General features: G+C 59.2%; 58 protein-coding genes (2 of these 58 only partly in view). 27 read left to right on the top strand and 31 right to left on the bottom strand.

Annotated features, from left to right (window positions below; translation table 11 throughout):
• From groL to Q0677_RS11285, 4 genes are all read right to left on the bottom strand, one after another.
• Window positions 1-1372, bottom strand: the 5' portion of a protein-coding gene (gene groL / locus Q0677_RS11300; RefSeq protein ID WP_298909781.1) for a chaperonin GroEL. 278 nt of this gene lie to the left of the window's left edge; 1372 of the gene's 1650 nt are visible here — the first part of the coding sequence; it begins with the start codon at window positions 1370-1372; its stop codon lies off the left edge, out of view.
• 51 nt (window positions 1373-1423) lie between these two features.
• On the bottom strand, window positions 1424-1711 hold the full coding sequence (locus Q0677_RS11295; protein WP_133485658.1) for a co-chaperone GroES: 288 nt from the start codon (window positions 1709-1711) through the stop codon (window positions 1424-1426).
• A 138-nt stretch (window positions 1712-1849) separates the two neighbouring features.
• The gene (locus Q0677_RS11290; protein ID WP_298909776.1) at window positions 1850-2974 is read right to left on the bottom strand and encodes a cytochrome c peroxidase; all 1125 of its coding nucleotides are present in this window, start codon (window positions 2972-2974) and stop codon (window positions 1850-1852) included.
• A gap of 79 nt (window positions 2975-3053) precedes the next feature.
• On the bottom strand, window positions 3054-3704 hold the full coding sequence (locus Q0677_RS11285) for a DUF2161 domain-containing phosphodiesterase (protein ID WP_298909774.1): 651 nt from the start codon (window positions 3702-3704) through the stop codon (window positions 3054-3056).
• Window positions 3705-3890: 186 nt separating this feature from the next.
• Between Q0677_RS11285 and Q0677_RS11280 the strand changes: the two genes are divergently transcribed.
• Window positions 3891-4811, top strand: a complete 921-nt coding sequence (locus tag Q0677_RS11280) for a manganese-dependent inorganic pyrophosphatase (RefSeq protein WP_298909772.1) — start codon at window positions 3891-3893, stop codon at window positions 4809-4811.
• 134 nt (window positions 4812-4945) lie between these two features.
• Window positions 4946-5527: a hypothetical protein gene (locus Q0677_RS11275; protein ID WP_298909769.1), complete on the top strand. Its 582-nt coding sequence runs from the start codon at window positions 4946-4948 to the stop codon at window positions 5525-5527.
• A 102-nt stretch (window positions 5528-5629) separates the two neighbouring features.
• On the opposite strand, the gene Q0677_RS11270 is transcribed toward Q0677_RS11275, so the two are convergent.
• Window positions 5630-6073, bottom strand: coding sequence for a DMT family transporter (locus tag Q0677_RS11270; RefSeq protein WP_298909768.1), 444 nt, complete (start codon window positions 6071-6073; stop codon window positions 5630-5632).
• Window positions 6074-6588: 515 nt separating this feature from the next.
• Here Q0677_RS11270 and Q0677_RS11265 point away from each other — a divergent pair.
• The 6 genes from Q0677_RS11265 (at window position 6589) to Q0677_RS11240 (ending at window position 10909) form a co-directional block, all read left to right on the top strand.
• Window positions 6589-7464: a TIGR01459 family HAD-type hydrolase gene (locus Q0677_RS11265; protein ID WP_298909766.1), complete on the top strand. Its 876-nt coding sequence runs from the start codon at window positions 6589-6591 to the stop codon at window positions 7462-7464.
• 187 nt (window positions 7465-7651) lie between these two features.
• Window positions 7652-8095, top strand: a complete 444-nt coding sequence (locus Q0677_RS11260; RefSeq protein WP_298909763.1) for a MaoC family dehydratase — start codon at window positions 7652-7654, stop codon at window positions 8093-8095.
• Between the two features lie 75 nt (window positions 8096-8170).
• Window positions 8171-9121 (top strand): bifunctional riboflavin kinase/FAD synthetase, encoded by a 951-nt coding sequence (locus Q0677_RS11255; RefSeq protein ID WP_298909761.1) that lies wholly within the window; start codon window positions 8171-8173, stop codon window positions 9119-9121.
• Window positions 9118-9408: a Dabb family protein gene (locus Q0677_RS11250; RefSeq protein ID WP_133485640.1), complete on the top strand. Its 291-nt coding sequence runs from the start codon at window positions 9118-9120 to the stop codon at window positions 9406-9408. Before Q0677_RS11255 ends, Q0677_RS11250 begins: the two co-directional genes overlap by 4 nt.
• Window positions 9408-9860, top strand: a complete 453-nt coding sequence (locus Q0677_RS11245) for a YcgN family cysteine cluster protein (protein ID WP_298909756.1) — start codon at window positions 9408-9410, stop codon at window positions 9858-9860. Before Q0677_RS11250 ends, Q0677_RS11245 begins: the two co-directional genes overlap by 1 nt.
• On the top strand, window positions 9860-10909 hold the full coding sequence (locus tag Q0677_RS11240) for a low specificity L-threonine aldolase (protein ID WP_298909753.1): 1050 nt from the start codon (window positions 9860-9862) through the stop codon (window positions 10907-10909). The genes Q0677_RS11245 and Q0677_RS11240 overlap by 1 nt, the downstream gene beginning before the upstream one ends.
• A gap of 9 nt (window positions 10910-10918) precedes the next feature.
• Here the strand turns inward: Q0677_RS11240 and Q0677_RS11235 are convergent, their stop codons facing one another.
• Window positions 10919-11740: an alpha/beta hydrolase gene (locus Q0677_RS11235; protein WP_298909750.1), complete on the bottom strand. Its 822-nt coding sequence runs from the start codon at window positions 11738-11740 to the stop codon at window positions 10919-10921.
• 2 nt (window positions 11741-11742) lie between these two features.
• Window positions 11743-12342 (bottom strand): 2-hydroxychromene-2-carboxylate isomerase, encoded by a 600-nt coding sequence (locus Q0677_RS11230; protein ID WP_298909747.1) that lies wholly within the window; start codon window positions 12340-12342, stop codon window positions 11743-11745.
• 107 nt (window positions 12343-12449) lie between these two features.
• Between Q0677_RS11230 and Q0677_RS11225 the strand changes: the two genes are divergently transcribed.
• On the top strand, window positions 12450-13463 hold the full coding sequence (locus tag Q0677_RS11225; protein WP_298909744.1) for a ribose-phosphate pyrophosphokinase: 1014 nt from the start codon (window positions 12450-12452) through the stop codon (window positions 13461-13463).
• Window positions 13464-13529: 66 nt separating this feature from the next.
• On the opposite strand, the gene Q0677_RS11220 is transcribed toward Q0677_RS11225, so the two are convergent.
• Both Q0677_RS11220 and Q0677_RS11215 read right to left on the bottom strand, forming a co-directional pair.
• On the bottom strand, window positions 13530-13877 hold the full coding sequence (locus Q0677_RS11220) for an H-type lectin domain-containing protein (protein ID WP_298909742.1): 348 nt from the start codon (window positions 13875-13877) through the stop codon (window positions 13530-13532).
• Between the two features lie 60 nt (window positions 13878-13937).
• Window positions 13938-15140, bottom strand: a complete 1203-nt coding sequence (locus Q0677_RS11215) for a TCR/Tet family MFS transporter (protein ID WP_298909739.1) — start codon at window positions 15138-15140, stop codon at window positions 13938-13940.
• A gap of 216 nt (window positions 15141-15356) precedes the next feature.
• Here Q0677_RS11215 and Q0677_RS11210 point away from each other — a divergent pair, with 216 nt between their 5' ends.
• A complete protein-coding gene (locus Q0677_RS11210) occupies window positions 15357-16283 on the top strand; it encodes a heparin lyase I family protein (RefSeq protein WP_298909737.1) in 927 nt (308 codons plus the stop codon).
• Between the two features lie 83 nt (window positions 16284-16366).
• Here Q0677_RS11210 and Q0677_RS11205 read toward each other — a convergent pair whose 3' ends face one another.
• From Q0677_RS11205 to Q0677_RS11175, 7 genes are all read right to left on the bottom strand, one after another.
• The gene (locus Q0677_RS11205; protein ID WP_133485625.1) at window positions 16367-16777 is read right to left on the bottom strand and encodes a F0F1 ATP synthase subunit epsilon; all 411 of its coding nucleotides are present in this window, start codon (window positions 16775-16777) and stop codon (window positions 16367-16369) included.
• A 26-nt stretch (window positions 16778-16803) separates the two neighbouring features.
• Window positions 16804-18228, bottom strand: a complete 1425-nt coding sequence (gene atpD / locus Q0677_RS11200) for a F0F1 ATP synthase subunit beta (RefSeq protein WP_133485623.1) — start codon at window positions 18226-18228, stop codon at window positions 16804-16806.
• Between the two features lie 18 nt (window positions 18229-18246).
• Window positions 18247-19125: a F0F1 ATP synthase subunit gamma gene (locus tag Q0677_RS11195; RefSeq protein ID WP_133485621.1), complete on the bottom strand. Its 879-nt coding sequence runs from the start codon at window positions 19123-19125 to the stop codon at window positions 18247-18249.
• Between the two features lie 14 nt (window positions 19126-19139).
• Window positions 19140-20678, bottom strand: coding sequence for a F0F1 ATP synthase subunit alpha (gene atpA / locus Q0677_RS11190; protein WP_133485619.1), 1539 nt, complete (start codon window positions 20676-20678; stop codon window positions 19140-19142).
• Window positions 20678-21238: a F0F1 ATP synthase subunit delta gene (locus Q0677_RS11185; RefSeq protein ID WP_133485616.1), complete on the bottom strand. Its 561-nt coding sequence runs from the start codon at window positions 21236-21238 to the stop codon at window positions 20678-20680. The genes atpA and Q0677_RS11185 overlap by 1 nt, the downstream gene beginning before the upstream one ends.
• A gap of 363 nt (window positions 21239-21601) precedes the next feature.
• Window positions 21602-22369: a methyltransferase domain-containing protein gene (locus Q0677_RS11180; protein ID WP_298909727.1), complete on the bottom strand. Its 768-nt coding sequence runs from the start codon at window positions 22367-22369 to the stop codon at window positions 21602-21604.
• A gap of 82 nt (window positions 22370-22451) precedes the next feature.
• Entirely contained in the window at window positions 22452-23045 is a 594-nt protein-coding gene (locus Q0677_RS11175; RefSeq protein WP_298909725.1) for a DUF938 domain-containing protein, read from the bottom strand.
• 131 nt (window positions 23046-23176) lie between these two features.
• Here Q0677_RS11175 and gloB point away from each other — a divergent pair, with 131 nt between their 5' ends.
• A complete protein-coding gene (gene gloB / locus Q0677_RS11170; RefSeq protein ID WP_298909723.1) occupies window positions 23177-23941 on the top strand; it encodes a hydroxyacylglutathione hydrolase in 765 nt (254 codons plus the stop codon).
• Between the two features lie 159 nt (window positions 23942-24100).
• Window positions 24101-26428, top strand: coding sequence for an ATP-dependent Clp protease ATP-binding subunit ClpA (clpA, locus tag Q0677_RS11165; protein WP_298909722.1), 2328 nt, complete (start codon window positions 24101-24103; stop codon window positions 26426-26428).
• An 82-nt stretch (window positions 26429-26510) separates the two neighbouring features.
• On the opposite strand, the gene Q0677_RS11160 is transcribed toward clpA, so the two are convergent.
• The 3 genes from Q0677_RS11160 to Q0677_RS11150 all read right to left on the bottom strand — a co-directional run bounded on the left by Q0677_RS11160 (window position 26511) and on the right by Q0677_RS11150 (window position 30070).
• The gene (locus tag Q0677_RS11160) at window positions 26511-28247 is read right to left on the bottom strand and encodes a peptidoglycan -binding protein (protein ID WP_298909720.1); all 1737 of its coding nucleotides are present in this window, start codon (window positions 28245-28247) and stop codon (window positions 26511-26513) included.
• Between the two features lie 3 nt (window positions 28248-28250).
• Window positions 28251-29447: a biopolymer transporter ExbB gene (locus Q0677_RS11155; RefSeq protein ID WP_298909718.1), complete on the bottom strand. Its 1197-nt coding sequence runs from the start codon at window positions 29445-29447 to the stop codon at window positions 28251-28253.
• 83 nt (window positions 29448-29530) lie between these two features.
• Window positions 29531-30070 carry a gamma-glutamylcyclotransferase gene (locus Q0677_RS11150; protein ID WP_298561224.1) on the bottom strand — a complete coding sequence of 180 codons (540 nt, stop codon included), beginning with the start codon at window positions 30068-30070 and terminating at the stop codon, window positions 29531-29533.
• 72 nt (window positions 30071-30142) lie between these two features.
• Here Q0677_RS11150 and Q0677_RS11145 point away from each other — a divergent pair, with 72 nt between their 5' ends.
• Complete coding sequence (locus Q0677_RS11145) at window positions 30143-31144, top strand: DUF2125 domain-containing protein (protein ID WP_298909715.1); 1002 nt, start codon at window positions 30143-30145, stop codon at window positions 31142-31144.
• Between the two features lie 46 nt (window positions 31145-31190).
• On the opposite strand, the gene Q0677_RS11140 is transcribed toward Q0677_RS11145, so the two are convergent.
• The 4 genes from Q0677_RS11140 to Q0677_RS11125 form a co-directional block, all read right to left on the bottom strand.
• Window positions 31191-32111, bottom strand: a complete 921-nt coding sequence (locus Q0677_RS11140) for a prephenate/arogenate dehydrogenase family protein (RefSeq protein WP_298910453.1) — start codon at window positions 32109-32111, stop codon at window positions 31191-31193.
• Entirely contained in the window at window positions 32105-33226 is a 1122-nt protein-coding gene (gene hisC / locus Q0677_RS11135; protein ID WP_298909713.1) for a histidinol-phosphate transaminase, read from the bottom strand. Before hisC ends, Q0677_RS11140 begins: the two co-directional genes overlap by 7 nt.
• Before the next feature lie 179 nt (window positions 33227-33405).
• On the bottom strand, window positions 33406-34026 hold the full coding sequence (rpsD, locus tag Q0677_RS11130) for a 30S ribosomal protein S4 (RefSeq protein ID WP_282181567.1): 621 nt from the start codon (window positions 34024-34026) through the stop codon (window positions 33406-33408).
• 153 nt (window positions 34027-34179) lie between these two features.
• Window positions 34180-35247, bottom strand: a complete 1068-nt coding sequence (locus tag Q0677_RS11125) for a Hint domain-containing protein (RefSeq protein WP_298909708.1) — start codon at window positions 35245-35247, stop codon at window positions 34180-34182.
• A 182-nt stretch (window positions 35248-35429) separates the two neighbouring features.
• Here Q0677_RS11125 and Q0677_RS11120 point away from each other — a divergent pair, with 182 nt between their 5' ends.
• Window positions 35430-36596: an alpha-hydroxy acid oxidase gene (locus Q0677_RS11120; protein WP_298909706.1), complete on the top strand. Its 1167-nt coding sequence runs from the start codon at window positions 35430-35432 to the stop codon at window positions 36594-36596.
• Window positions 36597-36639: 43 nt separating this feature from the next.
• On the opposite strand, the gene fliP is transcribed toward Q0677_RS11120, so the two are convergent.
• Genes fliP through fliF form a run of 4 tightly spaced genes read right to left on the bottom strand, consistent with a single transcriptional unit; the run spans window position 36640 to window position 39935 of the window.
• Window positions 36640-37338: a flagellar type III secretion system pore protein FliP gene (gene fliP / locus Q0677_RS11115; RefSeq protein ID WP_298910452.1), complete on the bottom strand. Its 699-nt coding sequence runs from the start codon at window positions 37336-37338 to the stop codon at window positions 36640-36642.
• A gap of 50 nt (window positions 37339-37388) precedes the next feature.
• Window positions 37389-37679 carry a FliM/FliN family flagellar motor C-terminal domain-containing protein gene (locus Q0677_RS11110; protein ID WP_298909704.1) on the bottom strand — a complete coding sequence of 97 codons (291 nt, stop codon included), beginning with the start codon at window positions 37677-37679 and terminating at the stop codon, window positions 37389-37391.
• Complete coding sequence (locus Q0677_RS11105; RefSeq protein ID WP_298909702.1) at window positions 37672-38298, bottom strand: flagellar biosynthesis protein; 627 nt, start codon at window positions 38296-38298, stop codon at window positions 37672-37674. Before Q0677_RS11105 ends, Q0677_RS11110 begins: the two co-directional genes overlap by 8 nt.
• The gene (gene fliF / locus Q0677_RS11100) at window positions 38295-39935 is read right to left on the bottom strand and encodes a flagellar basal-body MS-ring/collar protein FliF (protein WP_298909699.1); all 1641 of its coding nucleotides are present in this window, start codon (window positions 39933-39935) and stop codon (window positions 38295-38297) included. The genes Q0677_RS11105 and fliF overlap by 4 nt, the downstream gene beginning before the upstream one ends.
• 127 nt (window positions 39936-40062) lie before the next feature.
• Here fliF and Q0677_RS11095 point away from each other — a divergent pair, with 127 nt between their 5' ends.
• From Q0677_RS11095 to Q0677_RS11035, 13 genes are all read left to right on the top strand, one after another.
• Entirely contained in the window at window positions 40063-40563 is a 501-nt protein-coding gene (locus tag Q0677_RS11095) for a flagellar basal body-associated protein FliL (RefSeq protein ID WP_298909697.1), read from the top strand.
• A gap of 11 nt (window positions 40564-40574) precedes the next feature.
• Window positions 40575-41000, top strand: a complete 426-nt coding sequence (locus Q0677_RS11090) for a hypothetical protein (RefSeq protein ID WP_298909694.1) — start codon at window positions 40575-40577, stop codon at window positions 40998-41000.
• Window positions 40997-41602: a hypothetical protein gene (locus Q0677_RS11085; RefSeq protein ID WP_298909691.1), complete on the top strand. Its 606-nt coding sequence runs from the start codon at window positions 40997-40999 to the stop codon at window positions 41600-41602. The genes Q0677_RS11090 and Q0677_RS11085 overlap by 4 nt, the downstream gene beginning before the upstream one ends.
• Window positions 41603-41673: 71 nt before the next feature.
• Window positions 41674-42543, top strand: a complete 870-nt coding sequence (gene motA, locus Q0677_RS11080) for a flagellar motor stator protein MotA (RefSeq protein WP_282181576.1) — start codon at window positions 41674-41676, stop codon at window positions 42541-42543.
• Window positions 42544-42578: 35 nt separating this feature from the next.
• The gene (locus Q0677_RS11075; RefSeq protein WP_298909686.1) at window positions 42579-44735 is read left to right on the top strand and encodes a hypothetical protein; all 2157 of its coding nucleotides are present in this window, start codon (window positions 42579-42581) and stop codon (window positions 44733-44735) included.
• A gap of 192 nt (window positions 44736-44927) precedes the next feature.
• Window positions 44928-47006, top strand: a complete 2079-nt coding sequence (gene flhA / locus Q0677_RS11070) for a flagellar biosynthesis protein FlhA (protein WP_298909685.1) — start codon at window positions 44928-44930, stop codon at window positions 47004-47006.
• A complete protein-coding gene (locus Q0677_RS11065; protein WP_298909683.1) occupies window positions 47003-47776 on the top strand; it encodes a flagellar biosynthetic protein FliR in 774 nt (257 codons plus the stop codon). The genes flhA and Q0677_RS11065 overlap by 4 nt, the downstream gene beginning before the upstream one ends.
• On the top strand, window positions 47776-48864 hold the full coding sequence (locus Q0677_RS11060; protein WP_298909680.1) for a flagellar biosynthesis protein FlhB: 1089 nt from the start codon (window positions 47776-47778) through the stop codon (window positions 48862-48864). Before Q0677_RS11065 ends, Q0677_RS11060 begins: the two co-directional genes overlap by 1 nt.
• A 1-nt stretch (window position 48865) precedes the next feature.
• On the top strand, window positions 48866-49255 hold the full coding sequence (locus Q0677_RS11055) for a hypothetical protein (RefSeq protein ID WP_298909677.1): 390 nt from the start codon (window positions 48866-48868) through the stop codon (window positions 49253-49255).
• A gap of 121 nt (window positions 49256-49376) precedes the next feature.
• On the top strand, window positions 49377-50015 hold the full coding sequence (locus tag Q0677_RS11050) for a 50S ribosomal protein L25/general stress protein Ctc (protein WP_298909675.1): 639 nt from the start codon (window positions 49377-49379) through the stop codon (window positions 50013-50015).
• Window positions 50016-50255: 240 nt separating this feature from the next.
• The gene (gene pth / locus Q0677_RS11045; RefSeq protein WP_298909672.1) at window positions 50256-50969 is read left to right on the top strand and encodes an aminoacyl-tRNA hydrolase; all 714 of its coding nucleotides are present in this window, start codon (window positions 50256-50258) and stop codon (window positions 50967-50969) included.
• Window positions 50966-51988 carry a DUF2332 domain-containing protein gene (locus tag Q0677_RS11040; protein WP_298909669.1) on the top strand — a complete coding sequence of 341 codons (1023 nt, stop codon included), beginning with the start codon at window positions 50966-50968 and terminating at the stop codon, window positions 51986-51988. The genes pth and Q0677_RS11040 overlap by 4 nt, the downstream gene beginning before the upstream one ends.
• A 22-nt stretch (window positions 51989-52010) precedes the next feature.
• On the top strand, window positions 52011-53174 hold the full coding sequence (locus Q0677_RS11035) for a serine hydrolase (RefSeq protein WP_298909666.1): 1164 nt from the start codon (window positions 52011-52013) through the stop codon (window positions 53172-53174).
• Between the two features lie 61 nt (window positions 53175-53235).
• Here Q0677_RS11035 and trpB read toward each other — a convergent pair whose 3' ends face one another.
• From trpB to ihfB, 4 genes are all read right to left on the bottom strand, one after another.
• On the bottom strand, window positions 53236-54483 hold the full coding sequence (trpB, locus tag Q0677_RS11030; RefSeq protein ID WP_298909663.1) for a tryptophan synthase subunit beta: 1248 nt from the start codon (window positions 54481-54483) through the stop codon (window positions 53236-53238).
• A 102-nt stretch (window positions 54484-54585) separates the two neighbouring features.
• Entirely contained in the window at window positions 54586-55233 is a 648-nt protein-coding gene (locus tag Q0677_RS11025) for a phosphoribosylanthranilate isomerase (protein WP_298909660.1), read from the bottom strand.
• A gap of 5 nt (window positions 55234-55238) precedes the next feature.
• Window positions 55239-55589 (bottom strand): lipopolysaccharide assembly LapA domain-containing protein, encoded by a 351-nt coding sequence (locus tag Q0677_RS11020; protein WP_133489326.1) that lies wholly within the window; start codon window positions 55587-55589, stop codon window positions 55239-55241.
• Between the two features lie 9 nt (window positions 55590-55598).
• On the bottom strand, window positions 55599-55868 hold the 3' portion of the coding sequence (gene ihfB, locus Q0677_RS11015) for an integration host factor subunit beta (protein WP_142851987.1). It continues 12 nt past the right edge of the window; only the last 270 of its 282 coding nucleotides appear in the window; the start codon falls outside the window, past its right edge; the stop codon is at window positions 55599-55601.

The following is a 55868-nucleotide window of genomic DNA, read 5'->3' as shown; positions in this document are numbered from 1 at the left end:
CGTTTTCAGCAATCTGACGCAGCGGGGCTTCGATCGCCTTGCGCACAATCACGATACCAGCGTTCTGGTCCGAGTTTGCGCCTTCCAGACCTGCAAGAGCCTTGCCAGCCTGAACCAGAGCAACACCACCACCAACGATGACGCCTTCCTGAACAGCAGCGCGGGTCGCGTTCAGAGCATCGTCTACACGGTCCTTACGCTCTTTCACTTCGACTTCGGTCATGCCGCCAACGCGGATAACGGCAACACCGCCTGCCAGTTTGGCAACGCGCTCTTGCAGCTTCTCGCGGTCGTAGTCCGAGGTGGTTTCTTCGGCTTGGGCGCGGATCTGAGCAACACGTGCTTCGATCTCGGCTTTCTCGCCAGCACCGTCGACGATGGTCGTTTCGTCTTTGGTGATTTCGATCTTCTTGGCGGTGCCCAGCATGTCCATGGTGACGGACTCAAGCTTCATGCCCAGATCTTCCGAGATTACCTGACCACCGGTCAGGATCGCGATGTCCTGCAGCATGGCTTTACGACGATCGCCAAAGCCCGGAGCTTTAACGGCAGCGATTTTCAGACCACCGCGCAGCTTGTTGACAACCAGAGTTGCCAGAGCTTCGCCTTCAACGTCTTCAGCAATGATCAGCAGAGGCTTCTGCGACTGGATGACTTGCTCCAGCAGCGGAACCATCGGCTGCAGCGACGAGAGTTTCTTCTCGTGCAGCAGAACCAGACAGTCGTCCAGATCAGCGATCATTTTGTCGGGGTTGGTCACGAAGTAGGGCGACAGGTAGCCGCGGTCGAACTGCATGCCTTCAACAACAGTGGTCTCGGTTTCCAGACCCTTGTTCTCTTCAACAGTGATAACGCCTTCGTTGCCAACTTTCTGCATCGCGTCTGCGATCTGTTGGCCGATTTCAGCTTCACCGTTGGCCGAGATGGTGCCAACCTGTGCAACTTCGTCGCTGTCTGCAACGTCACGGGCCGAAGCTTTGATGCCTTCAACAACCTTGGCAGTTGCCAGATCGATGCCGCGCTTCAGGTCCATCGGGTTCAGGCCAGCAGCAACCTGCTTCAGACCTTCGCGCACGATGGCTTGAGCCAGAACGGTTGCAGTGGTGGTGCCGTCGCCGGCTTCGTCATTGGTGCGGCTGGCGACTTCTTTCACCATCTGCGCGCCCATGTTTTCGAACTTGTCTTCCAGCTCGATCTCTTTGGCAACCGACACACCGTCTTTGGTGATGCGCGGGGCGCCGAACGACTTGTCCAGAACCACGTTGCGGCCTTTCGGGCCCAGGGTCACTTTGACAGCGTCAGCCAGTACGTTGACGCCACGCAGCATTGCATTGCGGGCATCGGTGTCGAACTTTACGTCCTTAGCAGCCATTTAGCTTACTCCAGTAAATTCGTGTAATTCAGATATTCAGTCAGCAGACGATCAGGACAGGATGCCCATGATGTCGGCTTCTTTCATGATCAGCAGCTCTTCACCGTCGATGGTGATTTCGGTGCCGGACCATTTGCCGAACAGGATCTTGTCGCCTTCTTTGACGTCCATTGCGATACGATCGCCGTCGTCGTCTTTGGCGCCAGCGCCAACAGCCACAACCAGACCTTCAGCAGGTTTTTCTTTGGCGCTATCCGGAATGATCAGACCACCAGCGGTTTTTTCGTCGCTCTCTACGCGGCGTACCAGCACGCGGTCATGCAGCGGGGTAAAAGCCATTTCTGAGACTCCCTAAGCTCAGTTAACGTTCCATTAGCACTCACCCGTTGCGAGTGCTAACGGCGCATAGTTAGGGGTGGGAAATGGGGGAGTCAACAAAGGCAGGTCAACTTTCGTCGCCGCAGCGCAGCAAGCGCGCTACTCTTCCAGCAAATGCTCGTACCGCTGATCGGTCAGCGCTTTCATAAACGCGACCAGGGCATCAATCCGCCGATCATCTAAGGCAGGACCTTCCGTCAGCTCCATGACGGACAGGTTCTGCGGGATTTCAGGCATCGCCCAAGGCTTGCCGGTTTCCGGATTGATCTGCCGATCCGGGTTCGTCGAGTTGTACTTGTTATAGAACAGCACCACCGTGCGCAGGTCTTTGAACACACCATTGTGCATATAGGGGCCGGTCACCGCGACGTTGCGCAACGTGGGCACTTTGAACCGCCCCGCCGCCGAGGCCGCGTCGACCGCGGGATTGGACAGCAATCCGGTATCAGACCACGTTGCGCCATTCACAGCGCGGACCGCCGCGTTCACCGGAACGCCGATATTGTGATACTCGTAATTCGTGAACGTCTCGTCCGGCGCGATGGGGGACGGGCGCAGCTGGTGGCACAGGTTGCAATTGGTGAATTGCTGCGAGGTGAACAGCACGCGACCAAGCTCTTCTTTTGCTGTCAGTTCGACTTCGCCCCGCAAGTAGCGGTCGTATTTGCTATCGAACGGCGCGAAAAACGGGGTGCTTTCGAAGGCCGCAATCGCTTGCGTCATGGCCTCATAGGCCGCATCATCGGACTCCCAAATCCCCTCGCCGAACAGTGCCTTAAACCCGGTGACATAACCCGCATCCTCTTGCAGTCGCGCAACCACAGACGCCTTGTCGGGCATGCCCATCTCGATCGGGTTCAACGGCGGACCACCCGCCTGCCCAGCGAGCCCCGCCGTGCGGCCATCCCAGAACATCCCGCCGCGCCATGCCGCCTGATCCAACTGCTCGAAATCCGGCGTGAACATCGCATAGCCTGCCGTCGGCGCGCTGCGATCCCCAAGGCTTTCACCGTCATCCCCCAGCGACACGGCGCGCCCGGCAGCCGTTTCACGCGGGTCCACGAAAGCAAACTCGGGATCATGACAGGTCGCGCAGGACTGCGTCCGGTTCTTCGAGAGGTTCACGTCGAAGAACAGCGCCTCGCCCAGCTCTTCCAACGTATCGAACGCATAAACGGGGGACGCCGTGGCGGTCAGAAGGGCGGAAATCAGAAGCGGGCGCATGGGAATATCCTTGGGTTACCCAGCCCTTCTAGCGCAGCGTGCGGGAAGCGCAACTTGATCCTGATCATAATTATCGGATTTATCCTGCCGCGCGCCCCGCCTGCGTTAAACCGTACACCCCACGCTCGACCCGTTCGAACCAGCCATAGTGATTGATCGCCATCATGTTGGTGGCTTTCGCCACCCCTGTCGCCTTGGCCACCTCGGCCCCACGACTGGGGCCATGTTCGGCTAGAAAAGCGCGCAGCTTCTCGGCATCCTGACGATAGGCGGTGACGAGCTTGCCGTTGGTGCCGCCGGTGTTCGGATCCCCCTCGCGCCGCGCGAACTCGGACAGCAATCGCCCGGCCTTCACCTTGGATTTGCGCGGCTGAAACGGACCTGGATCGGCATGCACCTGCACAAACCCATCCTTCAAGCGGACCGAGACAACGCCTAGCCCCAACCTTTTGCACAACCCGACATTGCCCTTAAATGCCCGCCACCCCGGCTTGCCGGACCAACGCGGCACAGCCACATAGACCAGATCGCTAATCGCCTGACGCGCAACGGCCTGCTGCAACAAGGTCAACGAAAACCCCGCCTTCAGTTCGACAATCACCGGCACATCGTCGCCATCACGTAGGGCCACCACATCTGCCGCCCCGACTTCGGCTTTGGCCTCATAGCCAAGCCCCTCAAGCCACGTTTTGACAGGTGCATACAAGTCGGTTTCGGCGGGTTTGCTCACAGGAGGACGCTTTCAATTGGACGTCCCGACAGTTTCGCCACGCGACACAAGAACGCAAGGGGCTTGCGCGCAACACATGACAGGTTTTCTGCAACTGCACAGATGTTGGCCCTATCAGGGATGACAAGGCGCATCGGCCTTCCTATAAGGCACGCAAACACGATCACACATAGACGGATGATGCATATGACCACCCTCGTATTCGGCCACAAATCCCCTGACACCGACTCGACCGGCTCGCCGCTGGTTTGGGCTTGGTACCTGAATGAAGTGAAAGGCGTTGACGCCAAGCCGGTTCTGCTGGGCCAGCCCAACACCGAAGCCGCTTTCATGCTGGAGCGCTGGGGCTTTGACATGCTGGACATCATCGAGGACGTGGCCGACGACCAGCCTTGCGTCATCGTCGACACCAACAACCCGGCCGAGCTGCCCGCCAACATCAATGGCGCAGACGTTCAGGCCATCATCGACCACCACAAGCTGGTTGGCGGCCTGGAAACCAAGGGCCCGATCGACATCACCATCCGTCCGCTGGCCTGCACCGCGACCATCATGTACGACCTGATGGGTGACGACGCCGCAAAGATGCCGGAAAACATCAAGGGTGCCGCCCTGACCTGCATCCTGTCGGACACGCTGGAGTTCCGCTCGCCCACCACGACCGACCGCGACCGCGAAGTGGTTGCTGCTCTGGCCGCTGATCTGGGCATCAACGTCACCGAATACGCGGCCGAGATGTTTGCCGCCAAGTCGGACGTATCGGCATTCTCGGACGCGGAACTGATCCGCATGGACTCGAAAGAATACGAAGTGTCGGGCACCAAGTTCCGCGTGTCGGTTCTGGAAACCACCGCGCCGGAAATCCCGCTGGGCCGTAAAGAAAGCCTGATCGAGACCTTCAAAACCGTTGCCGCCGAAGACGGCGTGGACGAGGTTCTGCTGTTCGTCGTGGACATCCTGAAGGAAGAAGCCACGCTGCTGATCCCGAACGACGTTGTGAAGGGCGTGGCTGAAAAGAGCTTTGGCGCCACTGTCGAGGGCGACGCCGTTGTCCTGCCCGGCATCATGAGCCGCAAAAAGCAGATCATTCCGAACCTGGCTGTCTAAGCCGTTCAAAAACTCTCAAACTGGCCCGTGCAATCGCGCGGGCCTTTTTGTTTGGGGCCACCTCACAGAAAGCTCATTTCCCGAACACATGCGAATGTGATAGGCACACAGCACATTCCAATGAAGGTGCTCAAATGCGTTTTTCCTTGCGATACCCGACACTCCGAACCATCGCCCTGATCGCAACGATCAGCGTGGCGTCCAGCGCCAGCGCCTACGCTCAGATGAATCACGGGCACGGGCACCTTCATGGCGCAGATGGCACCGGACATGACGAGATGCGAATGCCCGGGCTACGCGGCGAGAATGCAACGCCCGAGGAAAGCCAGGAACTGGCCATCCTGTTCCGCAACTTCAGAACGCTTGAACGCGCGGTCGAAAACCTGCCCGACGGCATTCGCACGGTGACGCGATCAACCAACCCCGAGGTTATGGAAGTGCTTGTCAGCCATGTGGTGGGCATGATCGACCGGGTCGAGCGTCAGGACGATCCGAAAATCATCATTCAAAGCCCTACGCTCGACATCTTCTTTGACCGCGCCGAGACGATTTCCAACACCATCGAGGTCACGGACGAGGGCATTGTCGTGACGCAAACCTCAGACGATCCAGAGGTCGTATCCGCCTTGCAAACCCACGCTGAAGAAGTGTCCGCCATGGTATTGCAGGGGATGCACGCCGTGCACATGATGATGATGCAACGCGCTGGGAATTGAAACGGGGTATTACGAGCCGCAAACAGCAGGTAAATACGTACTTGGCTGTACCCGCCACCTCGGACATGCGTACACGATTACCGGGGAAAGTGCCTGTAATGCCTATTTGAAAGTTACCAAATACACCCCGGCGATAACGAGCAACGCTCCCAAAACCTTTCCCGTTGTCATTGCGCTTGCGGGCACGCCGAACATGCCGAAATAGCCGAACACCATTCCTGCCAAAACCTGACCGGAAACCAGAAGCACAAAAAACGCGCCTATGCCGATTCTCGGGATGAGATAGCTTGATCCGATAATCATTCCTGCACTCATCACACCGGCAGTTAGAAGCCCAAGCGGCAAAGCGCCAATTTTCTGGAACTCTCCTCCCCGGCTCCCCGTGCCGATCGCAATAACAATGGACGACACAAGTGCGACGGCGAAAAAGGGTATGTTGGCCATTGGCCCCGAACCCAAAATTTTTGCGGATTGCGAAATCATTGGAAGATAAATTGAAATAATTGCGCCCATCAGCAGCGCCAAACCTATTAGATGAATTGCCATGATTCCCTCCCACACCATCAAATAACCGCCACTCTAGCATAAACCTTGAAGGGAAACGAAAGATGGTCTCTCTTGGAGGGCATCTCGGCGCTGTCTAGCGCGCCTTTTATCCTACAGTCGATTTCGCAACGTGGAATGGAGGTTTTGTAGCACTTCATTGCTGTCGACCGACAGGGCTACAAGGCACGGATCCCATTCACGATAGTACATGAACTCCCCGCCGGCGAACGCCCAAAGCTCGCAGAGAATTTCCTTCCGCACGGCTGGTGTTCCGAACAGCTCCACTATCGTGCCCACAACCTTGGGCAAGTCGACCTCCTCAAATTCCAGACATAAGTGGCCATTCGAAAGAGTGATCAGCCTATATTCCATGCCGCGCAATCCTAACTGCTACCCCAATCGAATTAGATCCTCAAAAGAGCAGCATAGATCCGGATGCGCATTCCGTACAACTCCCCCTAGCCACCCTGCCTCCCCTCTGCCATATCTCCCATGACACCCAAGGAGACCGCGCCATGACCCGTATCATCGAGAACCTTTCAGAGATTTCTGCGAACTACGACGCCTTGTTCGTCGACCTTTGGGGCTGTCTGCATAACGGGATCACCGCGTTTGACGAGGCGGTCGCCGCCCTACAAGCCTACCGCGCGAATGGGGGCTTTGTGGTGCTGGTCACGAATTCACCCAAACCGCGTGCTGGCGTCATGGAGCAGTTGCCGGAATTCGGCGTGCCTTCAGATTGCTATGACACCATCGCCACCTCGGGCGACAGCGCACGGGCGGCGATGTTCACGGGCGCGGTGGGCAACAAGGTCTTCTTCATGGGTGAATGGGAGCGCGACGCGGGCTTCTTCGAACCGATGGAGGTGATCGACACCCCGGTCGAGATCATCCGCGTCCCCGTGGCCGAGGCCGAGGGCATCGTTTGCTGCGGCCCGTTCGACCCGATGGCGGATCCTGACACATGGCGCGCAGATCTGCTGATGGCGAAACAGAAGGGACAGAAGCTGCTCTGCGCGAATCCCGACATCATTGTGGATCGCGGCGAAGCCCGCGAATGGTGCGCGGGTGCAATCGCGCAGATGTATACCGAGATGGGCGGCGAGAGCCTCTATTTCGGCAAGCCCCACCCGCCGATCTATGACCTTGCCCGCCGCCGCATGTTGGCCGAGGGCAAATCGGTGCCGGACAACCGCATTCTGGCCATTGGCGACGGCATCGCGACCGACATCAAAGGTGCCTTGGGCGAGGATATCGATTCTCTTTTCATCACAGGTGGCCTTGCACGGGAAGAGACGAAAACCCGCACGCAGCCCGATCCAGACGCGTTGGATCAATATATCCAGTCGCAGATGATCACCCCGACATATGCGATCGGCTATCTCCGCTGACATAAATGCTTGTTTTACCGCCATTAATTCGGCCTCACCCGACCGAAGTCAGCACAGTTGTGTCCACTTAACGTGGCGGTCACGTGGTATTTCTACGCAGATTACCCCTTGATTTTTTCTGCAACTGCAAAGTAATGTTATTGCCGATACGGACGGCAATTCGTCTATTTGTTACCCGGAGGACAAAATGTTGGACAACTTCCCGCGCGGAACGATCTGCATTGAAGAGCTGGAAATCGGTATGTCGCGCCACATCACCAAAGAGGTGACCGACCGTGACATCGAACTGTTTGCCGAGGTCTCGACCGACCGCAACCCGGTGCATCTGGATGACGACTTTGCGAAAGACACGATCTTTCAGGGGCGTATCGCCCACGGGATGCTTAGTGCCGGCCTGATCTCGGCCGTAATCGGCGAACAGCTTCCCGGACATGGCACCATCTATATGGGCCAGCAACTGACCTTCTTGGCCCCTGTGCGCCCCGGTGACGTCGTGCGCGCTGAGGTGACCGTGATGGACATCGACCACGCCAAACGCCGCGTGACGCTGAAGACCGAATGTCTGGTCGACGGCAAGCCCGTCCTGAAGGGCGAGGCCAAGGTTCTGGCGCCGTCCGCCAAGCTGGACTAAACGCCGCATTCACGAATTCGGCCTGCAAGCCGCCTTGGGCTTGCACAGGCCCCGCTGGACCGCTAAGGCCAGCATATGCGGATCATTCGTGACTATCAGTTTGTAGACCCATCTGACCGAGGCGCCACGGCTGTCATCGGCAATTTTGACGGCGTGCATCTGGGCCACCAGTATGTCATCGACATTGCCCGCCAGAAAGCAGCCGAGCTGGGCGCGCCTTTGGGCGTGATGACGTTCGAACCCCACCCGCGCGAGTATTTCGCGCCGAAAGCCCCGCCTTTTCGCCTGATGAACGCCGACACGCGCGCGCACCGGCTTGAGAAGCTGGGGGTTGAGGCGCTGTTTGAACTCAGCTTCAACGATACTCTGTCGGCCCTGACACCCGAAGAATTCGCCCGCGATGTGATTGTCGAAGGGCTGGGCCTGACCCATGTTTTCGTCGGCGCAGATTTCCATTTCGGCAAGGACCGTGCGGGCACCCCCGAGGTGCTGGAAGCGCTTGGCAAAGAGCTTGGCTTTGGCGTCACCGTCGCGCCGCTCATGTCGGATGACGTGGGCGAGGTCAGCTCGACCGCGATCCGCACCGCCCTGACCGAAGGTCGCCCGCGCGATGCCGCCCGTATGCTGGGCCACTGGCACCGCATCGATGGCGAAGTGATCCGGGGCGACCAGCGTGGTCGCGATCTGGGTTATCCCACCGCAAACATGTCCATTGCTGGCCTGCACCCGCCAAAATTCGGCGTCTATGTGGTCGAGGTCGAGATCCTGACCGGCCCGCATCAGGGCGTTTATGGCGGAGCGGCCTCGATGGGCACCCGCCCGATGTTCGGGGAAAACCTGCCCAACATCGAAAGCTTTATTTTCGACTTCAAGGGCGACATTTATGGCGAACAGCTGTCCGTTGCCCTGATCGACTATCTGCGCCCGGAAGAGGTGTTCGACGGGCTGGACGCCCTGATCGCCCAGATGGACGCCGACTGCGCCCGCGCGCGTGACATTCTTTCTCAACTTCCGAGCCGCCCATGATCCGTCATATCGTTTTCTTCACCGCCAAACGCCCCGAAGACGTCGACCGCGTCCGCGAAGGGTTGGAGCTCTTGAAAGGCATCCCCGACTGCATCCGGCTTGAGATCGCCGAGAACCGGTTTGAAGACCCGATCCCCGGCCCCTCGCCCGACGTCGTCGTCTATGGCGAATTCGAGGACGAAGCCCAGTTGGCCGCCTATAAGGCGCACCCGATCTATCAGGAATCGATTGCCCGCGTCCGCCCCCTGCGCGAGATGCGGATTGCCGCCGATTTTCTGGCTGACTGATGGGCAAGTCCCTGCGTAAAAAATTCTGGGAACGCCCGCTGGATCAGCTGACGCCAGCTGAATGGGAAGCGCTGTGTGATGGCTGCGGTAAATGCTGCCTGAACAAGCTGGAAGATGAAGAGACCGGAGAGGTCGTCTTTACCCGCGTCGCTTGCCGCCTTCTGGATGGCGAGACCTGCCAGTGCTCGCAATATGAGATCCGCCTGCAATTCGTGCCGGAATGTATCCACCTGACGCCCGAAAACATCGGCGAAACGGCCTATTTCATGCCCGCGTCATGCGCCTATCGACTGCGCCATGAAGGCAAGCCGCTTCATGACTGGCACCCGCTGGTGTCGGGCGATCCGGACAGCGTGCATAAGGCTGGGCGCAGCGTACAGGGTTGGACGGTGCCGGAATTTGAAATCCCTGAAGACGAATGGGAAGACCACCTGATCGAGGAGCCTCACTGATGTTTTTCGCCTCTGACAACACGGGGCCCGTGCACCCGAATGTGATGGACGCCTTGGCACGCGCCAACGAAGGTTACGCCATGCCCTATGGGGCTGACGACATCATGGCGCAGGTCACCGCCCGCATTCGCGAAATCTTTGAAGCGCCCGAGGCGGCGGTGTATCTCGTGGCCACTGGTACTGCGGCGAACTCGATCTCGCTGGCGACACTGACACGCCCTTTCGACACGATCTTCTGCTCGCCCGAGGCGCATATCCACGAGGATGAGTGCAACGCGCCCGAGTTCTATACCGGTGGCGCTAAGCTGACTTTGGTTCCTGCCGAACACGCGAAGATGTCGCCTGATGCGCTGAGCGCGTCCATCGCGGGCGAGGAAAGCCGCGGTGTACATGGCCCGCAGCGCGGCCCGGTGTCGATTACCAACGTGACCGAACGCGGCACGGTCTATTCCGTGGCCGAACTCAAAGCCCTGTGCGACGTCGCCAAGTCTTTCGATCTGCCCGTCCATCTGGATGGCGCGCGCTTTGCCAACGCGCTGGTCGGCTTGGGCTGCACCCCTGCCGAGATGACGTGGAAATCGGGCGTGGACGTGGTCAGCTTCGGCGGCACCAAGAATGGCTGCATGGGTGTCGAGGCGGTCATCTTCTTCGATCCCAAACACGCCTGGGAATTCGAGCTGCGCCGCAAGCGTGGCGGGCATCTGTTCTCGAAAAACCGCTATCTGGCGGCGCAGATGCTGGCCTATCTGGACGGTGATCTGTGGCTGGACCTGGCAGGCCGCGCAAATGCAGCTAACGCCCGTCTGGTGCGCGGGCTAAAGCAGATCGACGGCGTGACCTTCCTGCACGACCCGCAGGCCAATATGAGCTTCGCCGGTTGGACCCGCGCAGGCCATCAGCGCCTGCATGACGCGGGCGCGGCGTATTATGTCTGGGAAGGCCAGCTTGAGGGCGACGACCCCAACGAGATCCTGACCGCCCGCATGGTCGCGGACTGGTCCATGTCGGATGAAAACGTAGACCGTTTCATCGAGCTTGTACGCGGCTAAGCGCGTGGCCTAGGCCAGCGTTTCGTGCAGAATATGCCCGCGAATGCATGCTGCGACCTCGCGCGGGTGGCTGATCGGCCCCATATGCCCTGCCCCGACAATCACCTTGCGGCGCACATTCGGGAACCGCGCCTCCATCCGGTCATGCACGGCGCGTACCAGATCAGGCGAGCGTTCGCCTTCCAGCAATAGAACCGGCAGCGTCACCTTTTCTAGCGCACCCGGCGCGACCTGCCCGTGTACGTCTTCATGGGTCACGTTGCGTGCCGCTGGAATCAGGTGGATCTGCTTTGCCATATCGGCTTTCAAACGCTCGGGCAGCGCTTCCCACCCGGCATCGCTGCCCCATTGGCAATTGAACAGACGCGCGGCCTCCATCCGGTCGCCTGCGCGCATGGCATCCGCGAAAACACCATTCATATAGGTGTTGTTCTCGACATAGGCCGGGTCGTCCTTGGCGGTCGCAAACAGAACCGGTTCGAACAGGGTCAAGCTGCGCACCTTGTCAGGTGCCATCTGCGCCACGCGCAAAGCAATCGTGCCGCCGAAGCTGTGCCCGACCAGATCGACCGGCCCATGCGCGTGGCGGTCCAGCAGATCCAACGCGGCCTGCGTCGCAGTATCCTGATAGTCGCCCTGCTCGTCCCAATCGGCACTGCGCCCGTGCCCCGGAAGGTCATAGGCAAGCGTTGTCAGTTCGTGCTCAAACACGGTCCGCACACCGCGCCACGCGCCGGAATGCGCCAGCGAGCAGTGGATGAACAGCGCCTCGTGCGGGCCCGTGCCGTGCCGGTCCCAATAGGTCGGGCAGCCGCCCAGATCTTCCATCATAGTCAGCCCCGCTCGGCCAGATAGGCGTCCAGCAGGTCAAGACGGTCCTGACCCCAGAACTTCTCGCCGTCATCACAGACATAGAAGGGCGAGCCAAAGACGCCCGCATTCACCGCGTCGTCTGTGTTCCTTGCATAGGTCTCGGCCCCCATCAGAAGACCGCTGTCTGCCAGCGACGGATCAAACCCGGCCTCGGCCAGGCAGCTCTTGATCACCACGTCTTCGGCGATGTCTTTTTCGTCCATCCAGATCGAGCGCATCAGAGCGTTCACCAGCACGCCGACATCGCCCGCACCCGAATTCTGAGCCGCAATGATCGCGTAAGACGCAGGCGCGCCATTGGTGGGCCAATGCGCGGGGTTGAGGTTGATCGGCATGTCCAGCGCCTTGGACCAACGCTTCAGCTCTTGCATGCGATACTCCATGCGCGAGGGATGGCGATCCTTGGGCAACTGTCCCCCAGTGCGGGTAAAGAGCTGCCCGATATCCACTGGTTTGAAAGTGACGGATACGCCGTGCTTGTCCGCAATCTGCGCGAACCGCTTGCCGCCAAAGAAAGCCCACGGTGAAAGGACTGTGAAATAATAGTCAATATGGCTCATTTTTCGGCCCCCTGTTGCGCCAATGCTGTTTCCCGAAATCTATCCCGATGCTATTGGGTGTCAACGTCACGATTCTGTCATACAGAGCAATTCTGGGATCTGCTGCCATGCCTTCCATCACCGAACCGAAACTCATCTCGGGCAATGCCAACCGCCCGCTGGCCGAAGCCGTCGCCAAACGCATGTCCATGCATCGCGGCGCCAATGTCGGGCTGGTGGATGCACGCGTCGAACGCTTCAACGACCAAGAGGTATTCGTCGAGATTTACGAGAACGTCCGCGGCGAGGATATGTTCATCATTCAGTCGACCTCGAACCCGGCGAATGACAACCTGATGGAACTCTTGATCATGGCCGACACGCTGCGCCGCTCGTCGGCGCGGTCCGCCACCGCCGTGATCCCCTACTTCGGCTATGCCCGTCAGGATCGCCGCACCAAGGCCCGCACGCCGATCTCGGCCAAGCTGGTCGCCAACCTGATCGCCCAATCGGGCATCGAGCGGGTTCTGACCATGGACCTGCACGCGGCCCAGATCCAGGGCTTCTTCGACATTCCGGTGGACAACCTCTATGCCAGCCCGATCTTCGCGCTGGACGTAAAACATCACTTCAAGGATTGTCTGGACGAAGTGATGGTGATTTCGCCCGACGTGGGTGGCGTGGCCCGTGCACGCGAACTGGCAAAACGCATCGGTGCGCCGCTGGCCATCGTCGACAAACGTCGCGAGAAGCCCGGTGAAGTGGCCGAGATGACCGTGATCGGCAACGTCGAAGGCAAGCGCTGCATCATCGTGGACGACATCTGCGACACCGCTGGCACGCTGTGCAAAGCGGCCGAGGTGCTGATGGAGAACGGCGCGCAGGAAGTGCATTCCTACATTACCCACGGCGTCATGTCCGGACCGGCAGTTGAGCGCGTCCAGAACTCGGTCATGAAATCGCTGGTCATCACTGACTCGATCGAGCCGACCAAACCGGTGCTGGAAACCAAGAACATCCGCGTGGTCCCGACCGCGCCGATGTTTGCCCAAGCGATCCTGAACATCTGGGGTGGCACATCTGTGTCGTCGCTGTTCGACCACGACACGCTGGAGCCGCTATACGAAGGCATGTATTCCTGATCCCATCTGAAGATCAGAGACACGAAAGGGCCCCGCGGGGCCCTTTTTTTTTGGTCAGATCTGGGGTCACACATCCCACATCTCGTCATCTTGAACTTCCCCGATCGCCAGCCAATCGGCGCGCACACGGGCAACTCGCGTATCTCCCCATGTGCGAAACAGGATGTCGAACCCGTCTTCCGTCACATTCTCGGCTGTAATGTCCGCCCGCTGGTTGCTTTCACCCGCAATGTCCCACATCGACATCGACACGGTGACGGTGGGCGGTGTCAGGAAGGGTTCAGAGAAACGGATCGTCCTCAGAATTTTGCGCGGCCCGCTGCCAGTCCACATTTCGCCATCGTCCTCGAAATCCGAGAACAGCACTTTACTGCCTTGGTCCACGCCCATCATTTGGGGTCGAATTCGTTTCATAATTTAACGTCGTCCATAAAATTTAGACAATTGTTGCCTAAAAACTATGCCCAAAACAAGTTAAGGCTGAGTTTTCAAACGTAAAAAGAAGGGCAGAAGGATCAAAACCATCAGTCCGGACAGCAAGAACGGCGCGCCGGGCAAATAGACTGGAGCGTCCGCATCTGCGAAAAACTGAAAAACACCTGTCACCACAATCGGCGCGATCACGGCTGCGATCGATCCAAGGCTGGCGATGACGCCCTGCAGCAACCCCTGTCGATCCTCAGAAACCATGTTCGCCATCATGGCAGTCATCGTAGGGGGCGCCATGTCGGCCAGCGCCGCCACAAGGATGAACGTAAACATCACCCAAGCGCTTCCCGTCAGCCCGAACGCTATGAATGCAGCTATCGAACAGACGATCGAGAAGATCAAGGTGCGGTACTCACCCAACTTAGGCAGCATAAACCGCATGACGACACCTTGCGTAAAGGCGACCGCGATCCCGTAGGATGCCAGCGAGATCCCGATCAAAGCCGTGCCCCAGCCGAACACCTCGCGTGTCCAGAAGGCCCAGAGGGTCGGATAGACCATGTTCGCGAACTCGAAGGCGAAGATCAGGATCAAGGGCAGCATCAAGCCGGGCAGACGGAAGGCGTCGAGGATCGAGCCGAACGGGTTCAGGTCGCGTTTCGTGAAGGCGCGGCGCTTCTCGGGCGCTAGGCTTTCGGGCAACAGGAACAGGCCAAACACCACGTTCAAAGCGGCCAGCCCCGCCGCCAGCCAGAACGGAGCGGTGATGTGCACGCTGGCCACCAGACCACCAATCGCGGGGCCCATGACGAAACCGATGCCGAACGTGGCGCCGATCAGGCCGAAATTCGCAGCGCGTTCTTCAGGTTTCGAGATGTCCGCAAGATAGGCGGTCGCGGTGATATAGGTCGCCCCGGCAATCCCCGCCAGCACGCGCCCGATCAACAGCCACCAGAACGTGGTCGCCAAGGCCATGACCACATAGTCCACCGCCAAGGTGACAAGCGCCAATAGCAGCACAGGCCTGCGCCCCAAACTGTCCGAGATCCCGCCAATCACCGGCGCAAACAGGAACTGCATCGCCGCATAGGACGCCATCAGAATACCGCCCCAGAACGCGCCGTCCGCCGTATTGGCCGCGCCCACACGCTCCATCAGGTCGGGCATGATGGGGAATACGATGCCAATGCCCACCGCATCCAGAAGAATAGTGGCCAGAATGAACCAGATGGCAGAGCGATGTTTCATGTGAGGCGATCCAAGGATACAAACGAATTTAGCTGGAAAAGTACTGACCGGAAGTGACCATGGTTGCAATCTCAAATGGTCCAACTCTCTTCCATTGCGAAATCTTGCAGACTGAGAAGTTGCTCCTTTCGACGCAATACAATCGTAACTTGAAATTAATTTTGACACCTCACTTAGGCGCAGGCAGTCTTCATAAAAATAAATTATAGGACCTTCATGAAACATACTCTCCTCGCTGGCCTGATTGCTCTGTGCAGCCTTCCGGCTCCTGCTGTGTTTGCTGCAGAGAAACCCGGAAAACCCATTCTAAAAGCAACCCGGATTGAAAAAGAACTGCGCGCCAAAACCAAATACGGCTATGCGCTGGTTAGAGGCCACAGCCGCGCCGGACAGAAAGCCCAGCGGTTCGAGCTGCGTCACGGCGATTGTGGTGGCAACAAATATTGGAGTGATTGTACAAGCGACCGCCAGCGGATTGAGCGCAAGGAGGATCCGAAGGATCGGATACAGAAGGTCAACAGCCAGACGTGGTATGGCTGGTCATTCTATCTGAACCCGGATTTCCGCGACATTGGTCCTGGCAATATCACACTAGGGCAGGTCAAAATGCAAGACTGGCTCATGCCGCTGTGGCATTTCAACATGCGCGATGACAAGGCGATGATGTGGTTTGGTGCCGATGGCGGCTGCACCGTTGGTCGGGTATCTAAGCTGCGTGGAAGATGGCAGGATATCTTGATATTTGCAGACTACAGCCTGTCTCCAAAAGGTCCAAGTTTCATCATGTACCTCAATGGAAAACAGGTCTGCAGTCGCAATAAGCCAATGGTTACAAGGCATATGTTGGACCAGAGCCAACAGAAATTGTTCTTCAAATACGGACTATACAACAGTTATGTAAGCCGTTGGCTTGACCGTAACAAAACACAGACCGTCACGGCTATTCCGTTCAAGGACCAACACACGACACGAACCGGATCCTCAAAAACTTCAAACAGCGCTAGCTCTACTCCCTTCGCATACGACTGGGGTGTAAAGCTGCCCACGCAGGTCGTGTACTACGATGAAATGCGCTATGGCAAAAGCCGTGCACAGGTGGACATCCGCGTGTTGGAAGCTGCGGGCGCGAAACCAGTTGATTAAACGGTTTCGGAGATCCCTTCTCCAGACAAACAAAAAGCCCCGCCTGAACCGGCGGGGCTTTTCAATACTCATGTTCCGTGGGCTTAGCCTTTCACGGACAGACCCAGTTCACTTGCCATAGCAGCGATATCTACCGTGCGTTTGGCCAGTTCGTCCAAGTTCTCGGCGGTTGCATTTTCCGATGCGGCAGCCGCATCCGAAACGAAGCCATCAAGAACGTCCTGTGTCACTTCCGAAACAGGCAGGGCACGTTCAGCCAGAACCGAGGTGCCGTTGGCGGTCACTTCGGCGAAACCGCCAGTGACTGCGAACTCGGCATTGCCTTCGGGGGACTCGACGCGAACGATACCGGGACGCAGCGTCGTGATCGTCGGTGCGTGGTTCGGCATCGCCGTCAGGTCACCGTCGGCACCCGGCAGCTGGACCGCAGTCGCCTGAAGCGAAGCGAGGCTCCGTTCGGGCGACACCAGGTCGAATTGCATCGTATCAGCCATCAGAGGCCCTCCTTCAGCGGTTCAGCTTAAGCAGCGTCTGCCGCCATTTTTTCGGCTTTGGCGATCACTTCCTCGATGCCGCCAACCATGTAGAAGGCGCCTTCGGGCAGGTGGTCGTATTCGCCAGCAACAACCGCTTTGAACGAGCTGATCGTGTCTTCCAGCTGAACCTGAACACCGTCCGAGCCGGTGAACACTTTCGCAACGTCGAACGGCTGCGACAGGAAACGCTGGATTTTACGAGCGCGAGCAACGGTCAGTTTGTCTTCTTCCGACAGTTCGTCCATGCCAAGGATGGCGATGATGTCCTGCAGCGACTTGTAGCGCTGAAGGATGTTCTGAACGTCACGGGCAACCTGATAGTGCTCTTCACCCACGATCTGCGGGTCAAGGATACGCGACGACGAGTCGAGCGGGTCAACGGCCGGGTAGATACCCAGTTCCGAGATCGCACGCGACAGAACGGTGGTTGCGTCCAAGTGAGCAAAGGTGGTTGCAGGTGCGGGGTCGGTAAGGTCATCCGCGGGAACATATACGGCCTGGATCGAGGTAATCGAACCGGCTTTGGTCGAGGTAATGCGTTCCTGCATGGCACCCATGTCGGTGGCTAGGGTCGGCTGATAGCCCACCGCCGAAGGAATACGACCCAGCAGAGCCGAAACTTCCGAACCAGCCTGCGTAAAGCGGAAGATGTTGTCCACGAAGAACAGAACGTCGGTACCCGACTGGTCGCGGAACTGCTCGGCCAGGGTCAGGCCGGTCAGAGCAACACGAGCACGTGCTCCGGGAGGTTCGTTCATCTGGCCGTACACCAGAGCAACCTGCGATTCTTCCAGGTTGTCGGGCTTAATAACGTTGGATTCGATCATCTCCCAATAAAGGTCGTTACCTTCACGGGTACGTTCACCAACACCTGCGAACACCGAGTAACCCGAGTGCACTTTTGCGATGTTGTTGATCAGTTCCATGATCAGAACGGTTTTGCCAACGCCGGCGCCGCCGAACAGACCAATCTTACCACCCTTCGAGTAGGGGGCCAGCAGGTCGATAACCTTAATGCCGGTTACCAGAACTTCCGATTCAGTTGCCTGTTCGTCAAATTCCGGTGCGGGCTGGTGGATGGCGCGGGTCTCGGTCGCGACGACCGGACCTTTTTCGTCCACGGGCTCGCCCACAACGTTCAGGATGCGGCCCAGGGTGGCGTTGCCAACCGGGATCGAGATCGGTGCGCCAGTGTCTTCCACGGCTGCGCCGCGAACCAGACCTTCGGTCGCGTCCATAGCGATACAACGAACGGTGTTTTCACCAAGGTGCTGGGAGACTTCCAGAACCAGTTTGTTGCCATTGTTGTCGGTGTTGAGTGCGTTCAGGATCTCGGGGAGGTGGTCCTCGAACTGAACGTCTACAACGGCGCCGATCACCTGGGTGATCTTACCTTTTGCATTTGCCATTGTCGTTTCTCCGATTTCTTAGAGCGCCTCGGCGCCCGAAATAATTTCGATAAGTTCGTTGGTGATCACGGCCTGACGCGAGCGGTTGAACTCGATGGTCAGCTTGTCGATCATGTCGCCAGCGTTGCGGGTTGCGTTATCCATGGCGGACATACGCGCACCTTGCTCGGACGCGCCGTTTTCCAACAGAGCGGTAAAGATCTGGGTGGCCACGCCCGAAGGCAGCAGCGTTGCCAGAATGCCTTCTTCCGACGGCTCATAGTCATACACGGTCGACACTTCTTCCGCGCCCTCTGCAGGGGCGTCGAAGCTGGCCGGGATGACCTGTTGCGTCGTCGGGATCTGGCTGATCACGCTTTCGAACTTGTTGTAGAAGATCGTCGCAACGTCGTACTCACCGTTGTTGAAACGGTTGATCAGATCGTTCGCGATGCCTTGTGCGTTGTCGTAACCCACGTTGCGCACTTCCGACAGATCCACATGGTCAACCATGTTGTCTGCGAAATCACGCTTCAGCTGTTCACGACCCTTCTTGCCGACGGTCAAGATTTTAACCGTCTTGCCCGAAGCGATCAGCTCTTCAGCCTTGGCACGCGCCATCTTTACGATGGACGAGTTGAAGCCACCACACAGGCCGCGTTCAGCGGTCATGACCACAAGCATGTGGACTTGATCGGAACCCGTGCCCGAAAGCAGTTTCGGAGCGCTATCACCCCCCGAAGAAGCAGCCAGCCCACCCAGAACGGCGTTGAACCGTTCTGCGTAGGGACGACCTGCTTCGGCCGCTTCCTGTGCCCGCCGCAGTTTTGCGGCGGCCACCATCTGCATGGCCTTCGTGATCTTCCGCGTCGACTTGACGCTTTCGATCCGATTTTTGAGGTCCTTAAGGTTGGGCATCGTTCAGAGCCCCCTTATGCGTAGTCTGCGGCGAACGCATCCAGCGCTGCTTTGACCTTGTCTTCCAGCTCACCTTTAACCTTACGGTCGTTGTTGGTGATGTCGTCCAGAAGATCGGCGTGTTTCTGACGCAGGTGGTTCAGCAGACCTTCCTCGAAACGGCCAACTTCTTTCACGTCAACCTTGTCGAGATAGCCGTTGGTGCCTGCGTAGATGACGCAAACGATTTCGGCGTTGGTCAGCGGCGAGTACTGCGACTGTTTCATCAGCTCGGTCAGACGTGCACCACGGTTCAGCAGCTGCTGGGTTGCGGCGTCGAGGTCCGAGCCGAACTGAGCAAATGCTGCCATTTCGCGGTACTGAGCCAGCGACAGTTTAACCGGACCGGCAACCGACGACATGGCTTTGGTCTGTGCCGACGAACCAACACGCGATACCGACAGACCGGTGTTCACAGCGGGGCGGATACCCTGGTAGAACAGTTCGGTTTCCAGGAAGATCTGGCCGTCGGTGATCGAGATCACGTTGGTCGGAATAAAGGCCGACACGTCGCCACCCTGGGTTTCGATGATCGGCAGAGCGGTCAGCGAACCGGCACCGAAGTCTTCGTTCAGCTTTGCCGAACGCTCCAGCAGGCGCGAGTGAAGATAGAAAACGTCACCCGGATAAGCTTCACGGCCCGGCGGGCGGCGCAGCAGCAGCGACATCTGACGATAAGCAACAGCCTGTTTCGACAGGTCATCATAGATGATCAGGGCGTGGCGGCCGTTGTCACGGAAGTGCTCGGCCATGGCGGTTGCGGCATAGGGTGCCAGGAACTGCATCGGAGCGGGGTCCGAAGCGGTTGCAGCAACAACGATCGAGTATTCAATCGCGCCGGTTTCTTCCAGCTTCTTCACCAGCTGCGCAACGGTCGAACGCTTCTGACCAACGGCCACGTACACACAGTACAGCTTTTTCGATTCGTCGTCGCCAGCGGCGTCGTTGTACGATTTCTGGTTCAGGATCGCGTCCAGAGCAACGGCGGTTTTACCGGTCTGACGGTCGCCAATGATCAGCTCGCGCTGGCCACGGCCGATCGGGATCATAGCGTCAACCGATTTCAGGCCGGTTGCCATCGGCTCGTGAACCGATTTACGCGGGATGATGCCCGGTGCTTTAACGTCAGCAACGTTGCGCTTTTTGGTTTTGATCGGACCTTTGCCGTCGATCGGGTTACCCAGACCGTCAACAACACGACCCAGAAGCTCGTCACCAGCGGGAACGTCCACGATCGAGTTCGTGCGCTTAACAGTGTCGCCTTCTTTAATGTCGCGGTCGGAACCGAAGATAACAACACCAACGTTGTCAGCTTCAAGGTTCAGAGCCATCCCGCGGATACCACCGGGGAATTCGACCATTTCACCAGCCTGAACATTGTCCAGACCGTATACACGAGCAATACCGTCACCGACCGACAGAACGCGGCCAACTTCGGCCACTTCGGCTTCCTGGCCGAAGTTCTTGATCTGGTCCTTCAGGATCGCAGAAATTTCTGCTGCTTGGATACCCATTATCCGACCTCTTTCATGGAATTCTGAAGTGCATCGAGCTTGGCCTTGACCGACGTATCGATCATTTGCGAGCCCACTTTCACGACCAGGCCACCGATAAGAGCTTCATCAACGGCCAGGTTGATTTTTACATCCTTGCCAGTCGAGGCTTTCAAAGCCTTGGCAAGTTTGTCTTGTTGCGCCTTGGTCATGGCTTTGGCTGCAGTCACCTCTGCGGTGATTTCACCTTTATCCTCGGCGATCAGGGCGCGCATGGCGTCCAGAAGCTGAGGCAGCACGAACAAACGACGTTTCTGAGCCATCAAGCTCAGGGCGTTTGCGACCGTTGACGAAAGTTTCATTTTCTTGGCGACAGCTGCAATCACGGCGGCCTGTTCATCGCGGGTAACTACCGGCGAGTTGATCAGATCGACAAGATCAGAGCTATCGGCGAGAGCAGCATCAAGAGCGGCAACATCCGCTTCAACTGCTTTCAGTTCTTTGCCCTCTTTGGCCAAATCAAAGATGGCCGTGGCATAACGTTGGGCAATGCCAGTTGAGATCGAGACTGGTTCGGACACGTCCACCCTTCCGATGTACTATGCCCCTTTGTGGTTTGTTTGGACAAACCGGGGCGGCCTACAGAAGCCGCACTTTCGCGCGCACTATCTAAATCGTCGTCGCATGTAGCAGGGAATACCCCACCTCGCAACAGGCTTGCGCGGGTTTATCGCCAACATTTCCTGCTTAGGTTTCGTTAGATTTCGCCACCAATCCGCGCATACCCCTTAACCCTAGGGACAATTTGCGGATCAGGGGGCGAAACTCGAGCCGTTGAAAACGGAATACATTTGCATACCGAAATAACGTTTACGAAAGAATCAAAGGTGGTTTGGCGTTCTGATAGCCAAATTTCCAAGGTCGGCACTGGACTGATTCTATACCTAAGGCCGTCCTTGCCTCGGCGTACTGGGCTCGGGGACGCCCAGCCCTTCCAAAACCTTCAGCGGTCGACGCACGGCCTGCGCTAGCCCCGGGCGTTTCGGGGCGGGCACCTGCTTGGTCACCTCGACCATCAGGACCCCGCCAGCAAGGATCACTGGCAACTGGTGCCCGGCCCGTTCCCAGAAGGTACCAGTCTTGCGCCAGAACCGCTTTCCTGACGGCGGTTGATATAAAGAGGACAGGTGCCGTTCGACCTTGAAGCCATGCTCGCGCAATTGACCTTCGAGCTGCCCAAGCGAATAGGGTCGTCCGTACCCAAACGGTGTCGCATCCGACCGCGCCCACAAACCGGCCCGGTTCGGAGCGATGAACATGGCACGCCCGCCGGGGCCAAGTACGCGATAGCATTCTTCAAGCAGTTGGCTAGGCGTCTCGGACGTCTCAAGCCCGTGCATCACCACCAGCCGATCCACGACCCCCGTATCCAAGGGCCACAAAGTGTCCTCGACCAGAACCGAGACATTGGGCATCCCGGCAGGCCACGGCATCACGCCCTGCGGCGCGGGCATCAAACCGACGACCCGGCGCGCTGTCGGCAGATAGGGGCGCAGCAACGGCACAGCGAATCCGTAACCCGCAACAGTTTGCCCCTTGGTTTGTGCTTCAGGCCACAGGCTGACCACCTTGTCACGGATCGCCTTTTGCGCCGCGCGCCCCAACATGCTGCGGTAGTAAAAGTTCCTCAGATCCTGCACATCAAGATGCATGACGCGTCAACGGGCCCCTGTCAGTTCAGTGCCGAGACTACCCGAACGCTGATAAATTGGAATGCCCATCTTCAATGCGCGGTCAGTGTGCGGCTCGGCGCAGAACCAAGGCCAGATTGTTCGCGGGCATCTCGATCAGATCGGCACGGCGCAACCCGGCTTCCGCCGCCCACGCCTCGACCTTCTCAAGATCCTTGTAACCGATCTGAGGGTCATGATCTGTCAGAGCCGCATGAAAACTCTTGTCCCCTTCACTGCGAAATGCGCCTCCGGTTCTGAACGGACCATACAGGAACCAATGTGCACCGGGGGCCAGATTGCGCGCGACGCCCGCAATCACGGCACGCGCGGTGGGCGCGTCGATCAGGTGCATCAGGTTCACGGTTACGATCATCGACATCGGCCCCGTGCGCCACGATGGGGCACTGGCATCCAGCCATTGCGCCAAGCGCATGTTCTCGACCCCTTTTTCGGCGCGCCACGCGTCGATGCTGTTCAGGCGATCAGGGTCGATATCGGTCGGTTGCCAAATCACATCGGGAAAATGCCCGGCATATTCCACGATATGCTCGCCCGTGCCCGAGGCAAGTTCCAACGCGACCCCGTGCTTCGGCACGAAGGGCTTCATGGCATCTAGAATCGGAAACAAATTACGGGCCGCAGATGGCGCAGACATCCGGCCATCTCCGCGCTCTTGCGCGATCGAATGTGGTTTTTCTCCCGCCATTTTTATCCCTCGGGCGCATTACCAGTATTGAGGCTTAGGACCGTTTGGGCAAGACTGTTGCACCACCACGGAGAACCAACATGCTCGAACTTGTCACAATTCCCTGCCTTTCGGATAATTATGCATTTCTGCTGCATGACGCCAAGTCAGAGAAAACTGCGCTGATCGACGCGCCCGAGACCCTGCCCATCGAAGGCGAACTGGAACAGCGCGGCTGGACCCTGTCCGAGATTTGGCTGACCCATCACCATTGGGACCATATTGACGGGGTCGCCGATCTGGTTGCCGCCACCGGCGCCCGCGTGATCGGAGCCGAGGCCGATGCGCACCGCCTGCCCCCACTGGATCAGGCGCTCACCCCCGGGACGAGTTTCGACTTTGCGGGCCACGAGGTTCAGGTGCTGGACGTCCCCGGCCACACAATCGGCCACATCGCGTTCTATGTCCCCGCCGCCAAGGCTGCCTTCACCGGCGATAGCCTGATGGCGATGGGCTGTGGTCGCCTGTTTGAAGGGCGCCCCGAACAGATGTGGGATAGCCTGCAACGCCTGATGGCGCTGCCCGCCGACACGCTGATCTGCTCGGGCCATGAATATACCGGTGGCAATATCTCGTTTGCGCTGACCATCGAGCCGGACAATGCCGCTCTACGCGCCCGCCGCGAACGGGTCGAGGCCGCCCGCGCCGAGGGCCAGCCCACCGTCCCATCCCTTCTGTCAGACGAGCTGGAAACCAACCCATTTCTGCGCGCGCACTTGTCGTCGGTCAAAGCTGCCCTACATAAAGAGACCGCATCCGACGCCGAGGTCTTTGCCGAGATCCGCGCCAGGAAAGACGATTTCTAAGGCAAATCTCAAGAAATCACGCTTGTGCGAGCAGAAATTGACCAAAAGGGTCTTGATAGCGACGCAAGGACAACCGAACCTTAATACTATGAGGCAACGGTAAAAAGGCGAAGAAATCGCCAGCGATGTCCACCGCTGAACTTACGAGGAGTGCGCAACATGCCATCTTTTTCAAAACCCCTCGAAGAAGCCATCCATCAGGCATTGGCTTTGGCAAACGACCGCAAGCACGAGCTTGCAACGCTTGAGCATCTGCTGCTCGCGCTTCTGGACGAACCAGACGCGACGCGGGTGATGCAGGCGTGTTCGGTCGATCTGGACGTGCTGCGCAAAGTGCTGATCGAATTCATCGATGAAGAACTCACCACCCTGATCACCGACATCGAAGGCAACGAAGCGGTCCCGACCGCCGCGTTCCAGCGCGTGATCCAGCGCGCTGCGATCCACGTCCAAAGCTCGGGCCGGACCGAAGTGACAGGCGCCAATGTGCTGGTCGCCATCTTCGCCGAACGCGAATCGAACGCGGCCTTCTTCCTGCAAGAACAGGACATGACGCGCTATGACGCGGTGAACTACATCGCCCACGGCGTCGCGAAAGAGCCGGGCTTTGGCGAAGCGCGCCCGATTTCGGGCACGCCGGACTTCGATGACGAGGATGTGCAAGACGCCCAGCCCGCCGAAGAAAATGATAGCGCACTTGGGAAATACTGCGTCGATCTGAACGCCAAGGCGCGTGAGGGCGACATTGACCCGCTGATCGGCCGCGGCCACGAAGTTGAACGCTGCATTCAGGTTCTGTGCCGCCGCCGCAAGAACAACCCGCTTCTGGTGGGCGATCCCGGCGTGGGCAAGACCGCCATCGCGGAAGGTCTGGCCACCAAGATCGTGGCGGGCGAAACACCCGAGATTCTGTCGGAAACCACCATCTACTCGCTCGACATGGGCGCGCTTTTGGCGGGCACCCGCTATCGCGGTGATTTCGAGGAACGTCTGAAAGCTGTGATGAAAGAGCTTGAGGAGCATCCCGACGCGGTGCTGTTCATCGACGAGATCCACACGGTGATCGGTGCCGGGGCGACTTCGGGCGGAGCGATGGATGCCTCGAACCTGCTGAAGCCTGCACTTCAGGGCGGCAAGCTGCGCTGCATGGGCTCGACCACCTACAAGGAATTCCGCCAACATTTCGAAAAAGACCGCGCCCTGTCGCGCCGTTTCCAAAAGATCGACGTGAACGAGCCGACAGTCGAGGATGCAGTGAAGATCCTGCAGGGTCTGAAACCCTATTTCGAGGAACATCACGGCGTGAAATACACCGCCGATGCGATCAAATCGGCTGTCGAGCTGTCGGACCGCTATGTCAACGACCGCAAACTGCCCGACAAGGCCATCGATGTGATCGACGAAGCGGGCGCGGCCCAGCATTTGCTGATCGCCTCGAAGCGGAAGAAAACAATCGGCACCAGGGAAATCGAGGCTGTCGTGGCCAAGATCGCCCGCATCCCGCCGAAGAACGTCTCGAAGGACGACGCGGAAACCCTGCGCGACCTTGAGAAGTCTCTGAAGCGCGTCGTGTTCGGTCAGGACACCGCGATCGAGGCGCTGTCCTCGGCGATCAAACTGGCGCGTGCCGGTCTGCGTGAGCCTGAAAAGCCCATCGGCAACTATCTGTTCGCCGGTCCCACCGGTGTGGGCAAGACCGAGGTTGCCAAGCAACTGGCCGACAACCTGGGCGTCGAGCTTCTGCGCTTTGACATGTCCGAATATATGGAGAAACACGCCGTCAGCCGTCTGATTGGTGCGCCTCCGGGCTATGTCGGGTTTGATCAGGGCGGTCTTCTGACCGATGGCGTTGACCAGCATCCGCATTGCGTGCTGCTGCTGGACGAGATCGAGAAAGCACACCCGGACGTCTACAATATCCTGCTGCAGGTGATGGATAATGGCGAACTGACCGACCATAACGGCCGTACCGTCAGCTTCCGCAACGTGGTTCTGATCATGACCTCGAACGCTGGCGCCTCGGAACAGGCGAAGGCCGCGATCGGCTTTGGCCGTGACCGTCGCGAGGGCGAAGACACCGCAGCCATCGAACGCACATTCACGCCGGAGTTCCGCAACCGTCTGGACGCGGTGATCAGCTTCGCGCCGCTGGGCAAAGAGGTGATCCTGCAAGTGGTCGAAAAATTCGTACTGCAGCTTGAGGCCCAGCTGATGGACCGCGGCGTGCATATCGAACTGACCCGCGCCGCTGCCGAATGGATTGCCGACAAGGGCTATGACGATCGCATGGGCGCCCGCCCATTGGGCCGCGTGATCCAAGAGCACATCAAGAAGCCGCTGGCCGAAGAGCTCCTGTTCGGCAAGCTGGCGAAAGGTGGCTTGGTGCAGGTTGGCGTCAAAGCTGGCAATCTGGAACTTCGCTACGAAGAGCCCAAAGCCCCGCGCATCGGCCGCCGCAAGAAGCCCCCGCTTCTGCCCGCCGATTGATACACGGCCGCTGGAGTACTGCACTGATACAATGCGCCGCCCCCCGGGAGCGGCGCATTTTCTTGTTCGCGGCTATCGCGCCTTAGCGTTCGGTCAGCTTCAACTCGATCCGGCGGTTTTCGGCGCGCGCTTCGGGCGTATCCGCTGGATTTACCGGGCGGTATTCACCAAAGCCCGTCGCGGCCAGTCGATCCGGCGGGAAATCCAGCGCGTCGATCATATATTCGACCACCGACAGGGCACGCGCCTGGCTGAGCTCCCAGTTGTTGCGATACGCCCCGCGCCCGGACAGCGGCACGTTGTCCGTGTGCCCATCGACGCGGATTACCCAATCCACCTCATTGGGAATCTCGCCCGCCACTTCCGAGAGCAGCGACGCCACACGCGCAACTTGCGCCCGCCCTTCGGGCTGAAGCTCGGCGCGGGCGCTTTCGAACAGCACCTCGGACGAGAACACGAACCGGTCGCCCACGATTTGAACGCCCTCGCGGTTGCCCAGAACCTCGCGCAGTTTGCCGAAGAATTCCGACCGATAGGCGGATAGCTCTTTGGCTTCGGCTTCCAGACGTTTGCGTTCGGCCTCTTCCAGTTCCGCGCGGCGACGTTCCTCGGCTGCGACGCGCGCAAGGGCGGCGTTCAGCTCGGACCCCAATTTCTGGATCTGCACCTGTGCGGCCTGATCACGGGCAGAGCCTTCGTCCAGAATGGCCTGAAGCCCACCCAACTGCGTCCGGAGAGCAGCGACTTGCTCGTTCAGCAACGCGATCTTGCGTTGGCTTTCCGCGCTTTCGGCTTCTTCCTCGGCCAGCGCCAGATTGGCGGCGGCCAGCAGACGTGCGCGCTCTTCGGCTTGGGTCAGTGTCTCGGTCGCGATCCGCTCAGCATTCAGGCGCGCCGCAAGTTCGGCCTCAAGCCGGTCGCGCAGTTCAGCGGAATCCGCACCGGCGGCGGTCTGTTCTTCAAGCTGCAACAACGCCGCCGCCAAGCGCTTGTCCAGATCCACACCCGCCGCCTTGGAGGCGGCCAACAAGGTCAGCGTTTCCTCGGCCCGCTTGCGTTCTTCTTCGAGCGCCAAGGTCATGGCGGTCAGTTCGGTATCTGCGTTCTGCAGCCGCTCGCGCAAGGCTTCGGCGGCCGCAGCCTCGGCCAAGCGTCCGGCCTCTTCTTCATCCAGCGCTGTCTGGCCTTCGGTGACCTTCACTTCCAGATCAGCGACCAAAGCCTCCAACGCCTCGCGCTTGGCAGCAGCAAGGCGCGCGGCCTCGGCACCGGCATCGACCTCGTCACGCGCTTTGGCGAGGGCCAGTTGCAACGCCTCTTGTTCGCTCAGCAATTTGGTGCGGGCGGTTTCAAGTTCTTCCACCGTCGCACTCAGCGCCTCACCCTCGGCCAACGCACGGTCCCGTTCAGACAGAAGCGTGGCCACCTGCGCTTCGAAACTGGTGATCTTCGCGGCCTGCGCAGCCAGCTCAGCCGCTTGGCTTTCTGTCTGCGTCGTCAGCTGCGCAATTAATGCCGCCTGCGCGTCGGATATCGAGCGCGCTTCGGTCAGGGTCGCATTCAACGTGCCGATCTCGCCCTGAAGGGCCTCGGTCCGGTTGCGCTCCAGCCCCAGCGCATCGGCCAATTCGGACACCTGCGCAGACAGCTCGTCCAGCTCGCTCGCCTGCCCCGAGATCGTCTCGCGCAGGATGAACTGCACGATCATGAAGATGGTCAGGACGAACATCAACACCAGCAAAAGTGCGGTCATGGCGTCCACGAAGCCGGGCCAGATGGACCCGCTGACGCGTTGGGTGGATCGGCGGGTCAGCGCCATGGCTTATTCCTGCTCCTGACCCGAGGCGACGCGAATCACATGGGTCAAAGTTGCCAGATCGCCGCGCAAATCGGCCAGACTTTCCTGCCGTCCGGCTTGCATTTCTTCCAAAATACGCAGCATCTGCACGTCGATCGAGCGCAGGCGCATGCGGCTTTCGGCGTCCACTTGATCCTCGTCGGTGACAGAGTTCGCTTCGAGGATTTGGCGCACGGCCTCTTGGCTTTCGGCGATCTGCATCAACGCCTGGGTCTGTCCGTCATCCTGCGCCAACTGGCTTGTCAACGCTTCGACATTGTCCGCAAGCGACCGAAGCCGTTCATCCATCATCGTGCGCTGCGCATCCGCTTGGACAAACATGGTCTGCATGGTTTCGATCTGCTCGGCCAGAATGCCCAGATAGGCCCCGGCCTCGGACGCGTCTTCACTGTCGCCCGACGCATAGCTAAGCTTGGTAATGGTCGACAGCCACTCTTCCAGCTGGCGATAAAAGCGGTTCTGGCCGTGACCCGCAAACAGCTCCATCAATCCGACAACCAGCGACCCGGCAAGCCCCAGAAGCGAGGACGAGAACGCCGTGCCCATACCGCCCAGTTGCTCTTCCAGCCCGGTCATCAGGCGATTGAACACCTCGACCCCGCCTTCGCCTTCCCCCGGCGCAAGCGAGCGGATGGTTTCGACCACCGCAGGCACGGTTGTCGCAAGGCCAAAGAACGTGCCCAAAAGGCCAAGGAAAATCAGAAGGTTGACGATATAGCGCGTGATGTCGCGCGCTTCATCAATCCGAGTGGCGATACTGTCAAGGATCGAGCGGGACGACGACGCGCCAATTTGCAACTGCGTCCCCCGGTTCGACCGCATCAACGCCGCCAGAGATGCCAGCAGACGCGGGGCGCGATCGGGGTCGTGTGCCTCGCGCTGTTGAACAAAGCCCTCGATCCAGCTGACCGAGGCGAAAACCTGCCAAACCTGCCAGAAACAGGCCAAGAGCCCGATGATGAAGACAAACAGGATGAACCCGTTCAGATACAGGTTCGCCATGAACACGGGCAAGACATGCGGCAACGCCACGAACGTGCCAAAGCCCACAAGGCCCAAGGCCACCAGCATCAGAAAGATCTGACGCACGGGTTGAGTGAAAGACGGCTCGATGCCTTTTCTTCTGGGCGCAGTCAGCGTCCCGCGATCCGGGTGATCCATGCGGGGTAAGTCCTTGTCGCCATTGTTATTGGCGTCAGGATAGGCAGGTTTTTATTTTCTGCCAAGCTTTCTGTCCGCAGAATTTAACCGCCCGTCAACGCGCGGACCTGGCGTGACAACCACGACAAATCTTCGTCTTCGATGCCCAGCTCGGTCAGGTGGCTGGCGGTGTTGTACAGGTACTCGGTATTCGGCCCCCTGCCCCCAACCGCGGTCGAGATAATGCGGGCCTGTTCGTCCAGTTCAATCTGGCAATACTGCACGTGATCGGGGTCAATCACATAGGTCACGGCCTCGACCCGGCGGCCATCGCGCAGGTCGATCATCAGCCGTTTTTCCAGATAGGCCGAGGATACAAGCTCGCGTTCGCGCAGATCGGCCATGGTCTGATCATAGGTGCCGGGACGGGCGCGGAAGGCCAGCCCCTGACAATGCGCACCGGCCAGTTCGTCCAGCGCCAGCACCAGCCCCGGATGGTCTTCCGTGCCGCGGTGGTGGATCGAACGCATGCAGAAGCTGCGGTGATAGTCCGGCAGCGTGGCGACCAGCGCTTCGTCATGGTCAAAGCCCGGGTTCCACATCAGCGACCCATAGCCGAAAACCCACAAATCGCCGTTGCTCATTTCACTCGCCCTTCTGTCCTTCGCGCAGTACACACGCCTATAAGCATGTATCGTGCAAAAAGGGAATTGAAGATGCGTAAGCTGGTTGTGATTGCAGTGGTTCTGGCGGGGCTTTGGTCCGGATATTGGTTTATCGGGGCAAAGGGCGTCGAAAGCGCGTTTACTGCCTGGATCGAGGATCGCCGCGCCGAGGGCTGGGTATCGCAGGCCGAGGACATCTCGACCCAAGGGTTTCCCAACCGGTTCGACACGATCTTTACGGGGTTAGAGCTCGCCGATCCGGAAACGGGCCTCGCGTGGCGGGCGGATGAATTCAAGGTCCTTGCGCTGTCCTATCAGCCCAATCACGTGATCGCGGTGTGGCCGGGGCAGCAGATCCTGTCGTCGCCGCTGCAAAACATCAGTTTTCAAGCCGACAGTTTCAAAGGATCGCTGGTCTTCGATCCCACCCCCGACCTTCCGCTGGACCGCAGTTCAATCGTGATCGAGAACCTGACCATGCAGTCCAACGCGGGCTGGACCGCCGGGCTTGAGGCCGGGCAGATCGCGACGCGCAAATCCTCGGCCGCGCCAAACCGGCACGACATACATTTCGAGGCCACCGGGCTGCTGCCAGCCTCGTCCTTTGTTCAGAGTTTTGGAGATGGCAACCTACTGCCTCCGGTGTTTGAACGCGCGCTGCTGAAAGCCAGCGTCGATTTCACCGGGCCGTGGGACCGGCATGCTGTCGAAACAGCACGTCCGCAGATCACCCGGATCGAGATCAGCGAGCTGGACGCCACATGGGGCGAGTTGGGGCTGAAAGCAGTCGGCGCGGTGGACGTGGACGAGCGCGGCATTCCCACGGGCGAAGTCGCCATCAAGGCCAAGAACTGGCGCAAGATGATCGAAATCGCCGAAGCCTCGGGCGCCATCGCACCCGAGCTGGTCAGCACGGTTACCGGCGCACTTCAGTTCGTGGCGGGTCTGTCGGGCAATTCGGAAACTTTGGACGTGACCCTGCGCCTGTCCGGTGGGGCGGTCTTCCTTGGACCGATCCCCATCGGCGCGGCCCCGATCATCAAGATCCGCTAAGCCTTCAGCGGCAGCAAGCGCCGCCGCGATCGCGTCTTATGCACACCTAGTCGTGTTTGACCGAACGTCCGAAATCGGGTGCGTCCGTATCCTGTCCGGCCTCAATGATGCCACGACGGATCGCACGGGTGCGAGTGAAATAGTCAAACAGGTGGTCCCCATCGCCCGTCCGGATGGCACGTTGCAGGGCAAACAACTCTTCCGTGAAGCGGCCAAGGATCTCTAAGGTCGCGTCTTTGTTGGACAAAAACACGTCACGCCACATGGTCGGGTCGGACGCGGCGATCCGCGTAAAGTCGCGGAAACCCGCCGCCGAGTAGTTAATCACCTCGGTATCTGTCACGCGGCTTAGGTCGTCGGCGACACCTACCATCGTGTAAGCGATCAGGTGCGGCGCGTGGCTTGTGACGGCCAGAACCAGATCGTGGTGATCGGCATCCATCGTGTCGACATTTGCGCCCATACCTTCCCAGAGGTCGCGCAGGCGCTGGGTCGCAGCCTCATCCGCGCCGTTCGGCACAAGGATGCACCAGCGGTTGTCGTAAAGTTCGGCAAAACCCGAGCGCGGGCCGCTATGTTCGGTACCAGCAAGCGGGTGGCCGGGGATGAAATGGACGTTGTCCGGCAGATGCGGCGACACGGCTTCGATGACCGCACCTTTGACCGAGCCCACATCCGTGACCGTCGCGCCGGCTTTCAGAACCGGTCCGATCTCTTGCGCCACGGGGCCCATCGCACCTACGGGCACGGCCAGCACCACAAGGTCTGCACCTTCAGCGGCCTCGGCGGCGGTGTCTACGACGCGGTCACAAAATCCGACCTCGCGGGCGATGTCGCGTGTTTCAGCAGACCGAGCGGTGCCAACAATCTCGCCCGCCAAGCCGCTGCGGCGCATGGCATGCGCCATCGACGACGCGATCAGGCCAAGGCCGATCAGGGCCACACGTTGGTAGATCACGCTCATGATGCACCCCCTTCGGATTTGCTGTCATCCGACGCAGGCACGACACCTTTGAAACGTCCGATCATATGGGCAACACGGCGGCACGAAGCCTCGTCCCCGATGGTGATGCGCAGGCAGTTGGGCAGGCCATAGCCCGCGACACGGCGCACGATGATGCCTTCGCTTTGCAGGAAGTCATCACAAGCGTTCGCCTCGTCCGCGTCGGCAAAGCGCGCCAGAATGAAGTTGGCGCAAGAGGTATCCGACGGCACGCCCAGTTCGGCCAGCGCTTCGGCAAGCCATGCGCGCAGGCGGGTGTTTTCGCGCAGGCAGCGTTCCACATGTTCGCGGTCGCCCAGCGCTGCCTCGGCAGCATCCAGCTGCGGCATCGAAAGGTTGAATGGCCCACGCACACGGTTCAGAACACCGATCACCTCGGCCGAGGCATAGCCCCACCCAATGCGCAGCCCGCCAAGGCCATACATCTTCGAGAACGTGCGCGTCATGACCACGTTCGGGAATTTCTCGACCAGCGAAGCCCCGCCATCGAAACCATCCACATACTCGGCATAGGCACCGTCGATGACCATCAGCACATCGTCAGGCAGCTCGCGCGCCAAACGTGACAGATCGGCCCGGCTGACCATCGTGCCCGTCGGGTTGCCCGGATTGGTCACGAACACCAGCGAGGTCTTGGGCGTCACCGCCTTCAGAATTTCGTCCACGTCGACCATGCGTTCGCGTTCGGGCACCATCACCGGCGTCGCACCCGCCGCAAGGGCCGAGATTTTGTACATCGAGAACCCGTGCTCGGTATAAATCACCTCGGTCTCGGGACCGCTATAGCATTGGCACAGAAAGGTAATGATCTCGTCCGAGCCGACACCACAGATGATCCGCTCTGGGTCCAGCCCGTTCAGTTCACCAATCGCCGCCCGCAGGCTGGCGTGATCGGTGTTCGGATAACGATGAAGCGCATGACCTGCCTTCTGAAATACCTCAACGGCAAGCGGGCTTGGCCCAAACGGGTTTTCGTTCGAGCTGAGCTTGATCACATTCGACATCCCGTCGATGCCCGAGGCACCGCCGACATAGGGCTTGATCTGCATGATCCCCGGCTGGGGCACAGGTTTCGTCATGACTTGGCCTTTCCTTCGTAGGCGCGTTTTAGACTTAGTCCAAATTCAAGACCAGCGATGTTTGGGGCCGGTCGTATTTTTCAAATAGAATGGCAAATTGGCCGCATGTTGCGCCCGTAAGCATAAAAAAAGGGCCGCGACTGGCGCGGCCCTTCTGAATTCGTCTGGTGCGGCGAAGATTAGTTCTTCGCGTAGAATTCGACCACGAGGTTCGGTTCCATCATCACCGGATACGGCACGTCCGACAGGCCGGGGGTGCGGGTGAAGGTGGCGGTCAGTTTCGAATGGTCGGCTTCGATGTAGTCAGGCACATCACGTTCGGCCAGCGCAACGGCTTCCAGAACGATGGCCAGCTGCTTCGAGCGGTCACGTACTTCGATGACGTCGCCTTCTTTCACGCGGTACGAAGGAATGTTTACCTTCTTGCCGTTCACGGTCACGTGGCCGTGGTTCACGAACTGGCGTGCTGCGAAAACGGTCGGAACGAACTTGGCGCGGTAGACAACAGCGTCCAGACGACGCTCCAGCAGACCGATCAGGTTTTCACCGGTGTCGCCTTTAACACGCTCGGCTTCGCCATAGATGCGACGGAACTGTTTCTCGGTCAGGTCGCCGTAGTAGCCTTTCAGCTTCTGCTTGGCGCGCAGCTGCAGACCGAAGTCCGACATTTTGCCCTTGCGACGCTGGCCGTGCTGGCCGGGGCCGTATTCACGACGGTTTACCGGCGACTTCGGACGTCCCCAGATGTTTTCGCCCATACGGCGGTCAATTTTGTACTTGGCAGCAGTTCTTTTGGTCATCTGCTGATCTCCTTCTGTAAACTTCGAAGGGCGTTGTCCTCTGGCTTGCGCCTGACAGGGATCCCCTTGCGGGGGCCACCAACACCAATGAAAACCGGCCCCTCGCGGGACCGGATTTGGGGCTTATAGCGCCGTGAGCGGTGGAGTCAATGACTAGGCCACGCCAATTTCCATTGAATTCTCGTGGACCACATGCGGTGTTTGCGCAGTGCTGGTGGCCATCTCGTCCAACTGCGGGAACAGGGCTTTCAGGCGTGCGCGATGCTCGGTCATTGTTGCGTCCAGATCCGCAAATGCGGGGTGCTGGCTTTCCACCGGAACACCATTGGCCCAGACCACCTCGTGGCGGCCAAGCAGCACTTGATAGAATGTCATCTCGGGCGCGTTGCGATCACAGGTGATTAGGCTTCCATCCACCAGGTCTGCGGCGCCTGCCAAAACCTCGTCCTGCCCAAGCAACTGCTTCGCACGCATGCCCGAGACAAGGATCTGTTGATGGGGCGAGACCAGCAAATCCGCATCTGGTTGGCCGGGGCGAATGGCGCCCGCGCGCAGGCGGATTGGCTTCAGCGCGGGTTCGGCCATCATGCGCGCTTGCGAGATGTGGCGCTGCCCGACCCAAAGGACCGGCTGGCCACCATGTTCGCGGGTCAGGATCACGCTGCCTTCGCGCAACTCCTCGACCGCACACTCGCCCGAGGGCGTGCGCACGCGAGAGCCTTGCGACAGGATGGCGACGCCCGACGGGAGCTCTGTCAGAAGATCGTCTTGCGTCGCGACCAGATTGGCGCGCACCACGCGCAGGGTCGTTTCGGGGCGCGGCATGGAACCTGCGAAGACCAACAGCGGGGTGCCTCCGTTCGGCGAGATCACCAAAGACACGCGATAGCTTTCATAGCCATCCGTGACCTCGAACCCGACGTTCAAGCGGGGATCATCCTCTGCCAGCACCTCAAGCCCGGCGGCGCCGATCGTTGCGGCCCCGACAAGTTGGTGCGCGAAGATGGCCGCGCGACGCCGCTTGTCGACCTGATCCCCAACATTTTGCAACAGGGCCAGCTCGCGTGTGCGATCAAGGCGTACGGCCTCGCCGCTCCATTCCCAGTCTGATCCTGTGGTTAACATTGCCATAGGTGCATTCACGGTCGAATTGACCGTTGTCTGCGCCCATGAAATTACGAAAGTGCCTTCGTAGCCCGTATTCATGATTATACCTGCCATTATATTTTTTCACAGGATACCACGAGCGAATCACCCTGATAAGTGTTTTGTCATCGCTCCGCGTTCGCTGTCGCAGGTGAGTCACAAAATCCACAGTCCGCACGTCCACCAATCAGCCGCAACGCCCCTTGCGTCGCCCACCTTCGATTGGTAACAATTTTTTACCAGCCGCAGGAGCCCCCATGCCCGTCATTACGGAAATCGAAGATCTGCGCCGTATCTACAAACGGCGCGTGCCCAAAATGTTCTATGACTATGCCGAAAGCGGCAGTTGGTCTGAGCAAACCTTCCGCGAGAACAGCTCGGACTTCGACAAGATCTATTTCCGCCAACGCGTTGCAGTGGACATGGACAACCGGTCGACTCGCACAACAATGCTGGGGCAGGATGTATCGATGCCTGTGGCTCTGGCACCGGTTGGGCTGACCGGCATGCAATGTGCAGATGGCGAAATCAAAGCGGCCAAAGCGGCCGAGGATTTCGGGGTGCCGTTCACCCTGTCCACCATGTCGATCTGCTCGATTGAAGACGTGGCCGAGAACACCAACGCCCCCTTCTGGTTCCAAGTCTATACGCTGAAAGACGACGATTTCATGCGTCGCCTGTTCGACCGCGCACGCGCCGCAAGATGTCCGGCCATCGTGGTCACGGTCGATTTGCAGGTGCTGGGACAACGGCACAAAGACCTGAAAAACGGCTTGTCGGCTCCGCCCAAGCTGACCGTGAAATCTGTGGCTGACATGATGACCAAGGTGCAATGGGGGCTGGGAATGCTCGGCACCAAGCGCCGCTTCTTCGGCAACATCGTAGGCCACGCGGAAGGGGTCGAAGATCCGTCCTCGCTACACACCTGGACCGCGCAGGCTTTTGATCCATCACTGGACTGGGACCGCATCAAACAGTTCAAGAAGATGTGGAACGGCCCGATGATCGTGAAAGGCATCATGGAGCCCGAAGACGCCATCGCCGCCGTCAATGCCGGCGCGGATGCCATCATCGTCTCGAACCATGGAGGGCGCCAATTGGATGGCGCGCTCAGCTCGATCCGCGCCCTGCCCGCCATTTTGGACGCTGTTGGCGACAAGGTCGAAGTGCATCTGGATAGCGGTATTCGTTCCGGTCAGGACGTGTTGAAAGCCATCGCGATGGGGGCCAAGGGCACCTATATCGGACGGGCCTTCACCTATGGTCTGGGCGCTATGGGCCAAGAAGGCGTAACCCGCGCGCTAGAGGTTCTGCTCAAGGAAATGGATATCTCGATGGCCTTTTGTGGCCACACGGACATCAACACAGTGGACCGGAACATCCTGCGCATCCCCAAGGGCTTTTCGGGCGATTGGGAAGACTGATCCACCCTTCTTATAACTTCGGGCTGGCTGCGCCGTGGCCAGCCTAGAAATAACTCCGCACCAACGCGCCAGATATCAGCGTCCACCCATCGGCCACCACGAAGAAGGCCAGCTTGAAGGGTAGCGACACGATGGCAGGTGGTACCATCATCATCCCCATCGACATCAGAATGGCCGCGACGACAAGGTCGATGATCAGAAACGGCAGGAAGACCAGAAAGCCAATCTGAAAGGCGCGTTCGACCTCGGACAGCAGGAAAGACGGCACCAGCAGCGACAGGGGCGAGGTGCCCGTCAAATCCACATTCGCGGTTTCTTCGCGCAAGGTCGCCAGATGGGTGAAAGTGTCGGGATCAATGCGGTTGGCCATGAATATGCGGAAGGGCTCGATGGCCGCGGTGAAGGCGGGTTCAAGCTCCATCTGCCCTTCGGAAAAGGGTTGCGCCCCCTTGACCCACGCCTCCATGAACACGGGTTCCATGATGAAGTAGGTCAGAAACAGCGCAAGGCTGATGATCAGCATGTTCGGCGGGGATTGCTGCAGGCCGATGGCCTGCCGGAGGATCGACAGCACCGTAACTAAAAACGGAAAACAGGTGATCATGATCGCCAGCCCCGGCACGATGCTGAGCAACGTGACCAGAACGAAAATCTGGATCGTGCGCGTGGCCAGCGACCCGTCATCGCCCAACGATATCGAAATATCCTGCGCCAGCCCGGCATCCCCGGACACGATCCACATCACACCGGCCAGCAGCCAGCACAGCCCGGTCATCCACCCGCGCATCTGCGTCAGAGCCCCGTTTTCAGATCAACCAGCTTGGTTAACCGCACCGCGATCTGCCCGTTGGGATCGCCCTCGACCTCTTGCAGCTCGCCCTGCGCGATTAGTCTGTCGCCCACGTAAAGATCCACCGGATCCTCGATCCGTTTGTCTAGCGCTAGCACATCGTCCTGCTTCAGCTGCAACAGCTCTTTCACCGTTGGGCGCGCCACGCCGACCGAGATCGTGACCTCGATCGGGACGCGGGCAAAGGGGCTTGCTTCGGTTTCAAGTTCGGGTTGGGAAATGGGGTCAGCCATGGTCAAATGCCTTCTCGTTCACATGATAGAGCGCGCCAACAGCGTCCGAGATGCGCGCCACGACGCCGGACAGATCAACGCTGCATTCGCTTTCGCCAGAGCGCAGATAGATCTGCCCATCGGGAAGCGTATCTTTCTCGACAATTTCAAACGGAACCGCGCCAGCATCCTGCAGAAATGCCTCGAGCGTCGGGCGCGTTCCCGGCGACACCAGCACATCAATCGGCGTGTCCGCCATTTCCGCAGCCATCGGCATCATGACCTCGGCTACGATTGGACCGATGGCCTGTTCCAGCGCCTTGGGAAGAACCACGTCTAGCATCTGGGTCAAGAGCGGCTCGAGCGTGGACAGAACGTGACTGCGCGCTTCCTGAAAGGTGAAGCCCAAATCCTCGAGGTTGCGGGCAAATTCGGTTTGAAGGCGCGCGTTTTCCTCGGTCATGGACTTTGTCGCATCATCCCATCCAGACTGATAGCCGGTCTCGTAGCCTTCAAGCCGACGTGCCTCTAGCTGAATCTCAAGATCCGCGCGGGTCAGGGTGATCTGTGCGCTGGCCTCCTGATGCGTGGGCGCGTTCAGCACGTCCCCGAAATCTTCTAGCGCATATCGCATGCTCATCCGGTTGCCTCCTCGTCTTCTTCCATCCATCCGCGCAGGATCTCGACCGTTTCAGCCTGACGCTCCGAAATCAGATCCCGCAGGCGCTGAACAGGATCGGTGTCAGGTTCCGCACCCGCAGTCATCGCGGGCAATGCGTTCTGCGGCGTGTTGTCGGCCACCAGGGCTTGGGGCAAAGCATCTGTGATCGGAGCCTCGGCCACATTTCCTGCAGCCTCAGCCAAGGCGAGGCCACTCTCAGGCGCACCCGGTGCCGGCAGGCTGCCAGCAGCTTCGATCGCAGGCAGCTCGGCCTGAGCGCTGAGCATAGGACGCAGGACAAACAGCCCGAGGCCCAGTGTGACAATCGCCAAAATGGCAAGTTTGATCACCGACATGACGTCAATGCTTGCGGTGTTGAACAGGCCTGATGCCGGGTCACTTCCCGCGGCGGGTACGGGCTCGAACTCCATGGTTTTCAGTGTAATGACATCGCCGCGTGCTTCGTTAAATCCAACTGCACCGGCGACCAGTTCGCGCAGGCTTTGCAGCTCTTCCTCGGGGCGCGGCGCCCATTCTACGGTCCCGTCCTCGGCCGTTGTGCGAATCCCGTCGACCAGCACCGCAACCGTCAGGCGCTTCACCGCCCCCGGGGCCTTCAGGATCTCGCGCGTCGTTTCGGACACTTCATAGTTTACAAGTTCGCGCGTTTCAGAGGTGTTCGAGGATGACGATCCACCGCCATTCGCACCGTCACCGTCCGGCAAGTTCGAGGCAACACTGACCCCGCCTGCCTCGCTGTCATTGGCGGCGTTCGAGCTTTCCGAAGTGTCCGTCGACACCGCCACGCGGCCCTCAGGATCAAACCGGCGCTCGCGAATCTGCTCTTGCTCGGTGGCGGTTTCCAGGTTCAGCTCGACCACAGCATTGCCGAACCCGACACGGGCCTCCAACAGACGCTCGACATTCTGCTTCAGGCGCTCGGCTTGATCCAATGCAGCAGCCGTTCCGCCCGTCGCAGGATCCTGCCCGCCCATCAGACCAGCGCGACTGTCGATCACGGAAACCTTTTCCGGCGACAAACCCGGCACCGCCGAGGCCACCAGAAACTTAAAGGCTTTGATTTGTGCCGCAGGCAGCGTTCCGCTGGCCGTCGTCAGCGTCACAGATGCAGACGGTTCGTTGCGCTGGCGAAACTGCCGGGACGATGTGTTTGCAATATGAACGCGCGCGTTGCGCACCATCGGGCTGGCCACGATCGTGCGCGCCAGCTCGCCTTCTTTCGCGCGCCAATAAGCGGCATCAAACATCTGCGACGTGGTGCCAAAACCGCTTAGCCCGTCCAGCAGCTCATATCCTTTCCCGGAATTCGCAGGCAGCCCTTCACTGGCCAAGGTCATCCGCAATGCATCACGATGTGCCGCATCCACAAAGATCGAATCGCCGCGGATTTCATAGGCGACGTTGCGCCCTTCCAGGGCCTGCACGATCTCGCCCGCGGCGCCACTTTCCAGCCCCGCATAAAGCAGGGTTAATTGCGTGCGCGTCGCCATGCGGGACAGGCCGATAATCGCTAAAAACATGGCCAAGGTCGCGGCGATCACAATGGCCCGTTTCCGTAGGTCCATCGCCCCCCAAACCGAGATCAATTGCTGCAAGACGTAACTCCTTATCCGAGCGGGCTTCTACCCCCGTCATGTCAATCCGTTTTCCCTGATCGGCCTTAATAATTGGTTAGTGCCCGTCGGTTTAAATCAGCGCAGTGAAATTGGATTCGAGGATCACATGTCAAACGCGGACATCACGGCAGAAGCCGCGGAAGAAGAGGCTCCGGCCAAGAAATCCAAGAAGGGTCTGGTGATCGGGCTGGTTGGGGCGCTTTTGTTAGGCGGCGGTGGCTTCTATGCGACCTACGCCGGGCTGATTGGCGGACATTCCGAACCAGGGGTCGAAGAAGAGCCCGTTGTGGAAGCGGTGGAGCTTCCCGCGGTCAGCTTTGTAGAGCTGGACCCACTTGTCATCTCGCTTGGCTCGAACGCACGCAATCGCCACCTGCGCTTCCGCGCATCGCTCGAGGTTGAGCCCGCCTATGAAGAGGATGTGATCACGCTGAAACCCCGCGTGGTCGACGTGTTGAATGCCTACCTGCGCGCGGTGGATACGGCGATGCTGGAAGACCCGCATTCACTGGTGAAGTTACGCGCCCAGATGCTGCGCCGGATCCAACTGGTTACCGGCGAGGGGCGCGTGCGCAACCTTTTGATCCTCGAATTCGTCCTAAACTAGGGAGCAAGGACATGGACTTGATCGCAGACATCATCCTTGGGCTTGGGGCGTTCGGCGCCGCTGTGTATTGCCTGATCCTGTCGCGCCGACTGAAGCGTTTCAACAACCTGCGGGATGGTATGGGCGGAGCCGTCGCCGTGCTAAGCGCGCAGGTCGACGACATGACGAAAACGCTTGATCATGCACAGTCTGCTGCGGGTGAAAGCGCGGCGGTTCTAACAGAGTTGACCGAACGGGCCGAGGCCTCGGCGCGCAAACTGGAACTGATGATGGCCAGCTTGCATGACCTGCCTGATCCGGCGGCCCAGCAACCTGCCGCTCCGCCCTCAGACACGCAACCGCAAGCTGGCTTTGCCTCAACGCGACCCGCCGATCCAGCGCCCAATCCCGACATTCCGGTCTTCCTGCGTCATGGCTTTATGGAGGCTGCGGAATGAGTTCTTCAACCACGAAAACCAAACCGCGCGCGCGTCTGCGCACACGTGGGATCCTTGTTCTCATTGCCGCTGCCTTGGCAACATCGGGCATCTTGCGGCTTGGCCCTGCAACGGCAGCTTTCGCCGAAGACCTATCGGAACTTCTGTCGGGCACGTCGGCGGATCAAAGAGATGAGATCCCGACCCCGAAGCCGCAGGATGTGGCGATCGTCCTGGCCGCGCTGCAAGACCGCGAGGCCCTGTTAGAGGAGCGCGAAACCAGGCTGGCGCAACGGCTTGAGGCACTGAACCTCGCGGAAGAGCGCGTGTCGTCGAAACTGCAGGAATTGACCAAAGCCGAAGAAACGCTTGCCGCAACCATGGCCATGGCCAAGACCGCCGCAGCTGACGACCTATCGCGGCTCACGACGCTCTATGAAAACATGAAGCCCAAGCAGGCGATCCCTTTGTTCGAAGCCATGGATCCCGAATTCGCCGCTGGCTTTATCGCCCAGATGAAACCGGCGAATGCAGCACAGATCATGGCCGGTCTGGACCCCCAGATTTCCTATGCCATCAGCGTTGTTCTAGCCGGACGAAATGCCGCTGCCCCGACCCAGTGAGCCAATAATCAGAAATTAACCCGTCCGTGCGATGACTGGGATGTTCAGGCTTGAGTTAGCAAAGGTGCGTCATGATTGGTTTCGTTGGTATTGCCCTGATCTTCGTCATGGTTTTCGGTGGTTATCTTGCCGCGGGTGGCAAGATGGGGATCATCCTGAAATCACTTCCGTTCGAATTTACCATGATCGGGGGGGCTGCCGCAGGAGCGTTTGTTATCTCGAATGACATGGCGTCGATCAAACACACGATCAAAGACGTGAAGAAGGTCTTCAAGGGGCCGAAATGGAAGCCGGAGGACTACCGTGATCTGCTGTGTTTACTGTTCGAACTGATCCGCCAGGCGCGACAGAATGCAGTTGCCTTGGAAGAACATATTGAAGCCCCGGACGACAGCCCGATCTTCCAGCGCTACCCCAATATCCTTGCCGACAAGGAAGCGATCGAACTGATCTGTGATACGCTGCGATCAGCGTCCATGAACTACGATGATCCTCATCAGGTGGAAGAGGTTCTGGAAAAGCGGATGGAAGCTAATCTGCATCACGCCCTGCACTCCAGTCACGCCCTGCAATCCATGGCCGACGGCCTTCCCGCACTGGGCATTGTTGCTGCTGTTCTTGGCGTGATCAAAACCATGGGATCCATCGACCAACCGCCCGAGATCTTGGGTAAGATGATTGGCGGCGCGCTTGTCGGAACGTTTTTGGGGGTGTTTCTGGCCTATGGCTTGGTCGGACCATTTTCGGCCAAAGTGAAATCTGTGACCGAGGAAGAGGCGCATTTCTACCAGCTCATTCGCGAAGTGCTGGTTGCCAACCTCTACAACCATTCGGTCAATATTTGCATCGAAGTCGGGCGCCAGAACACGCCTGGCTCTCATCGCCCCAGTTTCACCGATCTTGAAGAAGCCTTGAAAGAAATCAAGAAAGCCGCAGCATGAGGAGAGGGCTTCCATATTTGGCGGCCATCTGCTTGATGGCTTTCCCAGCACAGGCACGGGACATCGTCGTTCGTTCTGGCGAACATGACGGGTTCACACGTTTGGTGGTTTATCTCGACCAACAAGACACCTTCGACATCTCGAATACTGACGATGGGTATCTGCTGGCAATGCCATCAGGTGTTGCGGGCCTTGACCTGTCGCGTGCGTTTGATTTGATCGACCGTACACGCATTCAAGATCTTTCCACGACTGACGGCAGTGAGCTTTCCATTCAGCTCGGGTGTGACTGCCACCTTAAAGAGTTTCGCTTATCAACCGGAGAGCTGGTGATCGACATTATCGATGGCCCTGACCCAGACAGCGGGCAAGAACCTGAACCCCAATTCGTTTCCAACGCATCAGCCATCCCCGTCGAACAGCAACGCGCCAGCTTGCCATTGTTCAACCCGCCCGAGGAGTCCAGCGAGTTGACCGACACGCGAGAAGAGCCTTCGGACGATACGCTCGTTGAGGCAACCACCGCGACAAACGAAACGCCAAAGGTCGACCGGCAGGCGCTCCTGACGCAGCTTTCGCGCGCTGCGTCTCAAGGTCTGATTGAGGCCAACATAACTCCACCAGACATCCCACAGATCACGGCGCCCCCAGACACGGAAGAGGGAAAACCGAAGCCGACACCGCACCACACGCCCGAACAACACGTCCGCATGCAAACTGCGGTCAAGCAGGCACGTGCCGGACAGTCAGGCCCAGATCATTCGACGGATACAAGCCACGCCTGCCTGCCTGACGAACAATTCGACATCGCACAGTGGGGTACCTATACGACGCACACCAATGCACCGGTCGTTGAGACCTCCAACTTCTTGGGCGAGTTTGACCGCCCAAACACAGTTCTGCTCGTGTCGCATATTCGCCAGCAAATCTACATGACCTTCGGGCTTGAAGCGCTGCAGCTGCTGGAAAACTATGGCGACAACCTGGGAGATGGCGCCATCCTTCGCATGATGGCTGAAGTTGTCGAATACGGAGAGGCCAAGTCTCACGCAGATTTCGCATCGCAACTTCTGTGTAATACCCGCGGCGCCCTTTGGGCTGCGCTTGCGCAGCCATCCCTTCAGGAACGCTTAAACATAAATGCCGCTCTTCGAAGCTTTTCTGAGCTCCCACCCCATCTGCGCGCGCACCTTGCTCCGATTCTTGCCAGAAAACTCCTGAATTCAGGACGCGTCGACGCGGCCATCGAAGTCCGCAATATTGCAGCGCGGTCTGGACATCCGAAGTCGGGCGAGGCAGCCATCTTGGACGCCCGCATCAACCTCGAGAACGGCCACACAGAAAAGGCCGAACAAGAGCTCTCGGACACAGTGCAAACCGCTCTCACGCACACACAGCCCGCGATCTCGGCGCTAATTGAAAGCAAATTGCGGGAAGGTACGGGAATCTCGGATCAAGAACTGACTTTACTTACTTCAGTTGCTTTCGAACATCAGGGAAGTGCGGACGGCGCTGCACTCCGACAGCTCCAAATACGCGCACTTTTGCACATGGGGCGTTTCGCATCAGCCTTCTCTGAGATGGACGGACTGTCATCGGGGACCAATCATGACGAACTGCTCGAGGAAGCTGGCCACTATCTCGTAACGCTAGGATCAGATGCTGAGTTTCTGACATACAGTCTGGCTCGGGGCGACTGGGGAAACACTTCGGCGGCCATGCGGTTGAAAATGGCAGAGCGTTTGAGTGCGTTGGGGTTCCACGAACAGGCAAGACGACATGTCTTGTCAGGCAACGATACGCCCAGCAGATCCGCACGTGAGTTTCTGGCGAAACTGGCGCTTTTGCAAAATAAACCGAAAGTGGCATTCGGATATCTTGCGGGTTTGGACAGCGACACCGCTTTGTCCCTGCAGGAAGCGGCCTTGAGGCAAAGCGCGATGTTCGACGTCGACACAAACTCAGAACCCATCGTAAGACATTCATCCGAAATTTTACACGGCCTGAACACTGCAGAGCATCCGATCCCCTCATCGATTCAAACAGTTCTGGCATCAGAACGCCTCATGCCGCCGCTCGGCATCGAGACCGATTTGGGGACCTATCAGGGCATTCTGGATGACAGTGATGAAATCCGCGCAGCATTGGGCGAGCTGTTAGAGATCATCCCGCCCGTCGATGGCAGCAAGTAACCGATCGTTAAGCGTACCTCACTAAGCTGACGTGGAACTTAGCAGCAAGAATTGCGCGACGATGTATATGCTTGGCACCTCTGACAAACGATGCGAACTAGATTTGCCAGTTCGTGCTCTACAAAGACACCACTACAGGTCGGTGCAGTTGATCTGTCGGCAGCAATCCATCTCAGCGGGTTGTTGGCAAAGATGAAAAACCTCCAAGGCGTCTTCCGTCCCACCATTCTGCTTGCGCTCGCCTTGATGGCGATCATCGTGATGATGATCCTGCCAATGCCAGCTTGGGTGCTGGATCTGGGCCTCGCTGCGTCCTTTGCTCTGGCCATTTTGATGTTCACAGTCACGCTGTTTATCGAACGTCCGCTGGATTTCTCGGCCTTCCCCACGGTACTGCTTGCGTCATTGATGCTTAGGCTGTCTTTGAACGTCTCATCCACCAAGCTCATTATCGGGAATGGGCACACCGGCACCTCAGCTGCGGGCAGCGTCATCGAAGGGTTTGCCAGTTTCGTCATGGGTGGCAGCATTCTGCTGGGATTGGTCGTCTTCTGTGTGCTGCTGATCGTCAACTTTATCGTCATTACCAAAGGCGCAACCCGCATGGCCGAAGTCGGTGCTCGCTTTGCGTTGGACGGCATGCCCGGAAAACAGCTCGCTATCGACAGCGACATGTCCGCGGGTGCTATCGACCACGCCGAAGCGAAGGCGCGGCGCGAGCGCGAGCAGGCCGAAACAACATTCTTCGGGTCCCTTGATGGCGCGTCGAAATTCGTAAAAGGGGACGCCGTCGCTGGGCTTCTGATCACCTTTCTGAACCTCGTCATGGGATTGATCATAGGAGTTGTGATCCATGGCATGGACTTGTCTGCGGCCTTCCAGACCTACGCCATTCTGACAGTCGGTGACGGGCTGGTCACACAAATTCCAGCCGTGATTATTTCGATCGCTTCGGCACTATTGCTAGCACGCGGGGGAACCTCGGGGTCCACAGATCTTGCTCTCTTCTCGCAATTTGGAAAGCACCCCTCGGCCCTTGCCACAGTGGCGTTCCTGATGGGGCTCTTCGGGTTGGTCCCCGGTCTTCCCTTTGTGCCGTTCATCTTGGGGGCGATCGCCTTGGGAACCGCATCTTGGTGGGCCGCGAAGCAACAAGAAGCTGCAAACGCGTCAAACGCCCACGAACTGCAAGAAGACATTCCTGAAACGCCTAATGAAAGCATCGGCGACATCCTCGATTTGGACGATATCCATGTGGAGTTTGCACCCGACCTTGTCGCAATGGTTTTGGATCCGGCCACGGGATTGGACGCCCGCATTTCCAGCATTCGCAATCACACGGCCAGTGCCTTTGGTCTGATCCTGCCTGAGATTCGACTGACTGATAACGGGTCGCTTCCAGCGGGCACCTATACGATTAAAATTCAAGGGGTTGAGCAAGCCCGCAATCGTCTGATGCCTGACAAGGCGCTGATCATCCTCAGCGGGGACGACGCCCTTCTGCCCGAAGGGGAAGATGTGTTGGAGCCCGTCTATCAAGCCCCCGCGCGTTGGATTGCGGATGGCGACCAAGAACAGGCGGCACTGGCTGGGTGCGCCGTGGTTTCACCCACCGAAGTTTTGGCCACCCACCTGCTGGAAGTCATGAAGCAGAACTTCCCGCGCCTGCTGGGCCTGAAGGCACTGCGCCGGTTGCTGGACGAATTTGTGAACCTCTCGGATCCTGCGCGGGCTGAGGCCAATCGCCGGCTGCTGGACGAGCTGGTTCCAGATAAGGTCCCGCTTGATCTGCTGCATTCAGTATTGCGCCTGCTGCTGGAAGAGCGTGTCTCCATCCGCAACCTACCCGTCATCTTGGAAAGCGTGGCAGAAGCACGCCCCGTCTTCGGAACCCCCGAGGCCATCTGCGATCATGTGCGTCAAAGACTGAACTTCCAACTGCTGGCCGAGTTGAAACGCGAGGATGGCACCATCCCGCTGGTGCAGTTGGCCCCTGAATGGGAGGCCTGTTTTCAGTCCCATCAACTCGATCCAGACCGAGGCGAAGTCGCCCTCCCACCGGAAGAGTTCAATCGCTTGGCCAACGCCGTGGCAGACAAGATCGCACGGGCGGGCGAAACCGGGATCTATCCCGCGGTCGTCACCTCATCCCGCAGACGCCGGTTCTTGCGGACGGTCCTGTCCGCCAAGGGCATTGCAAACCCCGTCCTCTCATTCGAAGAAATCGGGACCGAGGCCCGCCCGTCGCTGGTTGGTTTGGTGCCCGCATGAACGAACAGCTCGCCCAGATCATGGCACAGTCTCAGGCGTTTTTCATGCTGGGCTTTGTGGTGTTTCTGCGCGTGGGTGCAGCGATGGCACTTCTGCCTGCTTTCGGCGAAACCATGGTGCCCGTACGGGTGCGGCTGTTTCTGGGGCTTGCCTTTACCGTGATCGTTGCCCCCGCTGTCGCGCCCACCATAAACACCTCGGTCGAAGGGCTCAGCTCGCCGATCTACTTGATGAGCGAACCGATTGTCGGGCTTGGATTCGGGATCGTCCTGCGCCTGATGATCATGGCCTTGCAGATCGCGGGCAGCATCGCGGCGCAGTCCACATCGCTTGCGCAACTGATGGGGGGCAACAATTCGGACCCGCAGCCTGCCATCGGACACGTCCTGACGATCTCGGGGCTGGCCTTGGCCGCGATGCTAGGTCTGCATGTGCGGATCGTCGAGGGATTTATCCTTTCGTATCAAGTCTTTCCCGTTGGCGGGCTGCCGGACCCACAGGGATTTTCCGATTGGGGTATCATGCACGTCGCACGAAGCTTCGGCTTTGCCTTTGCGCTGGCGGCACCCTTCGTGATCGTTTCGCTGCTCTATAACGTGGCCCTTGGCGTCATCAACCGCGCCATGCCGCAATTGATGGTCGCCTTTGTCGGTGCGCCAGCTATTACCGCGGGCGGCTTGATCTTGCTGGCCCTGACAGCGCCCGTGTTGCTCCCCATCTGGCAACGCGCATTCGAGGCGCTGTTGCTCAACCCGTTCGGAGGCTGGTGATGGCCGGTGAAGACGACGACAGCAAGCAACACGAACCAACCCAAAAGAAACTGGACGACGCCCGAAAACGCGGCGAGGTCGCAAGGTCCTCGGATCTGAACACCGCGATGTCCTACTTGGTCCTCTTGCTGCTGGCGTCGGCTGTCGGGGCGTCCACAATGACCGGGCTGGGGAGCGTATTCGCGTCGATGTTGGAACGCTCGGACCAGCTTGCGCAAAACGCCTTTCAGGGCAGCGGAGGCCCCGTGCTGGCAAACGCCGTCACGTCGATCGCCTGGCACCTGACGCCGTGGCTGCTGATGCCGATGGCGGCCGTGCTCGGCCTGACTGTGGTGACCCGCAGCTTCGTGGTCTCGCCGGAAAAGCTGATGCCAAAACTGAACCGGATTTCGCCGCTATCGAATGCCAAGAACAAGTTCGGACGATCCGGCCTGTTCGAGTTCTTCAAAAGCTTCGTGAAACTGTCGATCTACAGCGTCATTCTGGGCATTTTCATCTGGATCAACCTGCCCGAGATGCTGGCGGCTCTTGCCCTAAATCCCGGCATGGTGTCGGTGTTGCTGCTTGAGCTCTCGGTCGAGTTTTTCGCCATCGTTCTGCTGGTTGCCTTGGTCATCGGCGGGATCGACTTCCTGTGGCAAAAGCAAGAGCACCTGCGAAAGAACCGCATGTCCCACAAAGAGCTGATGGATGAGATCAAGCAAAACGAAGGCGATCCGCATATGAAGGGACAGCGGCGCCAAAAAGCCTATGACATCGCGACCAACCAGATGCTGCAGGATGTTCCCGATGCCGATGTGATCGTCGTAAACCCGACCCACTATGCGGTGGCACTGAAATGGTCGCGCCTGCCGGGCGAGGCCCCAGTCTGTGTTGCCAAAGGCGTGGACGAAATCGCCGCCCGTATCCGCGAAGTTGCCTCGGAAAACGGCGTCCCAATCCATCGCGATCCCCCCACCGCACGCGCTCTGCATGCCACGGTCGAAATCGGGCAGGAAGTGCCGCCCGATCAGTATCAGGCCGTCGCCGCCGCCATCCGCTTTTCCGAAAACATGCGCCAGCGCGCGAAGAATTCGCTAAGGACTTAAGATGGCGGACCCGCTTTCCCAGCTGACCGACCTGACGGCCCTGCAACTGGACCGCGCGATGGCCGAGCTTTCGGCCACTGCCGCAAAAGTCGCAGCACTGGAACACCAGATTGCTGATTTGAGGTCACGATTAAGCCAGCTACCCGGCTTGGACCCTGAAACCGGCCTCAATCCCGCGCTTTCCAGCGGGCATTTCGATCAGTGGCAAAAGCAGGCGCGAACCCGTCTGGGCCAGTTGAATATCCAACTCGCCCAAGCCCGCGCTGCACATGAAGAGCGAATGGCAGACACCCGGCTCGCCTTCGGGCGCAACGCCGCTTTAGTAGCAATTCAAGCCAAAAAGGCTGCCGAGGCCCGCGACCTGCGGCGCAGACGCGTGGAACACCAATAAAACCACGGCAAAACCGCATAAATCCCTTTTCAACGGACCCGATCCGGTCTATAGGCACGGCTTCATTGCGGGGCTTACACCCTTGGAGGATTCCCGCACTTATTAGATATGGAGAAAACCAATGGCACGTGAGATTCCGAATCTTGAAGCCACGGTACGTACGGGGACAGGCAAGGGGGCCGCTCGTCAAGCTCGCCGCGAAGGCCAGGTACCGGGTATCGTATACGGTGGTGGCGCAGACCCGCTCGCCATCAACATCCCCTTCAACGAGCTGTTCAAAAAGCTGAAGGCCGGTCGTTTCTTGTCGACCCTGTGGAACCTGAAAATCGACGGTCAGGAAGATGTCCGCGTGATCTGCCGCAACGTACAGCGTGACGTTGTCAAAGACCTGCCGACCCACCTGGACCTGATGCGCCTGCGCCGCACCAGCCGGATCAGCCTGTTCATTCACGTTGAGTTCGTGAACGAAGAAGAAGCCCCCGGCCTGAAGCGCGGTGGTGTTCTGACTGTTGTCCGTCCGGAAGTTGAACTGAACGTTCTGGCTGGCGAAATCCCCGAGCAGATCGTTGTTGATCTGGCTGGCAAAGACGTCGGCGACGTCATCCACATCTCGGATGTGACCCTGCCGTCGGGCGCCAAGCCCACCGTTGACCGTGACTTCGTCATCGCCAACATCTCGGCTCCCAGCTCGCTGCGTTCGTCGGATGACGGTGACGCCGGTGAGGACGCTGGTGAAGAAGAAGCCGCTGCAGAAGAATAAGCATCACCTGAAAAGGTTTTGTGAAACGGGATCCTTCGGGGTCCCGTTTTTGTTTTGGTCTTTCGCCATTCAATCTTCGGGAATTTCCCGCGTCAAACCATTCAGCGCGACGTACAGCATACTGCTCTCTTTGGAGGACCGGTCACATGTTGCTGTTTGCCACGCATGATCAGGCCAAGTAGATTACCGAAAATGATAATTTCGGGTTCAGGTCCCGATGTCCAGAAGGAATGATGGCACATGAAATTGTTTGTCGGGCTGGGGAATCCGGGGGCAAAATACGCGGGCAATCGGCACAATATCGGCTTCATGGCGGTTGATCGCATTGCCGAGGATCACGGCTTTGCCCCGTGGCGCGGCAAATTTCAGGGCAGCGTCAGCGAGGGCAAACTGGGATCCGAGAAGGTCATCCTGCTGCGCCCCGAGACCTTCATGAACCTGTCCGGCCAATCCGTGGGCGAGGCGATGCGGTTCTACAAGCTGACGCCGGACGACGTGATCGTGTTCCATGACGAGCTAGATCTGGCCCCCGGCAAGTGCCGGGTCAAAACGGGCGGAGGTCACGCGGGCCACAACGGGCTGCGCTCAATCCACGCGCATATCGGGGCGGATTATCATCGGGTTCGCATGGGCATTGGTCACCCCGGCAACAAGGCGGCGGTGGCGGGCTTTGTGCTGCGCGATTTCGCAAAAGCGGATCAGGAGTGGCTGGATGATGTACTGCGCGGCTGTGCAGACGGGGCCGCGGATTTGGCGGCAGGCGACAGTGGGAAGTTCATGAACGCGATTGGGCGGCGTGTGAACCCGCCCCGCTCTTCGGGGGGGTCTGCACCGGATGCTGCGCCGAAGTCCAAGAAGAAGGAACCGCCGCAGCCCAAACCGAAACCCGCGCCAGAACCCACACAAGAAGACACGCGCAGCCCGCTGCAAAAGCTGATGGACAAGTTCTCGTGACCCTGCGCGACGCGTTTGAGGTTCAGGCAGACAACAACGAACGGCTGGACAGCCCGTTCACGGCGCGTGTGTTGCGCATTGCGGGCGCGAAATTGCATCCCGGCACGCCGCTGACCGATCGCATGTTCGACTGGGAGGGCAATGTTGGCGCCTTCGGACAGTCTCTGCCCCTACGGTTTCTGGCTGGGCTGCATGCGCTGGTTCTGACCGGTGACTGCCCCGCGCTGGTGGCAATCTATCCGCCGAACCCCGCCCCCAGCGATGACCAGATCGCCGAGGCCCTTCGGGTCGCCATTCAGGATCACGCGGACACGTTGGACCGCTGGCTCGACCTGCCGCCGCAAACCAACGAGGTGCGCCGCGCTGCGGTGATGGTGGCCGCAGGGCATTGGCTGGCGGACCAGTACAAACTGCCGATGCGCGTCTATGAGCTTGGCGCCAGCGCCGGGCTGAACTTGATGTGGGATCAATTCGCGCTTCAGGCGGGCGACACACGATTGGGCCCAAAGGACGCACCGGTTCTGCTGACGCCCGAGTGGCGCGGAGACCTGCCCGCAGGCCCCCTGCCCCATGTGTTGTCCCGGCGTGGGGTTGATCTGATGCCGATGGACATCACGGACCCAGACGACCTGCTGCGCATGTCATCCTATCTGTGGGCCGACCAGCCCGAACGGTTGGCGCGCAGCAAAGCCGCAGCCGCGATCTTTGACGCACAAGTGGATCGGAGCGACGCGGCCGCGTGGCTGGAGGCACAGCTGCAGAACGCCGCGCCCGATCATCTGACCCTGATCTATCACACCATCGCGTGGCAGTACTTCCCCACTGACACCCAAAGCCGCTGTTTGGCGGCCATCGAGGCCGCCGCACAGCGCGGGCCCATCGCGCATCTGTCGATGGAGGCGGACGACCGCCAAGGCGAAGGCGCGGCCATCACCTTGAGCCTTTGGCCCGAGGGGCGGAAGTTGACGCTTGGTCGTGTAGATTTTCATGGACGTTGGGTGGATTGGTCGGCACCTTGATCTTCGAAAAATCGGAGATCCTATGCGTAAAGTCCTGAAATTCCTGCCCCGCGCCGCCCTTGTCCTGATCGTGCTTCTGGTCCTTGTAGGTGTCTGGAAGCGCGAACAAATCACGCGACTTTTGGCCGTAAACTCTCTGTTTTCGGAAGAGAAGATCGTGGGCAACTTTTCCAACATGGACAGCGCGTTCCTGACGCGCAGCATGTCGCGGGGGGATGGGCCGGTCACCCCGCTGCCTATTGGGGAAAACTGGGCGCCAGATGCGGCGGTCAACACCTGGATCAAGGACCGTGCGGTCACAGGGTTGGTGGTTCTGAAAGACGGGCAGCTGCGTCACGAAAGCTATTACCTTGGCACCGGGCCGAAGGATCGCCGGATCAGTTGGTCGATGGCGAAAAGCTATATTTCTGCGCTGATCGGGATTGTGCTGGATCGGGGGGATATCGCGTCGCTGGACGATCCGGTCGTGCAATATGCACCTGCTCTGAAGGGCAGCGCTTATGATGGGGCGAGCATTCGCAACGTGCTGAACATGGCCTCAGGCGTGGTGTTTGACGAGGACTATCTGGACTTCAATTCGGACATCAACCGCATGGGCCGCGTGCTCGCGCTGGGGCGGTCGATGGATCAGTTTACGGCAGGACTGCAGGAGAGTTTCGCGCCTGCGGGGAAGACATGGCAGTACGTGTCCATCGACACCCATGTGATCGGCATGGTGGTGCGAGGTGCAGCTGGCCGTCCCATTCCCGAGCTGCTGCAAGAGCACGTCATCGCCCCCATGGGTCTTGAGGCGGATCCGTATTACCTGACCGACGGCTACGGTGTTGCCTTCGTCTTGGGTGGGCTGAACCTGACAACCCGCGACTATGCCCGCTTTGGCGAGATGTTCCGGCAGGACGGCATCTGGAACGGCCAACAGATCGTCCCTGCAGACTGGATTGCGGCCTCAACCCGCCCCTCAGCCCCGACTGCCCCCGGCAAAGAGCAATACGGCTATCAGTGGTGGATGGCCCCGGACGCGACTGAGGGCGAATATTACGCCCGCGGCATCTATGGCCAATACATCTACATCGACAAAGCGCGCGGCGTGGTGATTGCCTTGAACAGCGCGGATCGCGGTTTTCGGGGCGACGGCGTAAACGATCAGAACATCGCCATGTTCCGGCGCATCGCGGCGGAGCTGTAGGCCTAAACGGAAACGGGCCGCCCACTCTGGACGGCCCGGCATTCGTTTGAAACGTTGCGGATCAATCCGCGTCGCGGCCTTCCGTATCGGACATGTCAAAGCCCAGATACTTGGCGACGGTGAAGATGTCTTTGTCGCCGCGTCCGCACATGTTCATGCAGATGATGTGATCTTTCGGCAGCGTCGGCGCGATTTTCGTGACATGCGCAAGCGCGTGGCAGGGTTCCAGCGCGGGGATGATCCCCTCGGTCGAGCAGCACAGCTGGAACGCGTCCAGCGCTTCCTTGTCGGTGATCGCCACATACTCGGCGCGACCGATCTCGTGCAGCCAGCTGTGTTCCGGCCCGATACCCGGATAGTCCAGACCGGCCGAGATCGAGTAGCCATCCAGGATCTGCCCGTCATCGTCCTGCAGCAGGAAGGTGCGGTTGCCGTGCAGCACGCCGGGGCGACCGCCGGTCAGAGACGCACAGTGCTCCATCTTGTCATTCACGCCCTTGCCGCCGGCTTCAACGCCAATGATGTTGACGTTCTTGTCGTCAAGGAACGGGTAGAACAGGCCGATCGCGTTCGAGCCGCCACCGATAGCCGCGATGATCGTGTCGGGCAGACGGCCCTCGGCCTTCATCATCTGCTCTTTGGTTTCCTTGCCAATGATCGACTGGAAGTCGCGGACCATCGCCGGATAGGGGTGCGGACCTGCCGCGGTGCCAATGCAATAGAACGTGTCGGCCACATTCGTCACCCAGTCACGAAGCGCGTCGTTCATGGCGTCTTTCAGCGTGCCACGACCACTTTCGACGGCCACAACCTCGGCCCCCAACAGGCGCATGCGGAACACGTTCGGGGCCTGACGCTGGACGTCATGGGCACCCATGTAAACGATGCATTTCAGACCGAACTTGGCGCAGACAGTGGCCGTAGCAACGCCGTGCTGCCCGGCACCGGTTTCCGCAATGATGCGGGTCTTGCCCATGCGGCGGGCCAATAGGATCTGGCCCAGCACGTTGTTGATCTTGTGCGCGCCGGTGTGGTTCAGCTCGTCGCGCTTCATATAAACCTTGGCGCCGCCCAGATGCTCGGTCAGGCCTTCAGCGAAGTAAAGCGGGCTGGGGCGACCAACATAGTGGGTCCACAGATCGTTCATCTCGGCCCAGAAACTGTCGTCGGTCTTGGCTTTCTCGTATTCGGCCTCGAGGTCGAGGATCAGCGGCATCAGTGTCTCGGACACAAAGCGTCCGCCAAAGTCGCCAAACCGGCCTTTTTCATCCGGACCGTTCATGAAGCTGTTAAAAAGATCGTTGGCCATGGTGCCCCCCGCTCTGCGCATTTCACACCTGCATAGATTGGGGGGACGTGGTTTTCCAGCGGTTTTTAGACCCTACGCGCGTCCTTTGCGTCGCGCGCGGGGTTAGTCCTTGGCCGCATGCGCGTTGGACACAAAGGCGCGCATCAAGGCCGCGTCCTTCACACCCGGTGCACTTTCCACGCCCGAGGACACATCCACCTGTTTGGCACCTGTCAGGCGGATCGCCTCGGCCACGTTGTCAGCGGTCAGGCCACCGGCCAGCATCCACGGGCACGGCCAGTATTTGCGCTGCACCAAACGCCAGTCGAAAGGAACACCATTGCCGCCGGGCAGGTCCGCACCCTTGGGGGCCTTCGCGTCGATCAGAAGCTGATCCGCCACCCCCGCGTAGCGTTCGATCTGGGCGACATCATCCGGCCCGGCAATGCCGATCGCCTTGATCACAGGCAGGCCAAAACGTGCCTTAACCTCGGCCACGCGTTCCGGGCTTTCCGAGCCGTGCAGCTGGATCATGTCGGTGGTCGTGCCGTTCACGATCTCTTCAATCCCGGCATCGTCCATGTTCACCACAAGCGCAACCTTGGCCACGCCCATGGGGACGTCCAGCATCAGCGCGGCGGCCTGTTCGACCGTGACCGAACGCGGGCTTTTGGGAAAGAAGTTGAACCCGATATAGCGTGCGCCTGCCTCGACAGCAGCCGCAAGCTGTTCGGGGTCCTTCAACCCGCAGATCTTTACCGAAATGCTCATAGTCTTCAGCTGGTCTTGTCCAGCAATGCCAGCACGTCGTCGCCGGTGCGGGCCTTGGGCTCGCGCAGGGTTTTCACCTCGCGCGCCAGCTGGTCGCGTTCGCGGCGATGGCGCGCACCTTCCGCGCGCAGCTTGTGTTCACGCAGCCATTCCCAGACAAAGCCAAGCAGGATCCCTGCCACGACGCTGCCGAAAATGATCACAAAAAGCGGAAGGGTGATGGACCAGCTCCACCCCAGAAAACCCGACAGCTCGCCGGGTAGGATGTTCAACGTCACGCTGCCGCGATTGGCCAGCGCCACCGTGATTAACACAACACCAAGTGCCGCCAGAAAGGCGTAACGGATGTACCGCATTTGGACCTCTTATTTGCCGTTCAGTCGATCCCGCAACAGCTTGCCGGTCTTGAAAAACGGAACGTGCTTCTCTTCGACTTCCACCGACTCACCCGTGCGCGGATTACGTCCGATACGAGCATCTCTTTTCTTCACCGAAAATGCGCCAAAGCCGCGCAGTTCGACCCGATCGCCACGGGCCATGGCTTCAATGATCTCTTCGAAAATGGTGTTCACAATGCGCTCAACGTCACGCTGATAGAGGTGCGGGTTTTCATCCGCGATCTTCTGGATCAGTTC

Origin of the sequence: uncultured Aliiroseovarius sp., assembly GCF_947492455.1 — a bacterium.
Classification (GTDB): Bacteria; Pseudomonadota; Alphaproteobacteria; order Rhodobacterales; family Rhodobacteraceae; genus Aliiroseovarius.
The sequence above is the reverse complement of the archived record's forward strand: the minus strand, read 5'-3'. Positions and strand labels throughout refer to the sequence as shown.

What these genes read in the sequence shown, in the direction of transcription:
- Q0677_RS11230 (WP_298909747.1), bottom strand. Translation starts at nt 12,342, where the DNA reads ATGAGCCATATTGACTATTATTTCACAGTCCTTTCACCGTGGGCTTTC.
- atpA (WP_133485619.1), bottom strand. Translation starts at nt 20,678, where the DNA reads ATGGGTATCCAAGCAGCAGAAATTTCTGCGATCCTGAAGGACCAGATC.
- Q0677_RS11260 (WP_298909763.1), top strand. Translation starts at nt 7,652, where the DNA reads ATGTTGGACAACTTCCCGCGCGGAACGATCTGCATTGAAGAGCTGGAA.
- Q0677_RS11180 (WP_298909727.1), bottom strand. Translation starts at nt 22,369, where the DNA reads ATGCATCTTGATGTGCAGGATCTGAGGAACTTTTACTACCGCAGCATG.
- Q0677_RS11250 (WP_133485640.1), top strand. Translation starts at nt 9,118, where the DNA reads ATGATCCGTCATATCGTTTTCTTCACCGCCAAACGCCCCGAAGACGTC.
- Q0677_RS11195 (WP_133485621.1), bottom strand. Translation starts at nt 19,125, where the DNA reads ATGCCCAACCTTAAGGACCTCAAAAATCGGATCGAAAGCGTCAAGTCG.
- Q0677_RS11175 (WP_298909725.1), bottom strand. Translation starts at nt 23,045, where the DNA reads ATGTCTGCGCCATCTGCGGCCCGTAATTTGTTTCCGATTCTAGATGCC.
- Q0677_RS11120 (WP_298909706.1), top strand. Translation starts at nt 35,430, where the DNA reads ATGCCCGTCATTACGGAAATCGAAGATCTGCGCCGTATCTACAAACGG.
- Q0677_RS11105 (WP_298909702.1), bottom strand. Translation starts at nt 38,298, where the DNA reads ATGAGCATGCGATATGCGCTAGAAGATTTCGGGGACGTGCTGAACGCG.
- Q0677_RS11075 (WP_298909686.1), top strand. Translation starts at nt 42,579, where the DNA reads ATGGCTTTCCCAGCACAGGCACGGGACATCGTCGTTCGTTCTGGCGAA.
- Q0677_RS11220 (WP_298909742.1), bottom strand. Translation starts at nt 13,877, where the DNA reads ATGAAACGAATTCGACCCCAAATGATGGGCGTGGACCAAGGCAGTAAA.
- Q0677_RS11210 (WP_298909737.1), top strand. Translation starts at nt 15,357, where the DNA reads ATGAAACATACTCTCCTCGCTGGCCTGATTGCTCTGTGCAGCCTTCCG.
- Q0677_RS11160 (WP_298909720.1), bottom strand. Translation starts at nt 28,247, where the DNA reads ATGGCGCTGACCCGCCGATCCACCCAACGCGTCAGCGGGTCCATCTGG.
- Q0677_RS11155 (WP_298909718.1), bottom strand. Translation starts at nt 29,447, where the DNA reads ATGGATCACCCGGATCGCGGGACGCTGACTGCGCCCAGAAGAAAAGGC.
- fliP (WP_298910452.1), bottom strand. Translation starts at nt 37,338, where the DNA reads ATGTGGATCGTGTCCGGGGATGCCGGGCTGGCGCAGGATATTTCGATA.
- Q0677_RS11225 (WP_298909744.1), top strand. Translation starts at nt 12,450, where the DNA reads ATGCCTTCCATCACCGAACCGAAACTCATCTCGGGCAATGCCAACCGC.
- Q0677_RS11050 (WP_298909675.1), top strand. Translation starts at nt 49,377, where the DNA reads ATGGCACGTGAGATTCCGAATCTTGAAGCCACGGTACGTACGGGGACA.
- Q0677_RS11110 (WP_298909704.1), bottom strand. Translation starts at nt 37,679, where the DNA reads ATGGCTGACCCCATTTCCCAACCCGAACTTGAAACCGAAGCAAGCCCC.
- gloB (WP_298909723.1), top strand. Translation starts at nt 23,177, where the DNA reads ATGCTCGAACTTGTCACAATTCCCTGCCTTTCGGATAATTATGCATTT.
- Q0677_RS11150 (WP_298561224.1), bottom strand. Translation starts at nt 30,070, where the DNA reads ATGAGCAACGGCGATTTGTGGGTTTTCGGCTATGGGTCGCTGATGTGG.
- Q0677_RS11035 (WP_298909666.1), top strand. Translation starts at nt 52,011, where the DNA reads ATGCGTAAAGTCCTGAAATTCCTGCCCCGCGCCGCCCTTGTCCTGATC.
- Q0677_RS11065 (WP_298909683.1), top strand. Translation starts at nt 47,003, where the DNA reads ATGAACGAACAGCTCGCCCAGATCATGGCACAGTCTCAGGCGTTTTTC.
- Q0677_RS11295 (WP_133485658.1), bottom strand. Translation starts at nt 1,711, where the DNA reads ATGGCTTTTACCCCGCTGCATGACCGCGTGCTGGTACGCCGCGTAGAG.
- pth (WP_298909672.1), top strand. Translation starts at nt 50,256, where the DNA reads ATGAAATTGTTTGTCGGGCTGGGGAATCCGGGGGCAAAATACGCGGGC.
- Q0677_RS11145 (WP_298909715.1), top strand. Translation starts at nt 30,143, where the DNA reads ATGCGTAAGCTGGTTGTGATTGCAGTGGTTCTGGCGGGGCTTTGGTCC.
- Q0677_RS11275 (WP_298909769.1), top strand. Translation starts at nt 4,946, where the DNA reads ATGCGTTTTTCCTTGCGATACCCGACACTCCGAACCATCGCCCTGATC.
- Q0677_RS11280 (WP_298909772.1), top strand. Translation starts at nt 3,891, where the DNA reads ATGACCACCCTCGTATTCGGCCACAAATCCCCTGACACCGACTCGACC.
- hisC (WP_298909713.1), bottom strand. Translation starts at nt 33,226, where the DNA reads ATGACGAAACCTGTGCCCCAGCCGGGGATCATGCAGATCAAGCCCTAT.
- Q0677_RS11090 (WP_298909694.1), top strand. Translation starts at nt 40,575, where the DNA reads ATGGACTTGATCGCAGACATCATCCTTGGGCTTGGGGCGTTCGGCGCC.
- Q0677_RS11290 (WP_298909776.1), bottom strand. Translation starts at nt 2,974, where the DNA reads ATGCGCCCGCTTCTGATTTCCGCCCTTCTGACCGCCACGGCGTCCCCC.
- flhA (WP_298909685.1), top strand. Translation starts at nt 44,928, where the DNA reads ATGAAAAACCTCCAAGGCGTCTTCCGTCCCACCATTCTGCTTGCGCTC.
- Q0677_RS11055 (WP_298909677.1), top strand. Translation starts at nt 48,866, where the DNA reads ATGGCGGACCCGCTTTCCCAGCTGACCGACCTGACGGCCCTGCAACTG.
- trpB (WP_298909663.1), bottom strand. Translation starts at nt 54,483, where the DNA reads ATGGCCAACGATCTTTTTAACAGCTTCATGAACGGTCCGGATGAAAAA.
- Q0677_RS11270 (WP_298909768.1), bottom strand. Translation starts at nt 6,073, where the DNA reads ATGGCAATTCATCTAATAGGTTTGGCGCTGCTGATGGGCGCAATTATT.
- clpA (WP_298909722.1), top strand. Translation starts at nt 24,101, where the DNA reads ATGCCATCTTTTTCAAAACCCCTCGAAGAAGCCATCCATCAGGCATTG.
- Q0677_RS11235 (WP_298909750.1), bottom strand. Translation starts at nt 11,740, where the DNA reads ATGATGGAAGATCTGGGCGGCTGCCCGACCTATTGGGACCGGCACGGC.
- Q0677_RS11255 (WP_298909761.1), top strand. Translation starts at nt 8,171, where the DNA reads ATGCGGATCATTCGTGACTATCAGTTTGTAGACCCATCTGACCGAGGC.
- atpD (WP_133485623.1), bottom strand. Translation starts at nt 18,228, where the DNA reads ATGGCAAATGCAAAAGGTAAGATCACCCAGGTGATCGGCGCCGTTGTA.
- Q0677_RS11025 (WP_298909660.1), bottom strand. Translation starts at nt 55,233, where the DNA reads ATGAGCATTTCGGTAAAGATCTGCGGGTTGAAGGACCCCGAACAGCTT.
- Q0677_RS11085 (WP_298909691.1), top strand. Translation starts at nt 40,997, where the DNA reads ATGAGTTCTTCAACCACGAAAACCAAACCGCGCGCGCGTCTGCGCACA.
- motA (WP_282181576.1), top strand. Translation starts at nt 41,674, where the DNA reads ATGATTGGTTTCGTTGGTATTGCCCTGATCTTCGTCATGGTTTTCGGT.
- rpsD (WP_282181567.1), bottom strand. Translation starts at nt 34,026, where the DNA reads ATGACCAAAAGAACTGCTGCCAAGTACAAAATTGACCGCCGTATGGGC.
- Q0677_RS11095 (WP_298909697.1), top strand. Translation starts at nt 40,063, where the DNA reads ATGTCAAACGCGGACATCACGGCAGAAGCCGCGGAAGAAGAGGCTCCG.
- Q0677_RS11245 (WP_298909756.1), top strand. Translation starts at nt 9,408, where the DNA reads ATGGGCAAGTCCCTGCGTAAAAAATTCTGGGAACGCCCGCTGGATCAG.
- Q0677_RS11020 (WP_133489326.1), bottom strand. Translation starts at nt 55,589, where the DNA reads ATGCGGTACATCCGTTACGCCTTTCTGGCGGCACTTGGTGTTGTGTTA.
- Q0677_RS11240 (WP_298909753.1), top strand. Translation starts at nt 9,860, where the DNA reads ATGTTTTTCGCCTCTGACAACACGGGGCCCGTGCACCCGAATGTGATG.
- Q0677_RS11215 (WP_298909739.1), bottom strand. Translation starts at nt 15,140, where the DNA reads ATGAAACATCGCTCTGCCATCTGGTTCATTCTGGCCACTATTCTTCTG.
- Q0677_RS11125 (WP_298909708.1), bottom strand. Translation starts at nt 35,247, where the DNA reads ATGGCAGGTATAATCATGAATACGGGCTACGAAGGCACTTTCGTAATT.
- Q0677_RS11265 (WP_298909766.1), top strand. Translation starts at nt 6,589, where the DNA reads ATGACCCGTATCATCGAGAACCTTTCAGAGATTTCTGCGAACTACGAC.
- Q0677_RS11060 (WP_298909680.1), top strand. Translation starts at nt 47,776, where the DNA reads ATGGCCGGTGAAGACGACGACAGCAAGCAACACGAACCAACCCAAAAG.
- Q0677_RS11205 (WP_133485625.1), bottom strand. Translation starts at nt 16,777, where the DNA reads ATGGCTGATACGATGCAATTCGACCTGGTGTCGCCCGAACGGAGCCTC.